This window comes from Nostoc sp. (genome assembly GCF_054880495.1).
The window spans coordinates 1-57,671 of record NZ_JBTYKD010000233.1 but is presented as its reverse complement, the minus strand read 5'-3'; the positions used below and the strand labels follow the sequence as shown (position 1 = coordinate 57,671).

Genomic DNA, 57,671 nt, shown 5'->3' with positions numbered 1-57,671 from the left:
TTTCTTTGGGAAAAGACTGGTAGACCTATTTATTAGCATTGTTTCTAGAGGATAGCAGAGAAAATAAGCAAAACAAACTGCTCTGTCGAGATTCCCTAACTACTTGCCCATTTTTCGATCTGCTGTTGAAGTTGGGGAGGAAATCTCAATTGAAGAAGTGCGATGCCTGCGGCGGGCGGAGCCATCGCATCAAAGACACACTCAAAATTTTACCTGTTGGTAAAAAACTCGTTTAAGGCTTTCAGCGACAGTGAAATAGAGCGCCGATCAGATAAAACCTAGATATTTTGATACGCGATAGCCAAGCCAAATCCCCACAAGGCCACCAATAACGCCCAAGAGGATCGAGGTGAACGATAGCAAACTTCCACCCCACAATGCAGGGATGTAGCTGCCAATCGTAGAGCCAAGAAACATCCCAATTCCAATGATGGTTTTACTCATTCCAGAAAAGCCTTAATCAAAAGTAATGAAAATAAGTCATGCTTGAACTCCTTTATGACTCAAAATATTACCTTTTGGGAAAAGACTTGTTTAACCCTTTCGGCAGCATTGGTGATTAGATGTATGAATCTTATTGTAGAAACGCAAAATCATTGTGGTAAAAGCGTAAACGCCACGGACACTTGCCTCTGCTGTTCACAGATGCTTTTGCTAGCTTGCTTAAGAGTAGGGGTACAACTGAGGAAAGCTCAGCAACGCAATGTCATGACACATAGCCTATTCACAACTACTCAACCCAGTTTTCTAATAGGAGCGTAGGAATACGAGAAAACTCTCGCACATTATTGGTGACGAGGGTAACTCCTAAACTCAGCGCATGAGAAGCAATGAGCATATCCATTGCACCAATAATAAGTCCTTTACTTTCGAGATCGCTTCTGATGCTGCCGTAAATTGTCGCAGATGCTTGATTAAATTCGACAATTTCTAGAGGTAGCAGAAATTGCATCAGGGCGATGCGGTTTTTCTCTTGCTGTTGGCTTTTAGCAACTCCGTATTCGAGTTCGGCAACGGTGATGGAGGAGATACCCACATCAGAAATGCTAAGGGTTTGGAATTTATCCAATACTTTTTGGGGTTTTTGCTTGATGAGGTAAATGCAGATGTTGGTATCAAGCAGGTATCGCATTTAAAAACTTTCTCTAGTGTTAATAACTGGCTGATCTCTAGAATTCATGAAGTCATCAGAGAAATTGTCTAGACTCTCGATGAGGGATTGCCAGGGGTTATCTTTGGCAATCAGGACAATGGCGTTACCAATTTTTTTGATGTAAACTTCAGTCCCAGTAAGTTGAAATTCTTCGGGCAAAGTAACGATTTGGTGAGTGCCATCAGTGGTGAGTTTAGCAGTGTTCATGATGTTTTTATCCTTTTTATAAGAGTGGCAATCGTACCAAGTAGATGATCAGAATTAATTCAAAGATAGTTTAAGAAACCATTCATATTTTCGATCCATGAATTGATCGCAATTTTCCCTGAGCTAATCTCTTTTGCTTCAATTATATCGTGAGGATATTTAGGCTTTGATATAACTTAGTATGGAACTACATCGGATGACAACTTGACCATATTACTCATTGAAATATGAATTTGTGCATTCCTCACTTCCTGTATGTTTTTAAATCTACCACTTGCCTGATCACAACTTTGGGAAATGGAAATTCATTTAAGACAGTATCAATGAAGTACGATCTAGCATTTTGTGGCCAAAGACCTGAACTTCTTTGATAACTCCTATTGACAGTAAGCTAACCGCTTAACATCTGATTAAATAAATCTGAAATTGGCATTGTGTTTATTATGATTTTCATGAGTTAAGTAGGTTGGTGTAAATATCTATTGTTGCAATGAGGGTAGAGGTGCAAAAAAAGGGAGTTTTAGCATTGTTTATCTTTTTTAACTTAGTTTTTTAATTTGTGTCTTTCTACTTAAGGTTTAACTCATCTAGCATGATTGCATAGGAGATAGACTAAAAAATTTTACATGAACCTATCCCACTACTCTAAAAATCCCTATTTGTTTTCATAAAATTTGCTTGAAAACCTTGATTTTTAGTTTTAAGCTCTCAATAAGCTTAGGCTTTGTAGCACAAATATTATTAGTGAGATAGACTCACGGTTTAAAAAACTGGTTTGACGCTTTCAACAGCCCTGATACAAAGAGCTAATATCGCCCATAACAGCAGCACAAAAACAATGATCAACATTTGAAATACTAACATTTTTACCAATCATTTAACGCTTAACTAAAGATAAATCTGGTGTCAGCCTTTGCAAAACTTGCTTCAACACCATTACCGTCCAATCTATATCAGCTTCAGTTGTATCACGCCCCAATGTGATGCGAATTCCACCCAAAGCCGCTTTTTCGGAATAACCCATCGCTAACAATATCGGGCTAGGGCTAAGTTTACCACTGTGACAGGCAGCACCAGCACTGATGCCGATGCCAGCAAGGTTTAACTGTCGTACCAAGGTTTTACCACTGAGTTTTTTCCCATCAGCGTTTTCCAGGCACATGCTGACGTGGTGAGGTAAACGATCGCAAGCATCCCCAGTAGAAATTAAACCAGGAATTTCAGCTAGTTGGGCAAAAGCGCGATCGCGTAACTCAATTAACCGTGGTGTTTCTGTAGCTAATTCTTGCGCTGCTAATTCTGCTGCTACACCAAATCCCGCAATTATCGGTACTGCTTGTGTCCCAGAACGTAGTCCCATTTCTTGTCCACCACCAGCTAGTAAGGGCATCAAATCCACGCCAGGACGCACGTACAACGCCCCAGCACCTTGCGGCCCATATATTTTATGACTAGAAAGGCTAAGTAAATCTACAGGCAGTTGTTGCACATCTATGGGTAAGCGTCCCGCAGCTTGCACCGCATCTGTGTGGAACAAAGCCCCATGCGCTCGCACTATCTTACCCAGTTCTGCGATCGGTTGCACTGTCCCAACTTCACTTTGACCGTAAATCACAGAAACCAAGACTGTGTTATGTCGCAACGCTGCTTTTAAATCTAGGGGATTGACTCTACCTTTAACATCTACAGACAAGCGCGTAACTTCCCAACCCCATATTTCTAGCAACCTTACTGTCTCAGAAATTGCGGAATGCTCAACGCTGGAAATAATTAGATGTTGAGGAACAGCATACAATCGAGCCACGCCCATAATTGCCAAATTATCTGCCTCAGTGCCGCTAGAGGTAAAGATGATCGATTCAGGAGTAGCGGCGTTAATTAAACCAGCAACTTGAATTCTGGCTTGTTCTACAACCGTTGCAGCCCGTTGTCCCCACTCATGTAAGCTGGAAGGATTGCCCCACTGTTGAGTGAGGACTGTTTGCATAACTGCGATCACTTCTTTTCGAGTTGGTGTAGTGGCGCTGTAATCTAGATAAATTTGCATATAACCGATAATGGTGAGAACACACGCTGGTAATAGACTGCTGATCTTGTCAGCATATACAGTTTCAGTGGACAAATCCTGAAAAAAATCTCTATAATTCTGCGTCTAGCAGTGGATTTTTCCCTTGAAGAAAGAAAATTATTTCTCTAATTAATTCAAAACACAAAATTTTGGGAATGATAAATATAGTAGATTTCAAGGAAAGTTAAGTACACAAACTAAATCTCAAAGCCAGGTATAAAGCCTGTTTTACTTCTGCATTCTGAAGCCTCGGCGGAGCGTCTTTGGCTCCGCTGCTGAATTCTGCTGTATATCCACTCCCAATACACTTTTAACAGATTACAGTGCAACTTATCTCTAGACAAAGATATTTTTTATATATCTTTTTACTGATCTTTCCCCTCACTGGTTGTCAACGAGTCCAGTCCTATAATCAGCGTCCAGCACCCTTACCACAAGATCCGTTAGTTCAAGTTTACTTTAACCATTCTGAATCTTCAGAATACAAAGAAGCTTACCGTCAGCAAACTCGCCTGGGGGATGATTTAGAAAAACAGATTGTCGATGCTATTACGCACGCTAAATCTACAGTAGATGTGGCGGTGCAAGAATTACGTTTACCCAGAGTTGCCCAAGCATTGGTTGATGGACAAAAAGCTGGGGTAAAAGTCAGGATAATTTTAGAAAATACCTATAGCCGACCCTGGAGTAGCTTTACATCTGCTGAAGTAGGTAAGTTAGATAAAAGAGAACAGGAACGCTATCACGAATTTCGCCAATTTCTTGATATTAACCAAGATAATCAACTTAGTCTAGCAGAAATCAATCAAAGAGATGCTTTGATAATTTTGCAGAATGCCAAAATTCCCTGGATAGATGATCGAGCAGATGGTTCAGCAGGTAGCAGTTTGATGCATCACAAATTTGTGATTGTGGACAATCATGTTGTAATTATCACTTCGGCAAATTTTACTTTAAGTGATACTTCTGGTGATTTTACAAATTCCAGCAGTTTAGGTAATGCCAATAATTTATTGCAGATTGACAGCCCGGAATTAGCATCTTTATTTACAGAAGAGTTTAACATCCTATGGGGAGATGGGCCAGGAGGTCAGCCAGATAGTCAATTTGGTTTAAAAAAGCCGATGCGTTTACCTAAACAAATAACTTTAGGTAACACCCAAATTACTGTGCAATTTTCGCCTACTTCTCCAACTCAACCTTGGAGTAACAGTAGTAATGGTTTAATTGGTAAAACTTTAGATTCAGCAACCAAATCTATTGATATGGCGTTATTCGTCTTTTCGGAACAGCATCTGGCCAATATTTTAGAAAATCGCCATCAACAAAATGTGCAAATTCGCACTTTGATTGAACCACAATTTGCTTATCGTCCTTATAGCGAAGCATTAGATATGATGGGGGTTGCTCTCAGTCAAAAATGTAAATATGAGGTTGATAACCATCCTTGGTCAAATCCAATTACGACTGTAGGTATACCTGTGTTACCCAAAGGAGATTTATTGCATCACAAATTTGGTGTTATTGATAGTCAAACAGTAATTACAGGTTCTCATAATTGGTCAGATGCTGCTAATAGTGGTAACGATGAGACACTTGTAGTAATTGAAAGTCCCATAGTTGCTGCCCATTATGTGCGAGAATTTGCTCGTCTTTATACCAAAGTTAAACCGGGCTTACCACCAGGAGTTCAAAAGAAAATCAAATTAGAACAAACACGATGTCCCCAGATAAAAACTTCTTCATCAACTGAGCTAAAAGCAATTAAAAAAGTAAATATCAAGACCGCAAGTCTAGAATAATTAGCAACTCTTCCTGGTGTGGGTAAGAAGTTAGCACAGGGGGTAATTATTAGCCGTCAACAGCAAAAATTTACATCCTTGCAAGACTTAGAACGAGTTTCAGGAGTGAGTGCTAGAACTTTAGAAAAATGGAGGGATCGCTTAATTTGGTAAGGCGCACAGCATTCTTTATTAGCCCACGTAGGTGGGCTTTGTTTGTGTAGCCGCGTACTCCTACGGAGAAGCAAGCTACGCGTCAGCGTGCCGGAGGCTCTATTCTATTCGCCAGGGCTACAATATTAGATGAATGCGATATTTAAATGCGATCGCTAGCTAAATCAACCAAACTGCGAAAATGCCCATTCTGAGAAAATCGTTCTGCGATTATTTGTTGATAAACCGCCTCATAGCCATCAGTCATATGTTCAACGCTAAAAAGGTTTTCGACATATTGGCGACAGGCATAGCGGTCTAACTCTCCTACTTGATCGATCGCACTGATGCACTCTTGAATATTATTGCAGAGGAAACCCGTCTTCCCGTGGGCAATTACCTCCTCAGTAGACCCCAATTTTATCGCAATCACTGGCGTACCCGAAGCCATTGACTCAATCATCACCAATCCAAAGGGTTCTCGCCAAGTAATCGGGAACAGAGTTGCTACTGCACCTCCCATCAGAGCGTTTTTTTGAGCATGGTTGGCTTCGCCCAAATACTCAATTTGTTCCCCGTCAACGTGGGGTTTGATTTCTTTCTCAAAGTATTCCACATCAACGGCATCCACCTTACCTGCCATTTTCAAATGCCAACCAGCAACTTTTGCAATTTCTATGGCTAAGTGCGCTCCCTTCTCTGGAGACATCCGACCCAAAAACGCTAGGTAGGGCGAATGTTCTGGTTGGGAATGAAACTTATAACTATTGACATCAATCCCGTTGTAGACCGTTGCGATACAGTTCAACCCTAACCTTGGTTCTCGTTGTGAATTGGAAATATTAACGTAGGGTTGTTTTTTACCAAAAGTAAACATTTTTTCGTTGTCAGGGGTAAAAATACCGTGCAACGTGTGAACTGTAGGGGTTTTAACGAGATTCGCGTAAGCTAGTGCCCCATGCCCCACATGGGAGTGAATAATATCAAACTCTTGTGCGCGTTCATAAACCGATGCTAGATTCAGCATCTCGTAAATGCCGTAATCTTTGATAGTAGGATCGAGTCTGAGCGCACGGGGATGAACTGAGGTTAGTTTTGCCAGACTAATAGAATCTCCTGATGCAAATAAAGTTACTTCGTGTCCGCGTCGGACTAATTCATCGGTCAGTAACCCAACTACTAACTCTATACCACCATAAGCTGGAGGTGGAACTCTCTCCCACAATGGAGCTATTTGAGCAATTTTCATCACAAATCTCCTAAAAAATAAAATTTGAATTAGAAGTTTTTTATTCCTGTTGTTGCAGTGCCTGTAATTGATTCACTATGCGTCAGAAAGTAACTTCAGATACGAAACTTATTAACAACTTTCTTCAAATCTTATGCTATTACTTCTATATTTTTAGTCTATCCTAGTACGTAAATTACCCACTCCCAAAGAGGTAAATACATTCTACGTTATTAATTTTTGTGTGATATAGTGAATTTTTAAATAGAGATTTTTTTATAAATAGGAATTTTCTTTAATCGTCAAAATCTCAGCTAAATAATGATATTCGGCGAAAAAGCTCTACTATCGCCTGTCAATTATCTGATTTTCAAATATTAATTAAAGAATAAACTGTGTAGATACTCTTTGGGCGGCTTTCCGTACCTAAAGGATAACCTATAGCCGCCCAAAGGGTAGATTTTCTTTTCTAGGATGTTTGAAATCAGAAGCGGCAATTTTTCTTAGAAGTTCTATCCAAGTTCTTAAAGGTAACAATTAAATAAGTCGGAAGTCGGAAGTACAGTTTTGTAACGGGGATTTAGCGCCTCGGCAAAAAATCACCCACTGGAATGCGATTATCTTCAGTGACTCGCGCATCGGTATAAGCATAGCCTGCGAGTAAACTGCTCGGACTTTTTACCCGATAAATATTCACAAATATCGCATTGCTATTGAGCGAGTGAGTATGGCTGGATCAGGGTTTTGGCGGGAATCCCTAGCTGTTGATGTAGCTTTTTGCTCATTTCCAGAGATTGCAATCCCTCCTGATGTGCCAAGATTGGGGTTAATTGTAATGTCATTAATTCCAAAACTTTAGCTTGCAAATACATCCGCTTAATTACACCGTGGTAAGGACAATTAATAATTTGCTGTACCACTCCTTGGATAGCTGGTGAAATTTCCGGGTAAACTAAAGTTTGCCAATCATCACCTTTTGCTAAGAGACGCAACTGGGGCAAAATTTCTCCATCTGCTGTGGGGAAAAAGGTTCTCAACACATCAGGGGACATATAAATATCCACACCCACACGTCGCGGTTGCAGAATTTTAATCGACATTTGGCGTTGGATACCACTACCAGAGATACAAGTGTATCCTTCTCCAACTTTGCCTCCCTATTCATTAATCAAAATGTTGACTTATTACATCAACTATGATATATTTTATCACCATCAATTAAAATCACATATAAAATAAACGTGAATATCTCTTCATCTCTCAAAAAACCGCGTGTCTCATGGCAGGCGGTTTTCTCACTGCTGATATTTGTGTTCATGTACCTGCCCATACTGGTACTTGGCTTTTATAGCTTCAATCAGTCGCCCTACAGTGCAACTTGGCAAGGATTTACTCTTGATTGGTATGGCAAGTTGTTTAATGACGATCGCATCTTATCAGCTTTCCAAAACAGCATGATCGTTGCTGGTTTTGCAGTGGCAATTTCAGCAGTGCTGGGAACCTTGATGGCAGTTGGGTTGGCGCGTTACGAATTTCCTGGTAAGAAATTGTATCGTGGTGTTGCTTACCTACCATTAATTATTCCCGATATTGCGATCGCAGTGGCTACTCTAGTATGTCTAGCGGCCTTTGCAATACCTTTAAGTTTGTGGACGATAATTGCAGCCCATGTAGTGTTTTGTCTGGCTTACGTGGGACTTGTGGTTTCTTCCCGACTGACTAATTTAGATCCTCACTTAGAAGAAGCAGCACTAGATTTAGGCGCTACACCAATGCAAGCATTCATCAAAGTATTGTTACCTCAATTAATGCCTGGAATTGTCGCTGGTTGTCTCTTGGCTTTTGTTCTCAGCTTAGATGACTTTCTCATTGCCAGTTTTACTGCTGGTAGCGGTTCTAACACCTTGCCAATGGAAATTTTTAGCCGCATTAGAACAGGAGTTAAACCTGATATTAATGCTCTGAGTGTAATGCTAATTTCAGTATCTGCGATCGTTGCTCTTGTAGCTGAATTAATTCGCGTTTCTGGCGAGAATAAAACTTTCAAATAATCGTCGCAATTGCCAATAAAAATTACGGTTGATTTAGTTATTGGTGAACTTTTGTGGATAGTGAATAACAGCTATCTTGAAGAAGTCATAATTCATAATTTACAAGTAAGTGGGTCAAATTAAATATAAAACCTCACCCTGCATCCGGCTTCCCTCTCCGTGAGTTCGGAGAGGAATTGAGGGTGATGTTTGATCTTATGTTTAATTACGCCTATCTACTTAAGGTGCATTATGCCGTTATCCTAAGGCACCGTGTTACCCAACCCAACTCCTGTACAGACGCGATTAATCGTGTCTCTGCTCCTAACTCCTGACATATTTTTATAATTTTTAAGCACATATAGAAAATTCCGTGTTCGCTTCTCTACATAACTGTTTTCAATTAGATAATATTGGGGCTAACTTTGGAGAAGATGCTATTTCCCCCTCATTATGCAAATCTGCCAAAATCCCCATTGCTCAAATCCATTCAACTCTGATAGCAATAAATTTTGCGTGAGTTGCGGACAAAGCAACTTTGGCAAATTTCTCAGAAACCGTTACCGCGTATTGAGACTCTTAGGTGAAGGTGGGTTTAGCAGAACCTATGCTACAGAAGATGTAGACAGACTAAATGCCCCTTGCGTCATCAAGCAATTTTTCCCGCAATTTCAGGGAACAGGACAACGCACGAAAGCAGCACAATTTTTTAAAGAAGAGGCTTTTCGGTTGTATGAACTTGGAGAAAATCATACCCAAATTCCCAGATTACTAGCTTATTTTGAACAAGGTGCTAGCTTGTATCTCGTACAAGAATTTATTCAAGGAAAAACTCTTTTACAAGAAGTTCAGCAACAAATCTATGGGGAAAAACAAATTTGGGAACTTTTAGCTGATTTATTGCCAGTTCTGGAATTCATTCATACTCATAATGTTATTCATCGAGATATCAAACCAGAAAATATTATCCGCCGTGCAAGTGATGAAAAACCAGTCTTAATTGACTTTGGCGGTGCTAAACAGGTAACAAAAACCAGTTTAGGAAGACAAGCTACGGTAATTTATACCCTTGGTTATGCACCAACTGAACAAATGGCTGGATTTGCTTGTCATGGTAGTGATTTGTATGCTTTGGGTGTAACTTGTGTGCGTCTTTTAACTCAATGTTTGCCTTTGCAGGATGCTTCTGGACAGATTAATGACCCTATTTATGATGCTATGAACGCTAAATGGTTATGGCGCGAACGGTTACAGAAAAAAGGTATTATTATCAGTGATGATTTAGGGAGAATTTTAGATAAATTACTCAAACATCTACCGAGTGAAAGGTATCAAACAGCAGTAGAAGTTATCAACGATTTGAAGTTTACAAGATCGAATATTGAACCTGTTGCCCTGAAAATTGTTTCGATGTCTCAACCCATATTACCACCGCTACCGCAAAAAGTAATAGTACCATTACCTCCTTTAGAAACCTTTGAATTTGACGTAGTAACAGTAGACACAACTGGTAGAGAAGTAAATCGCATCAGTTGCAATGCAAACTTTTTTGCCGAAGAATTGGGTAAGTCTGTCACATTAGAAATGGTATTGATTCCTGGTGGTACTTACATGATGGGTTCACCGGAGTTTGAAGGGGATGCTGACGAACGTCCTCGACATAAAGTTACCATTGAACCATTTTTTATGGGGAAATTTCCGGTAACTCAAGCACAGTGGAGAGTAGTAGCAGCTTTACCTCAAGTCAAACAAACTTTAAATCCCAATCCATCGAAATTCAAAGGTTTAGATAGACCAGTAGAAAATGTATCTTGGTATGAGGCTGTAGAATTCTGTCTCAGGCTATCAGAAAAAACTGGACGTGACTATCGTTTACCGAGTGAAGCTGAATGGGAATATGCTTGTCGTGCTGGAACTACAACATCTTTCCACTTTGGGGAAACGATTACCTCTGAGTTAGTCAGTTGCACTCTTGAACCAAAAAGCAAATTCCGTAAAGAAACAACAAACGTCGGTAGTTTTGAAGTCGCCAACGCCTTTGGATTGTACGATATGCACGGGCTAGTTTGGGAATGGTGTACTGATTCGTGGCACAACAATTACAACTATGCACCCTTAGATGGAACAGCTTGGGAAGTTGGCGGTGATATAAATCGCCGGGTGCTACGCGGTGGTTCTTGGAGTTTCAGTGCAGAACTTTGTCGCAGCGCCAGTCGTAGCTGGAATGAGTCAGACGGTGGATTGAGGATTTCTGGCTTTAGAGTAGTATTTTCCGTAGAAGAAATTATTTAGTAATTTAATTCAGAGGCTGTATAAATTACAGCACATTTCATCTGAATGAGGTACACAAGGGCGGGCAGGATGCCCACCCCACAAGATTTATCATATTAAGATGTGTACTTAATTTCAGTAGATCGAAAACTTTTGTAAGTTGACGAAATAATCAGGGTTTCAGGCGACGTTTTTGGGCTGATGATTGTGATCGCTTGCACTGCACTTTTAACCCAGCAACAACGCCCGTTCCTTGAAAAGCAGACTCTAACACCCCTTGCGGCAAATTATGTTCCTAAACTCAAATGAACGCCTGGTAAGGGTTCTGGAAAACTTTTCGATCTACTGAATTTACCTGCAAAGTGCTGTATGAATAACAGAATTGAGAAAGGTAACATAGTACTTATAAATACAAGTGGAAAATATCACAAGCAAGTGAGTGAAGTAAGTGAGATTGATTACAATATTTTCTCCGTCAAATAGTGATAGTGATAGTAAAGTTAGGTAATCAAGAAGCAAAGTTTGAAGAAAAAGATTTACAATTTCAAACTAAAAAGCCGAGCCGGAAAGAAGTCATTGCATCAGTAGACAAAATTCTAGAACAATTTTTAACTGTATAAATTAAATTTTTATGTTAACTTTAGATGAATTAATATAAAGATTAAAAGAAGTTTTTTTAATTTTTTGAATTAGTTTGTTAGCACTAATGCCTAAGTTGTTAGATTAAGAAAGAGTGTTTCTTTAGATAGAGTAAACTACGAATATAAGGAGTATATATGCGTTTCTATCAGTTCGTAGGGATTTTTGGTTGTACTACAGCAGCTTTTATATCAATTGCACCCATACAGGTAGAAGCTGCAACTTTTAAAGTGATATCTGGAGTCACCAGCATTGATCGTGACCACGAGGAAATTCTTAGTAGTATCGGGCTATTCTTGACTGACACTAATAATACAGTCGCACCAATTCCCAGCAATTATTTAGTTGGCTTCAACATCGAATCAACCACCAACTTTACATTCAGTGACGAAGGCGGTTTTACTCCGCTTTCAGGTACAATCGAGCATACTGGTACTGTTACCTTCAATGATCAAATTACTGTTGGTAACTTTTCAATTGGTTTGGCCCCGGGACGTACTGTCACAGGTGCCAGCGGATTTGTTTTAAGAGACACATTTTCTTTAAATACAATTTTGTTTGATTTAGGTATTCCCGGTCCTGTGGCATTTGATGGCCAAAATTTAACCATCCCTGATGTTAAATTGTTGATTTCTCCAGAGTTTGCTAATATACTGCAAAAACCTAAATTGACCGGTTTGTTTGCTGGAACTGCACGAATTGATGCTCAAGTTGCTGCCGTACCCGAACCTGACAGTGTACTAGCAATTTTGGTAGCAGGTGCGGCTCTATTGGCAACTAAATTTTATACTCAAAAAATTAAATCTACCTGATATGCTGAAGCATAGCTAAATGCTTATTAACAGGTGCAAGTGTATTTGCAACAATCATCCTACCGACGCGCTCTAAAGCTTACCAGATTTGTTAATTTTAATCAAGGGAGATTTTTCCATCTTGGGCTGATACCATTTCACTACTCTACCTCGCCCTGAAATGGTTTAGCACGGGAAAATGATTTCTAGCCAGCTTCCCGTAGGCGACAGTAAAGCAGTTTACATTGTGTTGATACTACCTTTACATTATCCCTTAATTTTAAATATGAGATAATATTACGATGTCCTTATTTATTCGTCATATCCCGCTTTTGTCACTCTCCGAAAACAAAAATTAAAAGCAATGTTTAAAACTCTGACTGGCATTGGGTTTGTGGCTTTATTTTTTACTATGATAAATATAATCATTGCTTTAGGCTGAAACTCTTGTGTAGCAAAGATTCCATGTTTTTATCGAGGGAAAGTGACAGAAGAGGGATATAGGACTCATATTTGATTTTTGAAATACACGTAGGGTGCGTTAGACCAGAGTACGGCACCACCTGAAGGTTTTAGTGCTTTACATACTCCGTCTTAACCCACCCTACATATACTTAGATTTTTTCACAAATCAAATAGGATTGGTATATAATACTTAGTATTATAGACAAAAGCTCATCCTAGTTACCCCATTAGCACTTGTAAGTAAAAAATAATACGTAAAATAACTGAATATTACTTAGAAATTTTGCATTTTGAAAATTAGAAGCAGGATTTTTTAATGATCAGCTTAAGTAATTCCGAAAACGGTACAGTTAGCAGCACAGCAGCCACTAAGAGGCTGGCAAGGGCGATGATGGTTTCTGATGGAGAGTTTTCACTATTATTAGCCTGTTGTAACTCTGTTCCAAGGCAGCAGCAAGTGCTGAATTTGTTAACAGAATTTTCATCAGCAGATATCCACGAAGTTCTGCTTTCACCTGCGGCTAACAAACTATACACAGCTATTACAACTGAAATTGGTACTACTCAACCCGATGCTTTGATGGTAAGGGGTTTAGAATCTGTAGTAGCAATTAACCAGCTAATCATCAGTACCAATATCATGCGAGATGAGTTTCGGAAACAGTTTCGGTTTCCCCTGGTGTTGTGGATAAATGATGAAATTCTCTGCAAGCTAGTCTGGCTAGCACCCGATTTCAAAGACTGGGCAGCCAGTACTATTAGATTTGATGTACCTAATAATCAGTTAGTTGAATCTAAACAACAAGCCATTAGCGCCTAATATTGCCTGAGATGACAAAATCTCAGCTACGGTTCTGTCTGATTCTTTTCTAAAATTACTTTTATTGCCCCTAGGACTAGAGGACGTTTTGATTGAGTGCATTTTCATGCAGAATTTTTATAACGAACAAACAATTAGTACATCAGCGTCTGTCGTTATATCTGTTTTAGCTAGTCGCCGGAAGCCCCACGCTCTATCGCTTCGATGAGCGAGGGGATGTATGATGAGTTGCCATTAGATTGATTGGTTAGGAGACAAATAAATCTCCCTAGAAATGCTATAATAGTTGTATGCTTAACCTCACATACAGGTACTGAATTTATCCAGACACCAATGCCGAAAGTATTATGCTTAATTGGCTGGAGCAATCGCGCCGTGTCTACAACTATGCGTTGAATGAACGAAGGGACTGGATAAAATCGCGTAAGTGTGCGGTTAATGCTTGTAGTCTTAAGTCGGAATACATCATCAGTGCCGATACTCCTTACCCCAATTACTATGCCCAAAAGCGCAGTCTGACAGCCGCAAGAAAGATTATATCTGAACTTGATAGTGTTCACTCCCAAGTATTGCAAGAGACGTTGGCAAGATTGGACAAGTCTTTCCGTTCTATGCAGGAACGGGGTTTTGGCTTCCCGCGCTTTAAAAAGTACGGGCAAATGCGCTCTTTGTCGTTCCCGCAGTTCAAGGCTAATCCCGTTACTGGTTGGCAGATAAAACTGCCTAAAATTGGTGCGGTGAGAATCAACTTGCATAGACCAATCCCTGAAGGGATGATCGTTAAGCAAGTGCGGGTAGTTAAAAAGGCATCGGGCTGGTACGCGATGTTGGTGCTGCAATGTGAGGCAACTATTCCAGACGCTATACCTACTGGTACTTCTGTCGGTATCGACTTAGGGCTGCTCAGTTTTTTGGCTACAAGTTCGGGTAAATTGATTGCTCGTCCTAAATTCTTCGTTCAATTGCAAAGCAAGCTTAAATGGCTGCAACGCCAATTGAAGGATAAAGTCAAAGGCTCGAACAATTATCGTAAAGCCCAAAAACAAATAGCTAGATTGTACGAACATATCCACAATACCCGTCGTGAGTTTCACTTTCTGACTGCTCATCAGCTTTGTGATGGCGTGGGAATGATATTCGCCCAAGACCTGAATTTCGTCGCCCTTGGTAGGGGAATGTTGGCGAAGCATTGTCTGGATGCTGGCTGGGGTGGATTTTTGGAGATTCTGGGCTGGGTCTGCAAAAAACGAGGTGTCTATTTTGCCAAGGTTGACCCCAAAGGAACAAGCCAAACTTGCCCTAACTGTGGAGCGCACACGGGTAAAAAAGAACTGGATGAGCGAGTGCATAACTGCTCGGAATGTGGATACATAACAGACCGTGATGTAGCTGCGGCAATCGTCGTAGAGCACACAGGTCTTACAGCCGTCGGACAGACGGTGGTGCTGGCTGTGGAGGTTGACTGCCTGGGAGTCCCCGTGAAGCAGCAAAATCCTAGAGGCAACTCAAGGGAATCCCACACTGTACTTGGTACTCCAAGTCAGTGATGGGAGAATGTCATTCCTATATTACTATGAAAATTATGCTGAAAAAATACTTTAAGCCCAATCAAGCGCGAATTTTGACTGCTTTGATTTTAGCTGGAATTTTGTCTGTTGCTAGCGGTTCACCACTTATCAAAGGGGCTATAGCTGCTTCTGCGAACTTCTCGCTAGAAACAAGCAACGAAGTTCTTAAAGACAATATTAAACCCAACCAGTTGCCACCTCCAGTAGGTAACGCGGTACTGCGAGATTTAGCCCGCAGACAGGGAATTTTAATCAGAGAACTGCAAATTATTCATTATAATCAACAGACTTGGCGTAATGGTTGCTTGGAAGTGCCTCAACCTGATGAACTCTGCACCCAAGCGTTAGTTCCAGGTTGGCTGGTTGTGGTATCTAATGGCAAACAAAACTGGACTTATCATACCAATCAAACAGGTTCCGCAGTCAGGCTGAATGAAAAAGCTAATGAAAGTACACTAGCCCCTGTGCAAATTCCAGTCAGCGAGTTACCACCACCGTTAAATAGAGATGTAGTATTTCGGCAAATCTCGAGTGGTGGTATTACTGGTAGAACCTACGAGACTATTTTACTTAAAGATGGGCGATTGATTCGCGTACGGATTGGTGATGCCAATGATTCTGAGCGTACTGTTCGCCGTGTTTCTGTGCAACAGGTGCAACAATTTCAGAGATTTTTAGAACGTTCTAAATTTAATAAATTCCAGAATCTGAGTTACCCAGCCCCCAGTGGTTCTGCTGATTATATCACCTTCACTCTCACCAGCCAAGAGGGTACGGTTCAGTACAACGATATTTCTCAAAATAACCTGCCAAAGAATTTACAAGCAGCAGTCAAAGCCTGGAATCAGATTGCAGTCACGGCACAATAAGAAACCTGATTGATGGAATTAAACCTCATCTAAGTTGAGAACCGTAGTTTTTGCCCTCACCGTAAATCCCTCTCCCAGATATGGGAGAGGGACTTTGAAATTCTGGCTCCCCTTGTCCCAGATTTGGGAGAAGGGGTTGGGGGATGAGGGCAAATCCTTTTGATCACCAAAGAACTACAGGTTTCAAGATAGAGGCGGTTTAAATAGCGATTGTTTTAGCGCTTACAATCGAAACGATCGCTATTTCTGCTAATTGTTGATAATTTGATCATGGCTGTAGCCAAATGATAAAAAGATTTGTAAATTGGTGTGTTGAGTTTCCTTCTTGGTGGAATATTCGCCAAAGCAAAAAGTCTCTTTTGTTTGCTGTTATAGTTACCTTGAGTGTGGTAGCTACGGTGATGCTATCGTTACCCTTGAACGCTCAAATTAATCTGCCGTCAAGGCCAGTATCTGAGTTAAGGGGAGTGTGGTTAACAAATATTGATAGTGATGTATTATTTGAGCGCGATCGCCTCAAGGGATCTTTGCAACGCCTTGACGAACTTAATTTTAACACGATATATCCGGCGGTTTGGAATTGGGGATATACATTGTATCCTAGCAAAGTTGCAGCCAAAGTTATCGGGCGATCGCTCGATCCTACACCTGGATTGCAAGGGCGAGATATCCTCAAAGAAATTGTTGGTGTGGGACATCAAAAAGGGTTAACAGTGATTCCCTGGTTTGAATTTGGCTTCATGGCACCAGCCGATTCTCTATTAGCTAAAAATCGTCCCCAATGGCTCACCAGTCGCAGCGATGGGACTCTGATTGTCAAAGATGGCAGACATAACCGTGTTTGGCTAAATCCCTTTCGCCCAGAAGTACAACAGTTCATCCAAGATTTAATCGTTGAAATTGTTAGAAATTACAATATTGATGGTATTCAATTTGATGACCATTTTGGCTTACCATCAGAATTAGGGTACGATGCCTATACAGTGGCACTTTTCAAAAAAGAACACCGTGGTCAAGCTCCCTCCAAAGACTCTCAAGATCCAGAATGGGTGCGCTGGAGAGCTAACAAAATTACCGAGTTTATGAAACGGGTATTCAAAGCGATTAAAGCTACTAAAAAAGATTGCTTGGTTTCCGTTGCTCCGAATCCTCAACGTTTCTCCTACGACTTCTCTTTAGCAGATTGGCAGAAGTGGGAACGGCTGGGAATTATTGAAGACTTAGTTTTGCAGGTATATCGAGATGACTTGAATGTTTTTATCAGCGAATTAGAGTATCCAGAAGTGAAAGCAGCCAAGAGCCATATTCCAGTGAGTGTTGGCATTTTGGCTGGGTTGAAAAACCGATCTGTACCAATGGAACAGATTCAGACACAAGTGCAAAAAATCCGCGATCGCAATTTTGCGGGAGTCTCCTTCTTTTTCTATGAAACCCTCTGGAATATGAGCAAAGAAAAGCCCCAAGAGCGTCAAACTGGCTTCCAGAAAATCTTCCCCACACCCGTAGCTTATCCGAATTTACTCGCAGGTTGGAAACCGTCGAGTTAATTTTTATAAATCTTTTAGAGGACTGAGAAAAGGTTATAGTCCGTTAAAATGGACTTTAGCTATTAGCCCGGAACTGAAGTTCCGGGCGGTTTATGTCTAATAGGACTTACGCAAAATATCTCTCAAACTCTAATTTCTTTGCGCCGCGCCAGTTGCTAAGCTAATGAGCATTTAAGTTGCATAAAAGCAGGGCTGAAGCCCTTACTACAAGCGAATCATTCTGGAAAAATGAATGACGATTAGCTTACAATGGGAGGAACCCCCGCAACACACTGGCTTCTCTGTGCCTCTGCGGTTCGTTATTCCGTAACTCGTGCGTAGTCCTATCTAGAATGAAATAGCCCTGGCTTGTTGGCACTTGCTTTTTTATCAAAATTCCCATGATACTGTTCCCTGCACAGAGAATGGTTCGCTTGGTACTACACTCAACTGAGAAGAAGCATTTTCAACTCTTAACAAAAAATTATCCCATTAAGTTCTCTCCATCTGAATCTGGTCTTAGTGCCATTCAACTCAGAACACTATCCTATTCCCAAACGCCCAGCCAAGCCGGGAGTTAGAGGTAAGAGCGTAGTAATCATCAAGAATAGAGCTAAAAGACCCAAAGCGGCTCTAGCGTCATCTGGTTCAGTGACTTCATTCAAGCTAGGACGTTCTTGATCCCGTTGCAAAAAGAAAATCACGATCGCCCAGTACATGGCAAGAGTGTTACCAAGAGACACTAGCGCCAGTAAAATTAAAGTTGCGATCGTTGCTCGTCCTGCGGTTTTGCGTCCATAAATTGCCTGAACAATGCGGCCACCATCTAGTTGTCCTGCGGGCATCAAGTTCAAAGCGGTAATTACTAACCCCAGCCAACCAATCACCACTAAGGGATGAACACTTACCAAGGGCGACTGCAACGCTGAACCAAGGACAACTCGCGCCAAACTCCCAACCAAAATCGACCCTTGGAAAAACTGATTTGGCAATTGAAATAAACTACCTGGGTGGGAAAGTAGCAAGCCCGTCACCAGCATTAATAAAGAGACAATACCACCTGCGGCTGGCCCTGCCAGGGCGATATCAAATAATACCTTGCGGTTGGGCAACAGAGACTCAAAGCGGGTAATTGCACCAAAAGAGCCAATTTGCACAGCAGGCAGAAAGAAAGGCCAGCTAAGGCGAATTTGGTGACGCTGGGCAAGTATCCAATGACCAATTTCGTGAGCTACTAAAATCGTCAATATCCCAGCACCTATGGGCAAAGCTTCTCTGAATCGCCCTGGATTGCCAAAGAAATCAAAATTCAGCAATAAGCCCGCAGCTTCAAAACTTGTGGCAATAGTTCCGATCAACAGAATACCTGCAAAAACTTTTTGCGATAACAACATCGGACGGGGATCGTTGCGACTCGGCAGGACAATTATCACTGGTCTATCGTCTGTGTTTTCCACTAAAAACAGGCGATATTGATCACCAAGGCGTTGCCGTAAACTTGCAGTTAGACGGTTGTGAACCTCTTCTGGTTCTCCCCGCAGATTGCCTTTGAAAATCGCTCCATCTTGGTAGGCGATCGTTTCTGTGGCAAAAAACGTATCAATCCCGAAAATGCCTTTAATTGCATTTAAGTCATCTTCCGGTATTGGCGGAATCTCTGCTTTCAGTTCTGCGACTGCTAATTGTGGGGAATTTGCTGCAAGTGAGGAATCAGCCGCGAGTCTTTCTGTGGCGCGTTGCTTGAGGATGGCATCTTGCCCAGCTGCGCGTAACTGTCTGCCCAAGAAGATGTACAATCCGGCTGAAGTCACTACTAAGAACAATATACCCGCTATATTGATGTAAATCCCGATGGCAAACAATCCAAAAAACAGCAGCCAGGGAGTCATCAACACCACCGACTGTAACCAGGCTAAGATTCCCAGCTTACCAAAAGGTCTGGCGCGATAAAAGCCCCAGCCCAAAATGCCTAAAGCTACTAGTAGGATTGCCGCCAGGATAGAAGTTTCTGATAAAGTAGACATCTCCAAACCTTTGCTATTGAGACTGAGCCAGAACAAGTCCGGTATTGCAGATACACTTATTAATGTATAACGCCACCTGTAGTCTGCCCAAATTATCCTACTTTGCGTAGTGCCCATAAGAAAAGAACCTCACCCCGGCTATACCCATTGGGTACAGGCTCACCTCCTAGTAGGGGAGGGGCTGGGGGAGAGGTCACGCAGGAATTACAACTAATTTACCGGACATGATATGAGTAGTTAAAGAGTTCAAACTGTATCTGAGCGAAGTAGTCTTCTAAGTCCAATAAAGAATTTCAGCATTTGGAAAGCGCTTAGTAATCTCACTCTCAAAAAAGCAACGCAATGCCTTCATTGTGTCGCGATCGTAAACGTACTTCGTCCCACCAAACTTATTACGCTTGACGCTGCGTTTTGCCTCATCCATCTCTAATTTTGATTGCGGATACCAAGTTTGTAACACTTCTTTTGACCCTGGTGTGAACCGATGGGAGATTAACTCAAAGGTAAGGTTACAGTCAAAATCCAGTGCTTCGTTTATCTGGTCAAACAAACGACTATAGTGCATTTGCCAATCGTCTATTGGCATAATTGGCGCGATAACCAAGCCTACTGGATAACCACCACCGCCACGCTCTAATGGTAGTGCCAACCGTCGCAATGCATTAAGTCTGGATGATACCGATGCTGTTCCACCTTCAAACTTACCAGAAATTGGTGCTGCATTAACACTCATCCGACAGCGAGTATGCCCATTGTGTGGTAAATCGAGTAATCCATCCACAGCATCAAACTTCGATACCCAACGTAGATGTACATTGGTACGAGTGCCAAAGTAACGGATACATTCAGCAAGACTTCCAGTTAAATGCTCAATACCCAATGGGTCAGTGTAACAGCTAACTTCAAAACTCGTGGTTTTCCCCTGTTGCTCGTAGTTCGCTAAGTTCTCTAATATCTGCGGTAGGTTAGCAAAAACGCGAATTACAGGTGGCCCCGATAAGCTACCTGCTAGGTAGCAGTATTGACAGTGAGCGGGACAACCTTCGGCAAGGTGAAACTGCCAATCCGCAGAAGGTGGGATCGGACTCAGGTTAAAAGAACTGGGTGGTGCAGTAACTACCGCTAAGGTACGCTTGGCGATGTTGTAAGTATCCCGTTCAGATTCACCGCGCAAACCCTTCAGGCGGTTCTGTGATAGTTCTTCTATTCGTAAGTTGAGTGACTGCACACGTTTAAGAATCTGCTGCCCCCAATCTTCATCTAGGGCAGCAGGTGTAAACAATACCCGTTCAGGTATCCACAACCTTGGCGATCTTTTTTGTGTCTCTGATACTGAAACTTGGTCTGTAATTGTATTCAGCAATATCGTTCTCCGTTATGAAAGTTTGCTGATTTCTGCAATTAATTTTCCAGGACTTGCTTAATTCGTCGCTCTAACAAATCAAGATCCAAACTGCCTTCATCACGGTTAATTCGACGCACAGTGGAATTAACATTAGCTAAATTAACCAATAAATCTTGAAGAATTTCTTGCTGCTGACGGGCTTGAGTAACCTCGCCTGGCTCTTGTACTAAATCACGCACGATGGTATCTTCAGCGCGAGAGGCGATAATTGGATCACTTTGTCCTTGAATGTGAACAAAGGTTCGTCGCCCTGGTCCTCGCTCTTCTTCTATTGGTATAACTGCTGTTATTTGGTCAGAACGCACATATTTGCCAAATCCCAAATGGACTAGCTCTGATGAGAGTATTTTCATATAATTGAAGCGTTATTTTTATGTCTTACTTATATTATAAAATCTAGAAAAGTGACTTGAAGTCATAGAACATAGGGGTTATACCCAATTCAAAGTAGTAGTTTCCTTTTTCAATTGCGGTGATGCCAAGGTCATGAATGTATATCAATAAGAATTCTTTAAAACTACTTCAGCCCTAATCCAAGCGTATTGATATTTCAGCTTATGCAAGCAGATCATCTTAGCTACGGCAAATTTATCAAGTGATGACAAAATCAAATAATTGATGCGCCATTTCTAATTTAGAACAAGGTGCGATCGCTAGCTGCCGTCCTTGACTATCTAAAAATATTGCTTGATTGTTATCACTACCAAAACCACTATCAGGTTGATCGATGGGATTAGCAACAATCACATCCAATTTTTTATTCTGTAATTTTTCTAGCGCAGGCTTGACAATATCCCCAGTTTGTGCAGCAAAACCAATTAATATCTGATGCGGCTGTTTGAGTTGTGCTAACTGGGCGATTATATCTGGTACTGGTTCCAGAGGTAAAGCTTGGGGGAGCGATCGCTTAGGCAATTTCTCTGTACTATAATCTCGTGGCTTCACATCTGCTACGGCTGCTGACATGACAATTACATCAGCGTTGGGTAAACATTCCAGCATGAGGTGCTCCATTTGTTCGGCACTAACAACAGGGATTGCTTGCACTCCCAATGGTACATCCCAATTAGCTAGGCCATATACTAAGGTGACGTTTGCCCCTCGGTGAAGTGCGGCTTGAGATAGCGCCAATCCCATTTTACCTGTGGAAGGATTACCAATAAACCGCACTGGGTCAAGATACTCTCGCGTTCCCCCAGCACTAATTAACACTCGTTTACCTGCTAAATCTCGTTTACCTTGAGTGTGTAACAACGATTGGATGTGAGCCAAAATTTCTGGAGGTTCTGCTAATCTACCAGCACCGATGCGATCGCACGCTAATAAACCCGATGCTGTACTCATTCCATGATATCGGCTATCTGTCAATAGCTGTTGCCAATTCCGTTGCACTGATCGCTGTTCCCACATATCCGTATTCATTGCGGGTACTAACAGCACAGGACAAGTAGAAGCCAGCACGGCATTTGTGAGTAAATTATCAGCCATCCCGTAGGCTAACTTTGCTAATGTATTAGCTGTCAAGGGAGCAATTACTATAACATCTGCCCATTCGCCCAAGTCAATATGCAACGGACGAGAGTGAGTTGGTTGCCAAAAATCATCATCTGTGTAGGCGGGATGACGAGATAGGGTGGCTATTGTCAGAGGCGTGATAAATTTTTGCGCCGAACGGGTGAGGATGACTCGAACTTCCACCCCGGTTTTAAACAGCGTCGAAACCAATTCACAAATTTTGTAGGCGGCGATACCGCCACCTACAGCAATTAGAACCCTGTTCAATTTTGGATTTTGCGTTCGCGTAGCGTGTCGGAGACAAAAGTTGTAACGAGGGTTTCCCTCCGTGGCAAACTTTTCAAGACGGATTTTGGATTTAAGGCAGATTGCATTGGTACTTTCGGATTAAGCAAGTGATATATTAACCCTGATAATCTTTGATTGTAGCCAGTTGACCCCAATCTAAAATCTAAAATCTAAAATTGCTACGCTTCATCGTAGGGTTCCAAGTCTAAGAGGTAGATATAGGGTTCAACTAACTCTGGACGCTGAAATGCGATCGCTCGCAATAGATGCCAATCATTTAAACCCTCAAAAGCATTGCTATAATTATCCAGTTCCAGACGTGTCGCTAGTTCTTCTACTTCTGCCGCAGTCATGGCAGCAATTTCTTTTTGGGAAATGCTTAGAGTTGTCATAATGCTTGCCCCTCTCTTATGCAGCAATCGCCTTCAGCATGGGTTAAGTTGCGTTAAACGCACCCACCCAATATATATTACTCATTAGAAGTCATTAATTTTGTGAAAATTGTCAGAATTTGTACCAGAATTTATAAAAAATTCGTAATGCTGACTAACCAATTGTATTTACAACGAAATTCCGTAGTACCTCTAAGGTTTGCGGATGTATTTCATGCCCCATGTCAAATTCGTGGTATTCTACCGCCACTCCTAGAGACTTGAGAGTTTCTCGTGCCTTCCACGCGGCTTTCAGTGGGACAACTTCATCATATCTCCCGTGGGTGATTAAAGTTGGCCCAATCCCGCTTTTAGCTACTGTTATTGCGTCTGGATGTAGATACCCGCTCATCACAACTAAACCTGCTAGGGGCAATTTTGAGCCGACATCTAAAGTCATTGCTCCGCCTTGAGAAAATCCACTTAAAATGGTGCGTGATAAAGGGACGCCAGTGCTACTTTCTAAAGATTCTAAGAAATCTGTTAGTAGTTGCCGACTTTCTGGCAACCCTTCATACATATTCTCCACCCGCAGGTCATACCATGCCCTCCCTACAGGGGAATAGGGATAAGGATAAGGTGCATTGGGTAATACAAACTGGTAATCAGGTAAGTTGAGCAAGGGTAATAAAGATGCGACATCCTCAGCATTAGCACCCCAACCATGCAAAGTGACAATTAAGCCTGCGGGGGGTTGAGAAGTTGCAGGAGGAACGGTGAGAAATTGTAAAGACAGAGGTTTACTCCTAAAATTATACTCTTCTAATAGATCCTATCTCTTCAAGCAGACTTAGTATTTAATGCTTGTTCAAAGAATGCGATCGTTGTTAAGGGAATTTATGGAAGACAGAAATTGGCAGTTTTGAGTTAACAGCGAATCATACTCAAGCTCGTCTAATCACTTCCGATATGTCATTGCACTAAGCGAAGCCTGTCCCGAAGCGCGATCGCTCGCTATAATTACATTGATCAATCGGATGCGAGTTGCTATTTTAGACACCTCGCAATCCGACCATTTCCGATTTTCTCTGCTTAGAGTGATAGAGTGCTAATCACGATTAAACAACCACAAAATTGTTTTTGGTTAGTGACAACCCACTTAAAAGTTGTCCAAATTGTACCTGAGTAAAGGCACTGGCACTGCCATCTTGGTCAAAGAACAATGCACCAGTAACATTGTTGTAAATAAATCGCTGAGTGCTAGTGGTTGCAGATGCTCCGATTCTAAACTGACTTTTCTGAAGTGAACCGATTGATAACCCGCCACCAAAACCAGCAGCCGATACTTGAATTAGTTCATTAGTAGTGTTGAAGTCATAAAGTCTATCAATGCCTTCATTGAAACTATTGAAAGCAAAGGTATCAGTACCATTATTACCATAGAGGGTATCATTCCCCTTGCCACCTGTCAAGATGTCATTGCCAGAAGCACCTTTGAGGATATCATTCCCATTACTCCCCACAATATTGTCATCGTAGGATGTAGCTGTGATATCTAATCCTTCGATATTCTTGTAGCTAATCCGATTCGTGCCATCCGTAATTGCTCCAGTGTTAGTGGAGGAATTGAAAGTCGAAGTGATCTGGCTACTATTGCTGTCATCGACGATCAACAAATCGTCACCTTTGCCCCCATCTATTGTGTCATTGCCACTAATAAAGTCAATGGCATCGTAACTGCCCGGCGGGAAATATGTAATGTTTCCTATTATCGTATCGTTGCCATTGCTCCCCACAATATTGTCATCCGACTCTGTACCTGTGATATTTAATCGTTCGATATTCTTGTAGCTAACCCGATCCCTGCCTGTCGTAATTAAGCCAGTATTAGTGGTAGCATCGAAAGTCGAAGTGATTCCGTCGCCATCGGAGCTATAGGACAATAAATCGTCACCTGCGCCCCCATCTATGGTATCATTGCCACTCCTGCCCGGATCGAGCGTATCATTGCCCTTGCTTCCCACAATATTGTCATCGTAGTCTGTACCTGTGATATTTAATCGTTCGATATTTTTGTAGCTAACTAGTCTCGTGCCCGCCGTAATTGTTCCAGTATTAGTGGTAGCATCGAAAGTTGAAGTGATTCCCGCGCCAGAGGAGTTATAGCTATAGGATAACAAATCGTCACCTGCGCCCCCATCTATGGTATCATTGCCACTCCTGCCCGGATCGAGCGTATCGTTGCCATTGCTACCCACAATATTGTCATCGCCAAATCCAGCTGTGATATCTAATCGTTCGATATTCTTGTAGCTAACCCGCTCCCCGCCCGCCGTAATTGTTCCAGTATTAGTGGTAGTATTGAAAGTTGAAGTGATTCCCGCACCAGTGGAGTTATTGCTATAAGACAATAAATCATCACCTGCGCCCCCATCTATCCTATCATTCCCACTATTGCCCGGATCGAGCGTATCGTTGCCATTGCTACCCACAATATTGTCATCGTAGGATGTACCTATAATATCTAATCGTTCGATATTCTTGTAGCTAACCTGATTCGTGTCTTGGGTAATTGAGCCAAGCTTAGTAGTAGGATTGAAAGTCGAAGTGATTCCCCTGGTCGCGTAACCGGAGTTATAGGACAACAAATCGTCACCTTTACCTCCATCTAGCGTATCATTGCCATTGTTGTACTCGGAGAACGTATCGTTGCCGTCACCACCATTCAGCAAGTTATTGCCTTTTGAAAAGTGAACAATCAAGTAATCGTCACCAGCACCACCGTTGAGGGTGTTATTCCCAGAGGTGTAACGGGTGTCCTCGCGGATGTCGTAGCCTGATGCAGAGAGAGTATCGTTGCCATCGTCACCAGAGAGCAGCTGATCGCCTGCTACTACTAAAGAATCAAAACTCAAAGAACCAACATTCAAGCTATCGTCACCAATACCACCAATAAGGGTGTCATTCTCCGTACCACCAATAAGGGTGTCATTGCCAGCACCACCAATAAGGGTGTCATTGCCCGTACCACCAAGAAGCGAGTCATCGCCGGCATCACCACGTAATAGGTCGTTACCAGTACCACCATTAAGGGAATCATCCCCTTCACCACCATTAAGGGAGTCATCCCCTTCACCACCATTAAGGGAGTCATCCCCTTCACCACCAATGAGAGTATCATTGCCCGTACCACCGCGCAGCAGGTCGTTACCACTCTTGCCATCGATTTTGTCATTACCTCCCTGACCATTCACCACATCATTTGATCTGTCAAAACCTGTAATGTTATTGTCGAGGTCATTGAGGAATGTCACGGTGTTCTTATTGAACAGGTTAGTTTGAGTGGAGTTGGCATTAAACACATCAAAACTGTCGGCGATGCTGGTTTGTCCATCAAACAGGATATTGCCAATAGCTGGTCGTGAAGAAGTTGCTGGCAAATTATCCAGGTTTTCTAATTTGAAGTTTTGAAGGATGACTTTTGTACCAGCTGCACCACCTACCCCTTCAAAGGTGATTTCCAGATTGCTGCCATTCTGAGTGAGCAGCAGATTTTGAGCAGTCAATCCAGCACCTTGGAATTTGATGGTATCCACTTCGGCAATGACTGCTGCTGAGGGAATTACGCCTTTACCTACGCCACCGAAATCAGTGATAGTATCGGTGTTGCTAATCAGGTTGTAATACTGGTCATAGGTGAAGTTGTAGACAAATTTATCCTTGCCACCGCCACCAGTCAGAGTGTCGTTACTAGCTGTGATCGTATCGTTACCTGCTTTACCATTAATCGTATCTGTGCCGTTAGTGCCCAGTAAGGTATCATTACCGTTGGTTCCAATGATATTTGCCATAACTTTTTCCTACCTGAATCAATTTTTTGAGTAAATTAAGTTATCAAGTTGCAATTAGTGCTGTTGAAGCGCACAAAAATTCCCCTAATGTTGAAGTTTGGACATATTCTCATCTCACCCTTGAGCGGTTAAAATGGTGCAAGTAATGACTATAGGGATGCGATCACACATCAGCCAAAGCTCGATAAAGCTTGAATGCTTTGATTTGAGTGACCAATAGTAAATAGTTCCATAAGAAAACACGCGGTTTTAATTATCAATAGCATAGCTTTTGGGATCTTTTCCCATTCAACCACCCCCAAGTATCATCGCCAGAATATTTTCTCTTTCATCGACTGTTATCCTTGCTAGCCCAAACTGTTCAATGTGAAAGGAGTTACGGAGAAGCTGTCTACCTCCTTTTGTTGCCACGCCACTACCGGATCTCAGAATGATTCCTCATGGTCTTGAACTGAACCAAGGCTTATGTAAAACTTGAGATCCTTCGCTTCCAGCTTACTTTTAAGGAATTGATCAATGGCGCGTTTAGCCCTGCTGAGTGTATCTAACAAAACTGGTTTAATTGACCTAGCCCGTAGCTTGGTTGAAGAATTTGACTTTGATTTAATCAGCAGTGGGGGAACAGCCCAAGCCCTCAAGGATGCGGGACTCCCTGTTACCAAAGTTGCAGATTATACAGGTTCACCAGAAATTTTAGGTGGTCGAGTCAAAACGCTGCATCCCCGAATTCACGGCGGAATTTTGGCCCGGCGAGATGTTCCCGAAGATATTACAGATTTAGAAAATAATCAAATTCGCCCAATTGATTTAGTGGTGGTGAATCTATATCCTTTTGAAGAAACGATCGCTAAACCAGGAGTAACATTATCCGAAGCTGTTGAACAAATTGATATCGGTGGTCCTGCTATGCTACGAGCATCATCGAAAAACTTCGCTCATCTGGCTGTATTATGCGATCCAGCGCAGTATGACGAGTATTTGGAGGAATTACGCCAAAATAATGGCGAAGCATCCCTAGAGTTTCGCCAAAAGGCGGCATTAAAAGGATTTTCGCACACTGCTAGTTATGATCAAGCGATAGCATCTTATCTCGCAGAAACAGAAAATTACACCCTTAGCGGCAGGCAATTGCAATCTCTGCGTTACGGCGAGAACCCCCATCAACCCGCCGCTTGGTATCAAACTGGTATTACTCCAACGGGATGGACAGCCGCAACGAAATTACAAGGCAAAGAACTTAGTTACAATAACTTAGTTGATTTAGAAGCCGCACGACGAATTATTGCTGAGTTTACTGATACCCCAGCAGCAACGATTATCAAACATACAAATCCCTGTGGTACGGCACTGGGAAGTACTATTTCCGAAGCGTATCAAAAAGCTTTCAACGCTGATTCTGTTTCGGCTTTTGGTGGGATTGTCGCACTCAACCGCCCCATTGATGCGGCTACAGCTAGTGAGTTAACCAAAACATTTTTAGAATGCGTGTTTGCACCAAGTTGTGATCCCGAAGCTCAAGAAATCCTTGGCAAAAAATCTAATGTGCGAGTTTTGATTTTACCAGATTTGAGCAGTGGTTCCAAGGATACAGTGAAAGCGATCGCAGGTGGTTTCCTTGTCCAAGCTAGTGATGACGTAATTGCTGACGCCAGTCAATGGCAAGTAGTCACCGAACGTCAACCCACACCCGACGAATTAGCAGAATTCCTGTTTGCTTGGAAAGTTTGCAAACACGTTAAATCTAATGCCATTGTTGTGACAAGCGATCGGACTACACTAGGAGTAGGTGCTGGTCAAATGAACCGCGTCGGCTCAGTTAAAATAGCTCTAGAACAAGCTGGAGAAAAAGCCAAAAGCGCAATTCTCGCCAGCGATGGATTTTTCCCCTTCGATGATTCAGTCAGAACAGCCGCAGCAGCAGGAATTACAGCCATCGTCCAACCAGGGGGAAGTTTGCGCGATCAAGATTCAATTAAAGCTGCGAATGAACTGGGTTTGGTGATGGTCTTAACTGGTATACGTCATTTTTTACACTAAAATTCTTTTTTGTAAGGTGTGCAGTTTTGAAAGTGTCACTTAATATACTTGCCCTTTGATAGAAGTAGTGATATGGTTTACTTGTGTGTGAGGAGCAAGTTAAAAATAAAGAGCGCCTGGGGTGGAAACACGGCAACACTCCCAAGCGCTTTTTAATTTGTCAGAATTTGGATTCGTTGTGCAGTTTTGAAAGTATTACTCAATATACTTGCCATTTGATAGAAGTAGTGATAGGGTTTACTTGTGTGTGAGGAGCAAGTTGAGAATAAGAAATGCCTGGGGTGGAAACACGGCAACACTCCCAGGCATTTTTTTAATTTGCATATATAAATGTAAATTGCTGGTGCAGTTCTGAAAGTGTCACTTACTATACTCGCCTTTTGATAGAAGCAGTGATACTATTTATTTGTGTGAGGAGCAAGTTAAAAATAAAAAGCGTTTGGGGTGGAAACACGGCAACACTCCCAGGCGCTTTTTAATTGTGCATAATCAGCAAACTCAGGGCGGAAGTTGGCGCATTCATGGCATTAGGCGCGATCAGGTTATCAAAGGGTAGCACCAGTAGAAACAGGTGCGCCGGAACTCTGGCCTTTTGTTCTACAATTTATTGATGATTGTGTGACAGCAGGGTATCAAAAGAGACTTCTACCCCAATAAAATCCTGGCGGTATCTGAATTACAAATTAAGAATTCCGGGCAGAGGTAGTAGTATGTCAAAATAAAAATACCCGATACCTCAAGGTGAGCGATCGCTCCCAAAGCTAGATTAAAGGATTGACCTGAGCAATGGCAGACCAAACCAATCACAATCAAGCGGGAGAAGTAGCTCCCAGCACTGTTGACAAGCAAGCTCCCAGTGTGGCCGAAGAACACGCTCCTAGTACAGACTCACCCGAACCTACAGACCTTCCTACTGCCAACGCGCCAGATCCGAAAGCCGCAAACCCCGAAGATAACCCCAATGCTGCTAAACCAGCTGCTGCATCACCCAAGCGAGAAAAACCCGCAGCCGCCGCGACAGAAGAAAAACCCGCCGCCGCCGCTAAAGCCGCCAAAAAGGAAAAAGCCCCAGCTGTTGAAGATAAGCCATTTGTAGAGTTTATTGAGCAAGATTACTTACCAGCTTTAGAAAAAGCGATCGCTCAACAAGGCGTGCAAGATTTACAGGTGTCTTTTGCCAAGCAGAAGGTGCCAATCACTGGCTTTGAATCCGCCGAAGAATGCTGGCAAATTATCGGCAGTTGGTCGGAAATAGGTCAACGTCAGTTTAACCTGTATTTTCCCGAAGAAGATATTCAAGGGAAAAAGGGATTTTCTTGTAATGAAGGCAAAAAACCTAGCACTCTTGAGTCATTCTTAATTGATGAGCGCAGAGTTACACTCGATTTGTTGGTATTTGGCTTAGTTCAGCGCTTAGACGGTCAAAAGTGGTTAGGTAGAAATTAGTCATTAGTCATTGGTCATTGGTTTTTAACAAAGGACAAAGGACAAATGACTAATAACAATTAAAGTTCGTGGAAATGGTAGGTAACGGCTCCAGTATTGGGGTCGTTATCAATTTTCACATAACCTGATTTGTACATTTCCTTAAGAGTAGCTTCTACTTCAGCAAAGCTAGCTCCGGTGAACATCACGCCTTGAGTGACAGTTAAAATACCACCCTTGCTTTCTGCCGCTTCGATCAGTTTAATCATGAGTTGGTTCCCAGTTGGACGGTGGACTTGAGAAGCAACCACTGCTTGATTTAACGGCACACCAAAGGGAGATACACCCGCTTTTAATCTCAGCTTATCTTCGTATTCGTCAACCATATTGGGAATGATGAACAAATCCACGAACTGTCCTATACCGAAAACACCACCGGTCAACAGCCACAACAAACCAGTCCCGATTTTGCCATTATACAAACGGTGCAGTCCTCCTAATCCTAAAAAAAGCGCTGCACACAAGATGTAAGATACAAGAAGTCGGTCTTTATGCTGATTGTTTTCAAGATTCATCTTGTTTTCAACCCTTTGGATTTACTTTTGTTGTCTGTCTAAAATTGTTTTTTATACTAAATATGGATAGCTAGACTTACATATTGAACCAGTTGTTTCCTGGCAATTTTTGTAGTTAAACCACGTCTATCTTGAAATCTGTAGTTATTCTGTGATCAAAAGGATTTGCCCTCATCCCCCAACCCCTTCTCCCAAATCTGGGAGAAGGGGAGTCAGAATTTCAAAGTCCGTCTCCCAGATATGGGAGAGGGATTTAGGGTGAGGGCGAAAACTACGGTTCTCAACTTAGATGAGGTTTATATACTGCTGTTAGCTCCAACTCTGATTTGATGCTGTGAGCAGTATCCAACCTATAGTTATTGATAAAAGTGTAACATATCACTAGAATTGTGAAAAATTCTCAGTAATTATGCTAATCAGGGATTGTTAATTATTCAGATAATCAACCAATCTGCGATTTTAGATTCCGCAAACATTCAATCATTGTTGCAACTCTTAATGTTTTGCTTACTAATTTGTAACCCACACCTTGGTAGACTAAACTTTATACAAATGGATATTCTGGGCTGTTGCGCCTTGCCAAAGCATTAGCCTTGGCTTTTTGGTGAGGCAGTCGCTCAGAGAGGGTTTCCCCCATGAGGATCTGCCGTTAGCGTAGCGGTAGCGACTGTGCGTAGCGTCACCCAAAGGGTGTACATCAAGAAAATAAAGACGAAAGAGCAATCAAGACATGGTAGATTCCCTCAAAAAACCAGGCTTTGAAGAAATCCGGCCAGGAATTAAAGTCCCGGCAAAAGAAACCCTGTTAACACCTCGGTTTTATACTACCGATTTTGATGAAATGGCGCGGATGGATATCTCCGTCAACGAAGACGAGTTAAGAGCCATTCTCGAAGAGTTCCGCACTGACTACAACCGCCATCACTTTGTTCGGGATGCCGAGTTTGAACAATCCTGGGATCATATTGATGGGGAAACTCGCCGATTATTCGTTGAGTTTCTAGAACGTTCCTGTACGGCAGAGTTTTCCGGCTTTTTGCTGTATAAAGAACTTGGTCGTCGCTTGAAAGGCAAAAGCCCCGTCTTAGCAGAGTGTTTTAACCTGATGTCACGCGATGAAGCGCGTCACGCTGGGTTTTTGAACAAAGCTATGTCGGACTTTAATCTGTCCCTAGATTTAGGGTTTTTGACTAAGAGCCGCAATTATACCTTCTTTAAGCCAAAATTCATCTTTTACGCCACTTATCTTTCTGAGAAAATTGGTTATTGGCGTTATATCACTATTTATCGACATTTAGAAGCACATCCCGAAGATCGGATTTATCCAATCTTCCGGTTCTTTGAAAACTGGTGTCAAGATGAAAACCGTCACGGCGATTTCTTTGATGCGATCATGAAATCTCAGCCGCAAATATTGAATGATTGGAAGGCACGGCTGTGGAGTCGGTTCTTCCTGTTATCTGTATTTGCGACAATGTATCTTAATGACATCCAACGGAAAGACTTTTATGCCACCCTTGGACTAGATGCGCGAGAATATGACATCCATGTTATTCAGAAGACTAATGAAAACGCCGGTAGGGTATTCCCTCTGATGTTGGATGTTGAGAATCCAGAGTTTTATCAGCGCTTGGATACTTGTATAAGCAATAATGGGAAACTGAGTGCGATCGCTAACTCCAACACTCCCAAATTCCTGCAATTCTTTCAGAAACTGCCGCTTTACATCTCCAATGGCTGGCAGTTATTGCGGCTGTACCTGATCAAACCGATTGATACTGTTTCTACTCAAGGGGCTGCTCGTTAAGTTATAACAGGTTTGCGAAAGCTTGAGTGGTTCTGCTGATTGCAGAGCCACTTTTTTTGTCAAAGTTGGGTAGGCGTAGTTTTGCAGTACATACCTTGAGTTAAGCTGATTTTTCCATTCTGATTACATCTGGTATGAATACTTGGTGCTTGGCTGCTTCTGCTTCGTAACATTTAAGAATCAGTAATGTCAGCTTATCGAAGTCACTGACAGAAGAAATAATTACTTTTGATGCGGTATCCCCCAGAGAAGCTGTTATTTCCTGCACTTCAAAATTTAAAGCTAAAGACTTTACTTCATCTACATTTAGCCGAGTAATAAAACTTTTTTTCTGCGAAGATAGATACAGCCGCAGAAACCACCAAGTACTTTTACCAAGATTGATACCAAAGTATGAAGCAGTATCCTTATATTGGAGTTCAAAATTGTAACTTATTGAAGTTTGGGTAATTGCTTTAATTTTTTCAAAAGCTTCGATTTCTTCAGCAGTTGTTACTACTTTTGATTCTTGAGATTCTTGTTGTTTTTCCTCTTCTTCAATCTCTTGTTCTACTTCCAGTTCAATAGGCTGAGTTATTTCTTGGCTAAGTGAGCGAGTCATTAACTCTACTAAACTTCCCTGAATCGACTTTTTAACAATTGGTTTAAATTTATCAATAATTTTACCAGTAATTCGACCTTTAATTTCATAACTAGGGGCAACTGTACCGAGTTCAGCCACTAAGAAGCGAACAAATTCTTCAGAAGGAGAACGTAAAAGATTTCCTAGAAGCTGAGTCATGCCTTTTACATAAACCATTTCCTCCGCATGGTTGGTAATAGCTGTAACCTCAAAATTATCACGGTGAAAAAATTTGAGGTTATCAATATCTTTAGTATCATATTCCAGGATATTAAAAGTAAAAAATGGCTCCTTGTCCATGACATTTTTATCACGCAAGTCTGTAAAGAAACGGTACTCAACCCCATTAGTGACGATAGCTACTTTTGTTGTCAAAAGTCCATTAAAATAGCGGCTCAGCTGCCCATCATGTGCTTCAGCTTTTTGACCACGGGCTTTTGCCTCTACGAGCATAACTTTAGTACCGTTAATAGCTAAAGCGTAATCTACCTTTTCAAACTGCCCTGCTCTTCTAGTCGCAAAATCTGCCACGTATTCTGGCATTACTTCACTAGGATCATAGACATCGTAGCCAAGAGCGCTTAAAAAAGGAACAATCAGTGCCATCTTAGTAGCTTCTTCGCCTACAACTTGGTCAAATCGCTTACGTACTTGTTCAGACAGCTTGATAATATCTTCAGTAAATCCCATCTTGCTTACTCCTGGTAAATTAGTGATTTGTGATACATATTTTTTGTAAAATAGGAGTGATTGTAAGGTGATATACTAGATTGAATTTGAAGGTGTTAGCGCGATCGCCTTCCTAATCGGGAGCATCTCAATGAGTGTAAAAAGCCTTATAAAACCTCACCCCAACCCTCTCCTTGGTAAGGAGAGGGAGCAAGAATCTTGTTTCTCTACCTGGTATATTTGCTTTCACTGAGATGCTCCCTTCCTGATCACTCTTATAAAAGTATTCCCAAATAAGTATCAGCCTGTAACACTCATGACCGATTAATATTTTTACTTTAAAAAACTTCCCTATTCATCAGCTTGAAAGAATTCTGGCAATTCTCCAATTGTTTTTGTTACATAGCTAGGACTTATGCAAAACTACACGCTGTAGGGGCAATTCATGAATTGCCCCTACCTGAAAATTACTCTTTTCCCCCAACCCTAGTAGGGAAAGGGGTTAGGGAGTTAGGTTTTTCGTGGCTTTTCCACATAACCTGAAAAGTCAGAAATATGATTTAGCGTATCTTCATACAGAATTGGTATAACATAGTTATAAACATTCCCACTTACCTACTTACTCTTAAATTTAGAATTGCTGACTGGGAACGAGGAACTGCAAAATTATCTCAGGTTATGATTGCAGACGCACAGATATACTACCTGCATGGGCAGGTAAACCTTCTGCTTCTGCTAACGTTACGGCGGCTTTGCCTATTGTCTCTAATGCTTGTTGATTGCATTCCAAATAAGTAATCCGCTTGAGAAAGTCGTAGACACTCAAGCCAGAGGCAAATCGGGCAGAACGGGCAGTAGGGAGTACATGGTTGGGGCCTCCTACGTAATCGCCAACTGCTTCTGGGGTATAACGTCCCAGAAACACGCTACCAGCACACTTAATTTGATTGGCAAATAATTGTGGGTTGTCTACGCACAATTCCACATGTTCTGGAGCTAGTTGATTTAGCAGTGGTATACTTTCTGTCAAGTCGCTGACAATAATCACGGCGGCATAATTTTGCCAACTGGCATTGGCGACTTTTTTAGTGGGCAGGTTAGCGAGAATTTGCTCAACCGCCGTTATCACTTGATGAGCAAAAATTTCCGAATCAGTAATCAAAATTGACTGGGCGCTAGGATCGTGTTCTGCTTGCGATAGCAAATCCCAGGCAATCCAGTCTGGGTTATTTTGGCTATCGGCTACCACCAGAATTTCTGAAGGCCCGGCGATGCTGTCAATGCCAACAGTGCCAAATACTTGACGTTTAGCTTCAGCAACATAAGCATTACCAGGACCGACAATTTTATCTACGGGGGCAATGCTTTCTGTACCATAAGCTAATGCTGCGATCGCTTGCGCCCCACCAATGCCGTAAATTTCCGTGACACCAGCAATTTGGGCAGCTGCGAATACGGCGGAATTAATCTCACCGCCAGGCATCGGTACTGTCATAACGATTCGTTCCACGCCGACAATTTTGGCAGGTAGGGCGTTCATCAGTAAAGAACTAGGATAGCTGGCACGTCCTCCAGGTACATAAATTCCCACTTGAGACAGCGATATCCAATTTAATCCCAGTTTTACCCCGGCTGCATCCGTGTAGCCAATATCTTGCGGTAATTGTTTTTCATGGAAAGCCATAATCCTCTGGGCAGCAAGTTCCAGCGCCGCCTTGACATTAGCTGGACATTGTGCAGCGTGTTCGGCAATAAAGGTTTCGCTCAGATGCAAAGACTGCGGATTGTGGCGATCAAAGCGGCTAGTATAGTCCTTGACTGCTGCATCACCACGCACTTTGACATCAGCTAGAATCTCGCGTACTATCTCACTAACATCAACTGTAACTTCCCGGCGATCGCTGACAAGGGTTTTGAATCTACTAGAAAAATCTTTGTCGGTAGTTTGAAGCAGCTGCATAAACAGTATCTTGCAAGCAGTGAGTTCTCTAATTACTTTACAGCTATTTTCAGGTAAATAGACTACGCAGTAAAGGCACAGCAATGCTCATTGATGTCAACTTAAATAATTCGTAATTCGTAATTAACAGGACTAGTCCTTTCAAGGTGACAAACGAAGATACGTTGTTCCAGTGCTACCACCTTGAATCCTCCGCTCAGATTTGGGGATTTTTGAAGGTCGAAATAACCAATCTTCGTTCCAAATTTCACCACCTTGAAAGGGCTATTAACAGGACTAGTCCTATTTTACTTAGTTTGAAAGATATTTTGTACCATTTTTTTGTCTGCATTCTCCGCCGCCCTATCCAACTCTGCAATCTCACTGGCGTCTAATTGCCAACCCAATGCACCAATATTCTCCCTCGCCTGTTCCACACTCTTTGCTCCAGGGATAGGAATGGTTCCTTTACAGATGCACCAATTAATTGCTACCTGTGACATGGTTTTGTTTCTAGACTGTGCCACCTCTTGCAAACATCCCAAAAGCGATGCCTGCGCCTGGCTACGCCTACGCATTCCTGCTAATATTTGTCTAAACAGTAGACCTCGGATGCCTTTGGGCAAAAGACCTTGTTCAGAGTATTTTCCTGTCAGAAGTCCCAAAGCCAGAGGGCTGTAAGCAATCAATTTAATTCCCAACTCATCACAAAGGTCTTTGAGCTTTAATTGGGTGACAGGATATGTAGACAACAAAGAGTATTGAACTTGCAGAGTTGTAATCGGAACGCCTCGTGCAGCAAACTTTTTCTGCACTTGCTTAAGCTGTTTCGGGCCATAATTGGATAGTCCTACTCCCTTCACCAGTCGTTGCTCATACACATCGGCCAGACCATCTAACAGCCCTCCCTCTTGCCAAGGGGCATAATTCGCTGTAGACCAGTGCATTTGCACCAAATCTACGTTTTTTCCCAAGCGTTGGGCAGATGATTTGCAAGCCCTTACCATTGATTGACGTGTCCATCTCCAAGGGTAAGCAGCAAGCTTAGTAGCAATACAAATATTTTCTTTGCCTGAACCTAGATATTCTCCGTTGAATCGTCCCAAGAGTAACTCACTCCGACCATTCAATTTCCCAGTTCCGTAAGAATCACCTGTATCAAATAAAGTCACACCGTTGCTTACACAAAGGTTAAAGACCGCTTGCAACTGCTCATCCATGCTTTCGTCATATCCCCAAAGCAATTTGTTGCCCCAAGCCCAAGTCCCGCAACCCATGCTTGGGAGGGAGAGTTTTTGGAGAGTCTGCATATTTGCTCTTTGTAGATTGCATTATTAATTATCAGATATTAGGGACTGACAACAAATAAATTACCCAATCTTGTGGGATGGGTATCTTGCCATTGGTGTCAACTTGAGAAAAAATCTGCTTTGAGTACACGTTTTGCCCTCATCCCCTAACCATTAGAATATTGTCGGATTTGCAAGCAGCCAAGCTTTCTCAGTCCATGCGTTATTAAATAACCCAACCTCTGGCGCTTTTAATTCAAATGAATGAGGTGGTGATTGTAGCAATAAGGGTGAACCTTTATCATGAGCCTCAACTAAGTTAACTATCCAGGGAAGAAAATCTAAGATTTCTTTTGGTAGTACAGTTAACTCAAAATCCCACAGCAAATTAAGACCTCGGCATACTTGTCCTTTTTTTAACATTGTGACTCTACCAGCACTTTTGTTAATAGCCAGTCGAAGAATGAACGGGCGCAATGGCACAAATTCATCAGGTGCCGTATAAGCGTATACATTTACATAGTTTAGTTTTTGCCTACGATCCATCCAAGATGCGATCGGTGAATTACTACTATAAGATGTACCAGTTATAATCACCGGCATATTCATCGCAGCAGCAAAGTTAGAGTAAAACTGATGTCTTAGTTCGCTAACAATATGTTTAACTTCTGGGTTCATAGTTGTTACACCTATTACAAAAACGATACCTACCGGAAGCTACGCTAACGCATGGCTTCATCAGAGACAGTTATAATCTAATTGCGGAAACTTATCTGAATATTGCTTTGCGTTTGCACTTTTGCAGGGGCGTTTCAAACTGACGCTGCTTTCTAATATCTAGAAAAATCCCGCTTTGGATACTTCTGGCTTAAATCGAGGTAAGGCTGATTCAATCCCTTGACTTTCGCCTACGATTATTTGGGTCAGATTATATTTTTATCCAAAGCACAAAAAAAGGCAGACGCCTTGTCTGCCCTCAAGACTTAGAGTTAAATTTTTGGTTTTAGACCTTAATAGCGGTTAGAGGAGCCACCACCACTATAGTTTCCTCGTCTACCACCAGAGGAACCCCCGTCTATTTTCGGCTTCGCTTTATTAACTTTTAAGCTGCGCCCCATCCACTCAGCATTATTAAGGGCCTCAATCGCTGCTTCTTCTTGTGCGTCTGATTCCATTTCTACAAAACCAAAACCTCTCACCCTACCTGTTTCTCGGTCGATAGGCAATTGAACATTTTTGACAGTTCCGTATTCTGCAAAGACCTGCCGGAGGTCATCTTCTTTAACCTCATAAGATAGATTACCGACGTAAATTGACATAGAAGGTCTCCAGAATCAGAGGGTGTAGAGATTTACATCCGGAGAGGTCTGTAATACAAGTATATATAAAAACAAACTACACAGCCGAATTCAATCTTTCATACCTAGTTTAACATAAATTTAGAGGTTATATTCATAAGCAACATTATACTTATCTGTTAAGCTAAATACTTAGACAGTTGGCAAAACTGCTTTAAAATCAACCTACCAGCGATCGCCTGAAATTTAATAGTCACCAAAAAATTCAATCACTAAATATTTTCTGCTCAGAGAATATTAGTAATTTATCAATTTTATTCACTCAAAATTTTGAGAAAGTGCAATTAAATGAAACCAGTGCGATCGCTTGTAACATAAAATTAATCTCCATCCGGCATTTGCTAACACCTTGACGCCCATGTATTGCGACTACCTGATCCAAATCCTGACTGCCCGTGTGTATGATGTTGCCCAGGAGACACCACTAGATTATGCCCCAAATTTGTCTGCGCGGCTGAATAATCAACTCCTGCTGAAACGTGAGGATATGCAGTCAGTATTTTCCTTTAAACTGCGGGGTGCTTATAACAAAATGGTGCAATTGCCACCAGAGATATTGGCAAAGGGTGTCATCGCGGCATCTGCGGGGAACCATGCTCAGGGAGTCGCTCTTGCAGCCCAACGTTTGGGAACTAAAGCGATTATCGTCATGCCAATAACCACACCCCAAGTCAAGGTAGACGCAGTGAGAATGAGGGGCGGAGTAGTCGTTTTACATGGAAACACCTACGACGATGCTTATAGCTATGCCCGTGAATTAGAAGTGGAAAAAGGATTGACCTTTATTCATCCCTTTGATGATCCCCATGTGATTGCTGGACAGGGAACAATCGGGATGGAAATTTTACGGCAATATCAGCAACCCATCCATGCGATTTTTGTGGCAATTGGAGGAGGCGGATTAATTTCTGGTATTGGGGCTTATGTGAAACGGTTGCGTCCGGAAATCAAGATTATTGGCGTTGAACCAGTAGATGCTGATGCGATGTCTCAATCGCTGAAAGCCGGACATCGGGTGCGTTTGTCCCAAGTGGGGTTATTTGCTGATGGTGTAGCGGTGCGGGAAGTAGGGGAAGAAACCTTCCGTTTGTGTCAGCAGTATGTAGATGAAATTATTCTGGTGGATACAGACGCTACTTGTGCGGCGATTAAAGACGTGTTTGAGGATACGCGATCTATTTTAGAACCAGCCGGTGCATTAGCGATCGCAGCTGCCAAAGCCTACGTAGAACGAGAACAAATTGAGGGACAAACCTTAATTGCGATCGCCTGCGGTGCAAACATGAATTTTGATCGCCTCCGCTTTGTGGCAGAACGGGCAGAGTTCGGCGAACGCCGCGAAGCGATCTTTGCAGTCACAATTCCTGAAGAACGGGGAAGTATTCGCCAATTTTGTGAATGTATTGGCAACCGTAATCTTACCGAGTTTAATTATCGCATTGCCGATGAAAAAACAGCCCATATTTTTGTCGGTGTGCAAATTCAAAACCGTGCCGATGCTGCAAAGATGGTAGAAACCTTTGAAGCTCAAGGATTTGAAACTCTTGATTTAACGGACGACGAACTAACTAAATTACATCTGCGGCACATGGTAGGTGGACACTCTCCCCTGGCTCACAATGAATTGCTCTACCGTTTTGAGTTTCCCGAACGTCCCGGCGCATTGATGAAATTTGTTACTTCCATGAATCCTGCCTGGAATATTAGTCTTTTTCACTACCGCAACAACGGCGCAGACTACGGGCGAATCATTGTCGGTATCCAGGTTCCTCCCCACGAGATGCAAGAGTGGCAAGCTTTTCTCGATCACCTGGGCTATCGCTATTGGGATGAAAATAAGAATCCGGCATACAAGCTGTTTTTGGGATGAGGGGGTTAAATAATTCGTAATTTGTAATGACGCTCGTTCGCCTTTGGCGTCTCCCCTTGGGAGAAGACTCGCTAACGCTACGCTAACGTAATTCGTAATTAAAGACATTTTCAGACGTTCGCGTAGCGTCTGGCAGAGAAGAGAAGTGCCTTGCGGGGGTGGAGGAGTTTGTGGCAACTTCGGGGGATTTAAACCCCGACTGAAACTGATCGGAGGCGGAGTGGCTCCGACTCCGCGCTACGTGTAATGGTTGGGGTCTTAAACCCTTTTATTTACGATAAGGAGGACAAGGAAAATAACGATGTCCAATGCCCCATGCCCCATGCCCCATGCTCAATACTTCTCTTCTTAGGCTGCGCCAACGACTTCGCTACTTCTCTTCTTAGGCTGCGCCAACGACGCCGCTCAGTACAAGTCAGTACAAGTGCCCAATGCCCAATTTATCGAGACAATATCAAATTCGAGTCCCAAGTATAGAAGCCAATTTGGTCAGGAACTCTAGAGAATCTGCCTGTCCGATAGCCTCTAGATAATTCATTCAGCACCTTATTTTTGATCTTTCTAACTTGCTGAGAATCTATTTCTCCATAAATTCCGGCGATGACTTCAGCGACGCTGAAAACTTTACCGGAATTTTTTTCTAACAGAGAGGTGAGGGCATCAATTAAGAATTGACCCTCAAAGGCTTTGAGCATTGGTACTGTTTTTGTCGGGGGTACGAAAGCTTTCTTCTTTTTGTTTTTGATGCTTTTATAAGCATTATTGCCATTACTTGGGGCTACTAAACTTAAATCCAGAGTATAACAACCTGGCTCATCGGGAATAGTTACCCAGTAATTTCTTTCTCTGCCTTGGGTGAGGGAAGATTGAACCCTACCTTTAACTACTTTGAATAAATTAGAATCTAACTCTCCATAAAGCGATCGCACGATAAAATCGATATGACAGACAGTGCCTATTTCCTCAAGCAATAGCTGTTTTATGGCTTCCATTCGTGAGAGAGCGTGCTGATATTGAGGTAGCATGGGAATTTCCGCCACCCCCGTTGAACTATCGTTGTTCTCTGTGGGTGTCTCTATATCTGGCGATCTAGCTAGAGGTTGACTCTCTTTTGTATCAACAGCAGAAAAGGAATTATCTATGGCAACCAAGTCTTTGTCTTTTCGTTCTGACTGTGCAGACTCCACCAAGTTGATTTCGTCGATGTCATCAAGGGGTGATAAAAACCGCAGAGAACCTACTTGGGGAAGATTTGAGGTTTCATCAGCCGCCGTCACCTTTGATATCTGCTTGTTGGCATCAGCAAAAGACCAGTTAGACAATAACGCTTCTACATGATCGAGCTGAATTCGCGCCTGCACAAAGAGGCGTTCATACTCTTCTGTAAGGCGAACATAATAGTCTCGTAATTCCAACAGTGGTGAGAGAAAGCTGCCCGCAGGTAGTTCTAATTGTCCATTTTGAGTCATAAGGGTTCAATTAATTTAAATCGATGTCACTTTTATAAGACATTGCTCTGGGTTTGGCTTTGTGAGGTGTTGGCTGGGATTTCTTCGGCGGTTGGGGAGGGCGACATCTCTCACAATATAAAGGTCGAGGTCCGAAAGTCTCGCGTTTGGTCGCTTCGTTACACTCTTTACAGACAAAGTTGAAAACACGAGTATGAATCTGTCTTTGGTGCGCCCTGACAGTATATTCCCTAACATCAACGAATTTACTTGCCATAATCAGGAATTGTGAATTGCCGTCGGATGAACGTCTTATCAATATAGCTATTCAAGCAAATCCAAGTGCATCAGTGTGTGTTTATGTAGAAGTTTTATTCAAATCAGTGAATTTGACGCCTAGCATAAAGTCCAGATGAGCAACTTGATAGTTAGCCATTGACTATCCTTTCAGCATATAATTGATGATGAGCAAAGACTACTACCATTCTTTAGGTGCAGGCGATTTTCATCCCCCTGATCAGGAAAATTGGGGATGGGAAATTAGGGAAGTATTCACTTCCACTTCTATTGATTGGCAAATCGGGCGATCGCCAATGTGTTTAATTGCCCTTGATAAAATTACCCCACTCCTAACCCCTCTTCCTGATGATATAGGGGTGATGCTTAAGGTCGCCATTCCGATCCAAAGAAAAACCGCCTCCTAAAAACAGGAAGCGGTGCGATCGCTAATCAAAGTATGATTCCAGTAAGTTTTGTCGCTCTACTGCTGACTGGGAGTAGCAGGCGGTGCAGCAGGTTGCGATTGAGGTTGTGGGCGTAAACGGCGTAAAGACTCCCGCAACTTGTTCTGGCTGGTGTTTTCTCCTTGCTGCCGCCGAGTTGGGGTTGCTTGTGGCTGTTGTGATGAATCGTTACCCGCTCGTTCACGTTGGATGCGGCGTAAGGAGTCTCTGGCACTTCCTTGAGGGCGATTTATCCTCGCTTCAGATGATGAGCCTGCGGTAATAATTTCTCGTCTTTCAGGTTCCAACCGTCTACTCAATCCAGATATTGCTGGTCTTGTGGCTGTAGCTTCATTAGATGGGGGTGTCAACTCTCTGCGCCGCCGTCTTGGATTTTCGGGTGTGGAGTTAGCAGCAGCTGCTGCCTGCTGGGTTTTCTCTTCTGCTTCTCTTTGTGCTTGCCGTTCTTGAACTTGGCGCGATCGCCGTGAACCTTTTATGGCAAATTCAGTGGCGATCGATACTCCTTGTCTACCACCTTCTGCGGGTTTTAATTTCCACTCACGCGCTTGTCTGGCGGTTTCTTCATCTAATTCGCGGTTTCCACTGGAGTGAGCAATCCGCACATTGGTAACATTGCCTTGTGAGTCAGTATCTACAGCTACTTCTACTCTGCCTTCGACTCCTCGTCGTCTTGCGGCATCAGGATACTTGGCACTGCATTCGCGGCAGGCTGCACGACCATTAACATTACCATTACCATTACCTGAACTGTTAATTGTTGGAGGTGTTGGCACTGTTGGCGCTGTAGCTACTGTCGGACGGTTTCCTACTCCACTGCCAGTTCCTGAGCCAATTCCTGAACCTCTACCACTGCCAATTCCTGAGCCAATTCCTGAACCTGTACCTGAACCTGAACCTGTACTTAAAGCAACACCAGAGCCAGAGCTACCAGAGTTATCTGTCAGGACTGGACTACCACCGCCACCACCGCCACCGCCGCTCACAGGTTCAACAGTTTTCACCGGGACTTCTGCCTTGGGAGCAATTTCCCTATTTGTTGGTTGTGGGTTTTGAGTAGTTTGTCTTGGTTGTTCTTGAACTGGCCGAATCTGAGTAGTTTGTTTTGGTTGTTCTTGAACTGGCTGAATTTTTGGTCTTTCAATCAATTCTTGTACTGGTTTTTGTACTGGTGGAGTTTCTCTAGGCTGTTTTTGAACAATTTCTGGTTCTTTTTTGGGTTTTTCTGGAATTTTTTCAAGTGGTTTTTCTGGTTCGGCAGTCGGAGAATCTATGATCGCCACCTCTATTGGTTGATCTTCTGCTGTGGGCACTCTCGTCAAATAATTACCTATGCCTGAGGACAGTACGCCGATATGCAGCGCCAGTGAACCTATCAGACTGTAAGTCAGAAAAGACTTGAGAGCCTCAACTTCTTTGGAACGTTGCTCGACAGTAGTGCCGGAAAAACTCATAGCTATTGCTACCTATTCTCACTAATTTAGCCATCTTAGAATGCATGGTTGCAAATATCAAGTAAAAAATTAAAATTATTTCGGGCAGTGTTACCGAACAGCATACTACTCCAAAAAATATCTTTGGAAATTCCCGTTTACTATCATGATTTCTAGATAAAATTATTTTTTTTGTGTGTTTATTAAATTAATTTATAGAAAACCAAAAAAGATTAAACAAAAATAATGATGATTAGATTTGAAAAATGTATAATTATATCTTAAACTTTATTGACAAAAAGTTTCATTTTCCCCTTAATTCTGTTAGTCTGATTTTGTATTGTTGATGACGTTTAAAGGCACTACATGGGAATTCAGAATTTGTTTGCAGCAGGCGGTGTGGTCATGTTGCCCCTACTGTTGTTTTCGGTGTTAGCAGGGGCACTAATGATTGAGCGGGCGAAGTTTTGGCTACAGATTGGTAAGCGTCAAAACCGGGTGGTGCGAGAGGTTTTAAATCTTTATCGACTTGATAATGTCGTTAGTGCTGTTGATAAGCTGCAAAAAAATGTAGATTTACCTATAGCACGCATTTTTCTGGCTGGACTACAGCTAGAAAGACCGACTCCAGAAAAATTTCGTTTGGCTTTGAAAAGCGAGGCGCAAGCAGAAATCCCTATACTCAAGCGGTTTCAACCTGTATTTGACACCATTATCGGTTTAGCGCCTCTGTTGGGACTTCTTGGTACAATTTTAGGATTAATTCGCTCATTTGCTGGACTGAATGTTGGTGATGTCGGAGCTAGTAAAACTGGTGCAGTCACTGCTGGTATTAGTGAAGCTTTAGTTGCTACCGCCTCAGGATTGATCGTGGCTATCTTTGTGCTTTTAGGAGCCAGCATCTTCCGGGGACTATACCAGCGACAGATAACAATGATTCAAGAGTACGGCGGACAGCTAGAAATACTGTTCCTCGATCGCTATGACCAACATGATCGCCATGAACAACAGGAGAAGTCTTATGGATCTAGATGAGAATGAACCAGATTTAGCACCATTTATAAATGTAGTACCTCTGATTGATGTAATGTTTGCCCTTTTGACATTTTTTATTATGTCAACCCTGTTTTTAACCCGCTCAGAAGGATTGCCAGTAAATCTACCGAAGGCAGCCACGGCGAAAGAACAGCGAATTCCTACTAAAGTTACGATCACGGTAGATGAAAAAGGTCAGATAAGCCTAAACCGCGATCCAATAGCAGTTAATGATTTAGCAGCGAAAGTGCGGACTTTAGTTGGTTCTAACCCAGATGCATTGGTAATTATTAATGCTGATCAAAAAGTCTTGCACGGTGAGATAGTCGGGATAATGGATCAAGTACGTCAGGTGAAGGGAGCAAGGTTAGCGATCGCTACTCAAAGACAATAAGTATAAATATTGTACATCAGAAGTTCAGTGAGTCAGGAACATTCTATATTCTGACTCCTAACTCCTTCTTGTATGATGATTACAGTGGCGATGTCTACTACCAGCTAGGCTTACGCATCCGCAATCCTGGAAATATAAGTTTAAATCAGATCCCCGACTTCTCTAAGAAGTCGGGGATCTCGTTGTTTACGAACTTTGAAGTCCGAATTGCATCATCTATTGCAACTAGTTGCGCTGATTTCCCATAAGCTTTGAACTCAAAAACAAGCATCGTTTTACCTCCTACCTTATACTATCCTAATTGGTATAAAGTAGGAGGTATAGTAAGCAAATTCCAGCATTGGATTTAAATCGCGTCTATCTTGAAACCTGTAGTTCTTTGGTGATGAAAAGGATTTGCCCTCAACCCCTTCTCCCAAATCTGGGAGAAAGGGAGCCAGAATTTCAAAGTCCCTCTCCCAGATATGGGAGAGGGATTTAGGGTGAGGGCAAAAACTACGGTTTTCAACTTAGATAAGGTTTAATTGAGGCATTGCTCACAAGTTATAAACATTTGGGACATGAAGGTAAAAGTTTAACTATTACGCCGTAAGTCTCCCACTGAATTTGGTACTCCAAATCAGTGGCGAGATATAAGGTGGTTGATGAGGATTGCATCTAATATTAATTTTTTTGCACAGCAAAGACAAATATTAGATGTATGACGAATCAACAATTATTTTCTTTTAGCAGCTTACCACAAATTATATATCATGCTAGGATAGATATTATCAAGGAGGTGATGTTAAGTGTTGCGACAGGTAGTACAAGTCCGTTTATATCCGTCACAAGAACAGCAAATGCAATTGGCTCAAGCTTTTGGTTGCGCTCGTTGGTGGTGGAATTATGCCCTAAATAAATCTATCGAGACTTATAAGGAAACAGGCAAAGGACTTACACGTGCATCGCTCAACACACTTCTCCCAGCGCTCAAAAAATCTGTTGATACGATTTGGTTAGCTGATTGTTATAGTCAAGTTTTACAGGCTACAACACTTAATCTAACCACGGCGTACAAAAACTTTTTTGATAAACGTGCTGGATTTCCTAAATTCAAATCTAAACATGGTAAACAGTCTGTTCAGTATCCTCAAAACGTATTGATTGTGGATGGCGATGTCAAGTTCCCTGGCAATATAGGGATAGTCAAAGCCAAAATACACAGGACGATTGAGGGGAAAATCAAAACTGTTACTGTGAGTAAAACGCCTTCAGGTAAATATCTTGCATCTATCTTGACTGAGGTAGAGGGTGAAAATCCTGTTATTACATTCGGGAAGATTTACGGGATTGACTTAGGACTGAAACATTTTGCAGTTGTTACCGACGGGGAAAAAGTATCTTTTTACGATAATCCTAAGCATCTTGCAAAACATGAAAAAAATCTCAAGCGCAAGCAAAAGAAATTAGCACGTAAACATTGCAGTGCCGGAAGTTGCACCAAATGCAGTGATTAAACATTTTGCTGAGATTTATATAAACACACTTGACCCTCCTTTAGATGAGAAAACCACAAAATTAATTTATCAAGCATCTGAGCAATATATTATTAACTACCATAAGCGCCATAACAAGTTACAAATATTGGGAATGCAACAGCCTGTAGATTTGGATTCAATCTACATAGCTGTACAATATTTACAGCTAAGTGATATTTGGCGATTGGAATCAATTGAAGCTTTAGATAATCTTTTTTGCGAAGCTGGAAAACGCGGATTTCAGCCTGAAGATGTTAATCAGCAAGAAGGGATTAAAGTTGTAAATCAGCAGCAATATCTGATGGTACTTGGGGCAGCAGGTGCAGGCAAGTCTACATTTTTGCGGAAGATCGGATTAGAAGCACTCAAGGGAAAATCTGGTGAATTACAACATGAATGTATTCCGGTTTTCATTGAATTAAAACTATTGACTGATAGAGAAATTAATCTTGAAGAAGCTATCAAGCAAGAAATGCAGTTGTGTCAGTTGCCCTTTGAAACAGAATTTACTACCAAAGCCTTACAACAAGGTAAGTTATTAATTTTGCTAGATGGTTTGGATGAAGTACCAAGCGTAAACAGGGATTTATTAGTTAGGGAAATTCAAATTTTTCTTGAGCAATACAAAGAAAATAGGTTTATTATATCTTGCCGGACTGCTGCTTATAAATCGCAGTTCAGGAATTTGATGGAAATTGCAATCGCAGATTTTGATGATGCTCAAATTCAGCTGTTTATTCAAAATTGGTATTCTTCAGAGGTAGATAGAAAAGCCGGAACTGCTGATAATTGCTGGGGGTTAATTAAAACCCAAGAATCAACTAAAGAGTTAGCTAAAACTCCGGTATGGTTAAGTTTTCTCTGTTTGGTGTATGCGGAATCTCAAGACTTACCTAAAAACCGAGCTACGGTTTACAGTGATGCTCTGGATATATTGCTCAAAAAATGGGCGGCGGAAAAATCCCTTCAAACCTCTCCCCTTTCTCGTCAGCTTGACATCGATTTAGAGAAAATTATCCTAACTGAGATTGCATATCACACCTTTAAATCACAACGCCTATTCTTATCTCACCAAGAACTTGTGAGTCAAATAAAAGAGTTTCTGCACAATAACGACAATGCACCCAAAGATTTAGACGTCGAGGCAATTGTCGATATTATAACTATTCAGCAGGGAATTTTAGTAGAAGGAGCAAGGGAAATCTACTGGTTTTCTCATGTGACACTACAAGAATATTTAACAGCACAATATATTGATGACTATCGTCAAGTTGAGAAATTAGTTACTGAACATCTTATAGATAGACGTTGGAAAGAAGTGTTTTTACTGGTAGCTGGGTTAATGCGGGGTGGTGGAGATGAGCTACTGTTGTTGATGGAAACCGAAGTACAAAAATACATTAATACACCGAAGTTGGAAGCGTTATTAAACTGGGCAGAACAGGTAACAGTTGGATCTGAAGGTAATTATCAGCCTGTGAGTAAACGTGCAGCTGCGATCGCCATCGCTAACGCCATCGCCAACGCCAACGCCATTGCTAATACTAACGCCATCGCCTACGCCTATGCTAACGCCATCGCCTACGCCTACGCTAACGCCTACGTCTATACCAGAGCCTACGTCTATGCCAGAGCCTATACCAACGCCAGAGCTTATGCCTATGCCTACGCGATCGCCTACGCCAACGACATCGCCAATGTCAACGCCAACGACATCACCAAAGCGATCAATTACTCTCGTGAACTTGGAAAATTAAAAATCTTTAATAACATCAACTTTACTGTGCTGATTGCTCAACTAGAAGCACTCAGAGCTAAAGTTACTGATGATCAACAACTACAAAAACCGCATCTGGTATTTGCTGAACACCTCCAAAAAACTTTATTTATTGCTTTTAATCTCACACAAGAAATGGTCAACTTATCTGAGGAAGAAGTGAAAGCACTCGGCGATTATCTCTACGCTAATCATCTTATTATTCAGTGTAAACAAGCAGCAGTGCGGGTGTCGCCCGAAACCTGGGAAGCGATTGAGGCGCGAATGTTGTTGGTTCCAAGTGGTTAGGGACTGACAAATAAAAAAATACTCAACTACTTCTTGTGGGGTGGGCGTCTCGCCCGCCCTAAGCCAAAGGCGGGCAAGATGCCCACCCCACAAGATTGGGTATGCTAAAACTTCAACTTTTGTTATCAATGCTCTAGTTGTAGTTACTATAACTCCAGTTATTATAAGTAAAATAGAAGCTGTTGTTACGACAACTTCAACTTTTGTTATGAATGCTCCAGATGTAGTTAGAAAGGTTGCAACTGTTGTAACAAACCCTGAAGCTGTTGTGATTACCGAAAGTCTTGTAGCTAGGAATGCACAAGTTGTTGTTTTTCATCTTCACTCACATATTATCGAATACTAATTTAAGATGCATACCATTCAAAAAAAGTCAATAAAAAAAGGCTGGGCAGGTGCGATACTTTCGGTGAGCTTCGCTAACGCTGAATCGGCAAAAGAATTTCCTCTTACGCAACTACCAATTCTTTCTGGCAAAATCCCAGATGGTTTGCGTGGTACACTTTACCGCAATGGTCCGGCACGGCTAGAACGCGGTGCCATTCACATGGGACACTGGTTTGATGGAGATGGGGCGATTCTGGCTGTAAATTTTACCGAAGGTATCGCAACCGGGGTTTATCGCTACGTGCAAACCTCTGGCTATCAAGAAGAAGCCGCAGCAGGTAAACTACTCTATGGCAATTATGGCATGACTGCACCAGGACTAATTTGGAATCAATGGCAAAAGCCCATCAAAAATGTTGCCAACACTTCTGTCTTAGCACTTCCAGATAAACTTTTGGCGTTGTGGGAAGGTGGTAAACCCTACGCCCTCGATTTACAAACTTTAGAAACTTGGGGCGAAGATGATTTAGAGGGGTTAACTAAAGGATTAAGCTATTCTGCACATTGTAAACGTGACAAGCAAACAGGGGAGATTTTTAACTTTGGCATCAGCCCTGGACTAAATGCGACGCTTAATATTTACAAAAGTGATCCGACTGGCAAAATTATCCAACAAGCCGCATACCAGCTAGATGGTGTACCATTGGTACATGATTTTGTTTTAGCAGGACAATATATTGTATTTTTCATTCCGCCAGTGCGGTTGAATGTTTTACCCGCGCTAATAGGGACAAACAACTATAGTAATTCGCTCAAGTGGCAACCTAGATTAGGAACTCAGATTTTAGTTATTGACAGGGTTTCCCTATCTGTGGTAAGTCGTGGAGAAACCGAACCTTGGTATCAATGGCATTTTGCTAACGGTTATGTAGATGCTAGCGGTTCAGTGATTGTGGATATTGCTCGTTATGAAGATTTTCAAACTAACCAATATCTCAAGGAAGTAGCGACAGGTGAGACTCACACCCCAGCTCAAAGTACACTAACGCGAGTTCATCTGCATCCCCAAACTGGCAAAGTTACGTCAATTCAGCAACTATTAAACCGACATTGTGAATTTCCGAATGTACCACAGCAAAACGTGGGGCAAGCTTCTGGGTACACATATATGTCAACATTCCGCTTAGGAACAGATATTAGCCAAGAACTAGTAAATGCGATCGCCCGCTTCGACTACAAAACCGAAACCCTCACCGAAGCAGACTTAGGAGAAAATCGCTATCCTTCCGAACCCATCCCCGCCCAAGACGCCCAAAACCCTGAACAAGGTTGGGTGCTAACCGTTGTCTACGATGGTAATTCTCATAGTAGCGAAATTTGGATATTTGATAGCGCTCGCCTAGACGCAGAACCAGTTTGCAAACTAGGATTACCCAACGTCATACCCCACAGCTTCCACGGCACATGGAACCCAGCCCAATAACCCCTCAGCGTTCCTCTGCGTTAAAAAACTATTGATCAGACATAATTAATCGCATCTAATCAATCAATGCAAGCTGCTAATTATATTGATATCGTAACATATCTAATGTGTTATCAATTTTTTCAGCTTGTTCTTTATTGGGTTTAATTTTGTATTGGTAAGATGTTTTCATTTTATTTCTTTGTTTTCGACCGCTAAATAGTATAACATAAATGTAAAGACGATGTAGAGATAAATGGATTTTTTCAGAGTATGAAGAAGAGAGTAGTATTTTAACACTATCCTCTATTCAATTTCAAATTCCTCTATCAGATATTTATGATAAAGTTGACTTTGAGGCTAAAGAATAACCTCACTCTAACTGGTTAACTAAGCAACATGACCACTTCTAAACGCCATTACCACATTACTACCTTCGGTTGTCAGATGAATAAAGCTGACTCAGAGCGCATGGCTGGCGTTTTGGAAGACATGGGCTTTGAGTCGTGCGAAGATCCGAATAATGCAGATGTGATTCTCTACAATACCTGCACAATTCGGGATAATGCCGAGCAAAAGGTATATTCCTACCTCGGCAGACAGGCGAAGCGTAAACATGAGCAGCCTAATTTAACCCTGATCGTTGCTGGTTGTGTTGCCCAGCAGGAAGGGGAAGCGCTATTGCGGCGAGTCCCAGAATTAGACTTAGTAATGGGACCACAACACGCCAACCGTCTTAAAGATTTGCTAGAGTCAGTGTTTGACGGCAACCAAGTTGTGGCAACCGATTCGGTTCATATTATTGAAGATATCACCCAGCCGCGACGAGATAGTAAAGTCACAGCTTGGGTAAATATAATTTACGGCTGTAACGAACGCTGCACCTATTGCGTCGTTCCGAACGTGCGCGGTGACGAACAATCTCGCACACCGTCAGCTATCCGGGCTGAAATAGAAGAATTAGGACGCCAAGGTTACAAAGAAGTTACTCTACTCGGTCAAAATATTGACGCTTACGGCAGAGATTTGCCAGGAACAACGCCAGAAGGTCGGCATCTGCACAACTTCACAGATTTACTTTATTATGTGCATGATCTGCCGGGGATTGAAAGATTAAGATTTGCTACTAGTCATCCTCGTTATTTTACAGAGAGATTAATTAAGGCTTGTGCTGAGTTGCCCAAAGTCTGCGAACACTTCCACATTCCCTTTCAATCTGGGGATAATGAACTTTTAAAGGCGATGTCGCGAGGTTATACCCATGAAAAATATCGCCGGATTATCGATACCATTCGGCGGTATATGCCAGATGCTTCAATTAGTGCTGATGCGATTGTCGGTTTTCCTGGGGAGACAGAAGCACAGTTTGAAAATACTCTCAAACTGGTGGAAGATATTGGCTTTGATATGTTGAATACAGCAGCATATTCGCCGCGTCCAGGGACACCTGCGGCTTTGTGGGACAATCAACTGAGCGAAGAAATTAAAAGCGATCGCCTGCAAAGGCTCAATCATTTAGTAAACTTGAAAGTAGCAGAGCGATCGCAACGTTACTTTGGACGCATTGAATCCGTTTTAGTAGAAGACCAAAATCCAAAAGATCAAACCCAGGTGATGGGACGCACTGGGGGTAATCGTCTGACATTCTTCAGTGGCGACATCAAAAAATTGCAAGGGCAGTTAGTAAAGGTAAAAATTACCGAAGTTCGCCCTTTTAGTTTGACAGGTGAACCAGTTGAAATCAAACAAGCCTTGTCTGTCTAAGAAAATGTTATGAACTAAAAATGTGATAAATCTTGCAATAATGCTTAAGTTGCAAGAAGTTTTTAGTCGTGTTTGTGAGAAAAGAAAATGTATTTTGATAGAATTCAATGGAGAAGAAAACCATGTTCATTTATTGGTAGACGCTCATCCAGACAACAACATTTCGCAACTGATTAGTTCTCTGAAATCTGCATCAAGCCGTATAGTTAGAAAAGAATTTGAAACTTATCTAAAACAGTTTTATTGGAAAAAAGAAGATCCTAGCTTTTGGACAGATGCATATTGTGTGATTTCAACAGGTGGCGCACCACTGGAAATAGTAAAAGAGTATATACGATCTCAAGAAAATCCGAAAAGCTAATGTTGTCAAAAACTCAACTGCCCTATCACCTGTTTTACCAAAGGTAATATGAGCGTGATAGGGCGTTTCGTTTTTGACTCGCTTACATCCCCACCCTATAGAGCAGGGCTGTTTCATCCCCTAAAAAGCGGTGGTTTACAAGCGTTTCAAGCAAAAAAATCAGGTAACTAGAAAATCTGATTAGACAAGGAAATGGCATTTGTACTTAAATTTATCCGTTGAACTGGTAATTTTTCTTTTTCCCACTTCCCTAAATTTATCGCTCATACTCTTGACAAAATCATGACCTTATCGAATGAAACAGCCCTGCCCTATAGAGGGATGGAGAATTACGCGAAACTGTTAATCATATTATCCCTCAGTTTTAATACTGAAACATTAAATCAATGCCTTATTTTATACTTTGGAATGTATACGTGTAAATACTAAAGGAAAGAATTACTGATATCAAAGTTTTACAATAATTATGAGTTTTAATACTAAACATACCCGATAAAAATTATCGGGTATGTTTGACTGGTATTTTTGCTCGTGTTACTATTCAGGCAATAGCGACAGAGAAACAGGGAAAGCTAGTTTATGACTCAGGCAATCACAACCCAAACCAAAGCCAGCACTGCCTACTTTCAAGCCTTGAAATGTAAGGAATGTGGTGCAGAATATGAACTCAAAGCCACTAATGTTTGTGAGTTATGCTTTGGGCCGTTAGAAGTTAAGTATGACTACAGCGCCCTACGGCTAACTGTCAGTCGTGAAACAATTCAAGCCGGTCCCAATTCAATTTGGCGCTACCGTCCCTTTTTGCCTGTCGCAACTGACAATGTTATAGATGTGGGAACGGGTATGACTCCCTTGGTTCGTTCCCACCGTCTTGCCCGCCGCCTGGGTCTAAATAAGCTTTATATAAAAAATGATGCCGTTAATATGCCCACCCTGAGCTTTAAGGATCGGGCAGTATCAGTTGCTCTGACTCGGGCGCGGGAATTGGGTTTTACCACTGTTTCTTGTTCAAGCACAGGTAACTTAGCAAATTCTACAGCTGCGATCGCAGCTCATGCCGGTTTAGACTGCTGTGTATTTATTCCCGCAGATTTAGAAGCCGGTAAAATTCTCGGTAGCCTAATCTATAGCCCTACCGTCATGGCTGTTCAGGGGAACTACGATCAAGTAAATCGCCTCTGTTCGGAAATTGCTAATACACACGGTTGGGGTTTTGTCAATATAAATCTCCGTCCCTACTACTCTGAAGGTTCTAAAACACTTGCCTTTGAAGTTGCAGAACAACTAGGTTGGGAATTACCCGATCACGTCGTTGTTCCCCTTGGTTCTGGTTCACTATTTACAAAACTTTACAAAGGTTTCAACGAATTTGTCGAAATCGGGTTGGTGGAAGGTAAAAAAGTCCGTTTTAGCGGCGCTCAAGCAGAAGGTTGTTCGCCCATCGCCCAAGCCTTCAAAGAAGGACGCGACTTTATTAAACCAGTCAAACCGAATACAATTGCGAAATCTATTGCGATCGGCAACCCAGCAGACGGCATTTATGCTGTAGAGTTAGCCCAGAAGACTGGCGGTAATATTGAATCAGTCAATGATGCAGAAATTATTGACGGCATCAAACTGCTGGCAGAAACCGAAGGCATCTTCACAGAAACAGCTGGTGGTACAACCGTTGCCGTCCTGAAAAAACTGGTAGAAGCTGGCAAAATTGATCCAGATGAAACTACCGTGCTTTACATCACCGGCAATGGTCTGAAAACACAGGAAGCTTTACAAGGCTACGTTGGCGAACCTTTGACAATTGATGCTAAAATAGATAGTTTTGAACGTGCTCTAGAGCGATCGCGTACTCTCGAACGCTTGGAATGGCAACAAGTCCTCGTTTAGTTATGAGTTATGAGTTTTTTATTCATAACTCCTGACTCCTGACTCCTAACTCCTAATTTTGTATTTCTATGGCTGTAAAAGTTTTAGTTCCTACGACTCTTCAGAGTTTTACTAATAATCAAGCTACTCTAGAATCCAACGGTAGCACCATTGCTGAATTGTTGGACTCCTTAGAGCAAAGCTTTCCTGGTATTAAATCGCGGTTGTGCGATGAAGAAGGCAAACTACGTCGATTTGTAAATTTTTACGTCGATAGCGAAGATATCCGCCATTTAGATGGTATTAATACAACCCTGAAAGATGGCGATGAAGTAAGTATTGTCCCAGCTGTCGCAGGTGGTTAATACAGAGAATAGCAATTGACACTCCCCAGCCATAAATGGCGGGGATTCCAGCGTCACTGACGTTCCTTGCTTTTACAGGTCTTCTCCCAAGGGGAGACGCCAAGGGCGATGCGACCAATAGAAGTAGAGGAAACATCTCGACTGGCGTTACTTTGGATCTGCCCAACCCTAGCGCTTGCACGACGTGACGTACCTACATCGCCTGAGTACAGGTCGGTGTAGGCTTCTCAGAGACTCTTCGATGAAGACATAATCTGAGCTTTAAGATCGTGCGTCCCACGATTCTTTATGTTTAGAGAAGCGTTCAAATCTCTGCACAAACTGACCTTACAATTAGGACAGTTATGGACTCTTTCAGATAGTACTTTTGTTACTTTTGTACCACAGATAGAACATTCTTGACTTGTACCATTTGGGTTTACAGCAATAACTCTCAGTCCAGCATTTTCGGCTTTGACGGTTAGTATTGAAATAAATTGACCCCATCCGGCATCGTTTATACTTTTAGCTAATCGTGTTTTAGCCAGTCCTTTTATATTTAGTTTTTCTACTGCAATAACATCATACTTTTTGAGTAAGTTGTTAGCAGTCTTGAAATGAAAATCTTTTCTCGTATCTGCTACTTTTTTATGTTGTGTAGCTAGTTTTTTAATCGCTTTCTTTCTTCTATTAGAACCCTTTTTTCTTCTATAAACTCTACGCTGTGCTGACTTAAGAGTGCGTTCGGCTTTACGTAAAAGTTTAGGAGCAGCAATTCGGCTATTATCCGATGCAACATAAAAATCGATTAACCCAACATCAATACCGACTATGTTATCTGAGTCAAAATCCGGCTTGACGGTCGGCACAGTTTTATCTTCTAAGCTCAAAGTCACATAGTAGCCATCTGCTTTTTTGGTAATAGATACGGTTTTAATCTCAAAGCCATCTGGTATTTGACGATGAACGATTACTTTGACAGCGCCTATTTTTGACAGTGTTATTTTAGCTTTTTGAAAATGCTCCTTTTTGAATTGTGGATAGGTGAAAGTTTTATATCGACCTTTGCTTTTAAATCTCGGTTTGCCACTACGCTTGCCGTTAGCATCTCCTTTTAGCCAACGGTCAAAAGCAATCTCAACTTTTTTTGGTACTTCTTGCAACACCTGAGAATGAATGTCTTTGTACCAAGGGCGGTCTTTTTTTAGTTGGGTTAGCGTTGCTTGTTGGCTAAAACGATTAGGTTTATCTTTTAGTTCAGGGATATGGCAAACAATTAGAGAACACCTATCAATAGGACAACGATTATTCTCATACCAATCAAACCTTTGAGCAAGCTGATAATTGTACTGACAACGTAACATATCTAAGGTATTGTCAATAATTTCAGCTTGCTTTTTAGTTGGTTTTAATCGGTACTGGTAGGATGTTCTCATTTTATTTTTTTTGTTTCGATCTATTGCTATGATAACTTAAATAATTCGTAATTCGTAATTCGTAATTCGTAATTAAAGACATTTTCAGACGGGGATTTAAACCCCGACTGAAACTGATCGGAGGCGGAGTGCCTCCGACTCCGCGCTACGTGTATACGTAGGGGTCTTAAACCCTTTTATTTACAATAAAGGATAGCCAATAAACACCCAGCATGAAAAATAAAAGACTAAGCCTAAGAATCAGCGAAAGAAGAATGATCCTCCTACAAACTTATGCTGCGACTAAGGACAAGACTATTACATCTTTAGTAGAAGACTGGATAGATTCTCTCAATTCAGAAAAAGTTCGTTCGTCATCGACCAACATTTCTAATTGAACTACGTTCAATACCGCTTGTTGGTCAACTCCTTACTCACGCGCATTCATCACAACACTGAATTGGGTACAATTTCAGTGTGAGACTTCTGCTGATTAAGTTAAAATTACTTTGGCAGCATTTACATCGTGTTGCTCAATATGTCCGCAATGTGAACAAGAATGTGTCCGAGTGCTTAAAGATTTCTGGACTCTGGCACCGCAATTACTACATTCCTGGCTGGTAAAATGGGGAGGAACTGCAATAATTTCCCGGACATACTTTTCTCCAAAGTATTCGAGCCACTGGCGAAAATTGTACCAAGAAGCGTCCGTTATGCTCTTGGCTAGTTTATGGTTTCTCACCAAGCCGGAAATATTTAAATCTTCCAAGACGACCTTAGCCTTAGCCAGGGTTACAGCAATTTTCAGGTAATTGAACCACAAACTGCGGTAGGCTGGGAAGGGAGTTATTGTTAGATCCGATGCCAATATCTTACTCAGGAGATT

General features: G+C 42.0%; 44 protein-coding genes and 6 pseudogenes (1 of these 50 running past the window's edge). 24 read left to right on the top strand and 26 right to left on the bottom strand.

Annotated elements, in window-relative coordinates; genetic code table 11:
• Window positions 1-55 carry the 3' end of a DUF1294 domain-containing protein gene (locus tag ACYTXL_RS22110; RefSeq protein ID WP_461926597.1) on the top strand. 620 nt of this gene lie to the left of the window's left edge, so 55 of the gene's 675 nt are visible here — the last part of the coding sequence; its start codon lies beyond the left edge, outside the window; it ends in the stop codon at window positions 53-55.
• 212 nt (window positions 56-267) lie between these two features.
• Here ACYTXL_RS22110 and ACYTXL_RS22105 read toward each other — a convergent pair whose 3' ends face one another.
• The 4 genes from ACYTXL_RS22105 to ACYTXL_RS22090 form a co-directional block, all read right to left on the bottom strand.
• A complete protein-coding gene (locus ACYTXL_RS22105) occupies window positions 268-444 on the bottom strand; it encodes a hypothetical protein (protein WP_292798231.1) in 177 nt (58 codons plus the stop codon).
• A 286-nt stretch (window positions 445-730) separates the two neighbouring features.
• Window positions 731-1,132: a type II toxin-antitoxin system tRNA(fMet)-specific endonuclease VapC gene (vapC, locus tag ACYTXL_RS22100; RefSeq protein WP_461926596.1), complete on the bottom strand. Its 402-nt coding sequence runs from the start codon at window positions 1,130-1,132 to the stop codon at window positions 731-733.
• Entirely contained in the window at window positions 1,133-1,360 is a 228-nt protein-coding gene (locus ACYTXL_RS22095) for an antitoxin (protein ID WP_461926595.1), read from the bottom strand. It lies immediately after the preceding gene.
• A gap of 877 nt (window positions 1,361-2,237) precedes the next feature.
• Window positions 2,238-3,407, bottom strand: coding sequence for a cysteine desulfurase family protein (locus ACYTXL_RS22090; protein WP_461926632.1), 1,170 nt, complete (start codon window positions 3,405-3,407; stop codon window positions 2,238-2,240).
• A gap of 344 nt (window positions 3,408-3,751) precedes the next feature.
• Between ACYTXL_RS22090 and ACYTXL_RS22085 the strand changes: the two are divergent.
• Window positions 3,752-5,383: pseudogene (locus ACYTXL_RS22085) on the top strand (phospholipase D-like domain-containing protein).
• A gap of 142 nt (window positions 5,384-5,525) precedes the next feature.
• On the opposite strand, the gene ACYTXL_RS22080 reads toward ACYTXL_RS22085, so the two are convergent.
• The gene (locus ACYTXL_RS22080) at window positions 5,526-6,611 is read right to left on the bottom strand and encodes a glycosyltransferase family 4 protein (protein WP_461926594.1); all 1,086 of its coding nucleotides are present in this window, start codon (window positions 6,609-6,611) and stop codon (window positions 5,526-5,528) included.
• A gap of 689 nt (window positions 6,612-7,300) precedes the next feature.
• The gene (locus ACYTXL_RS22075; RefSeq protein ID WP_461926593.1) at window positions 7,301-7,690 is read right to left on the bottom strand and encodes a hypothetical protein; all 390 of its coding nucleotides are present in this window, start codon (window positions 7,688-7,690) and stop codon (window positions 7,301-7,303) included.
• A 141-nt stretch (window positions 7,691-7,831) separates the two neighbouring features.
• On the opposite strand from ACYTXL_RS22075, the gene ACYTXL_RS22070 reads away from it, so the two are divergent.
• The 8 genes from ACYTXL_RS22070 to ACYTXL_RS22035 all read left to right on the top strand — a co-directional run bounded on the left by ACYTXL_RS22070 (window position 7,832) and on the right by ACYTXL_RS22035 (window position 17,590).
• On the top strand, window positions 7,832-8,641 hold the full coding sequence (locus tag ACYTXL_RS22070) for an ABC transporter permease (protein ID WP_461926592.1): 810 nt from the start codon (window positions 7,832-7,834) through the stop codon (window positions 8,639-8,641).
• A 432-nt stretch (window positions 8,642-9,073) separates the two neighbouring features.
• Window positions 9,074-10,912 carry an SUMF1/EgtB/PvdO family nonheme iron enzyme gene (locus tag ACYTXL_RS22065; RefSeq protein WP_461926591.1) on the top strand — a complete coding sequence of 613 codons (1,839 nt, stop codon included), beginning with the start codon at window positions 9,074-9,076 and terminating at the stop codon, window positions 10,910-10,912.
• Window positions 10,913-11,379: 467 nt separating this feature from the next.
• A complete protein-coding gene (locus ACYTXL_RS22060; protein ID WP_461926590.1) occupies window positions 11,380-11,511 on the top strand; it encodes a hypothetical protein in 132 nt (43 codons plus the stop codon).
• Between the two features lie 156 nt (window positions 11,512-11,667).
• Window positions 11,668-12,342: a hypothetical protein gene (locus ACYTXL_RS22055; RefSeq protein ID WP_461926589.1), complete on the top strand. Its 675-nt coding sequence runs from the start codon at window positions 11,668-11,670 to the stop codon at window positions 12,340-12,342.
• A gap of 760 nt (window positions 12,343-13,102) precedes the next feature.
• Complete coding sequence (locus tag ACYTXL_RS22050; RefSeq protein WP_461926588.1) at window positions 13,103-13,606, top strand: hypothetical protein; 504 nt, start codon at window positions 13,103-13,105, stop codon at window positions 13,604-13,606.
• Window positions 13,607-13,923: 317 nt separating this feature from the next.
• Complete coding sequence (locus tag ACYTXL_RS22045) at window positions 13,924-15,153, top strand: RNA-guided endonuclease InsQ/TnpB family protein (RefSeq protein WP_461926631.1); 1,230 nt, start codon at window positions 13,924-13,926, stop codon at window positions 15,151-15,153.
• A gap of 26 nt (window positions 15,154-15,179) precedes the next feature.
• A complete protein-coding gene (locus ACYTXL_RS22040) occupies window positions 15,180-16,043 on the top strand; it encodes a hypothetical protein (protein ID WP_461926587.1) in 864 nt (287 codons plus the stop codon).
• Window positions 16,044-16,327: 284 nt separating this feature from the next.
• Window positions 16,328-17,590 carry a glycoside hydrolase family 10 protein gene (locus ACYTXL_RS22035; protein ID WP_461926586.1) on the top strand — a complete coding sequence of 421 codons (1,263 nt, stop codon included), beginning with the start codon at window positions 16,328-16,330 and terminating at the stop codon, window positions 17,588-17,590.
• 521 nt (window positions 17,591-18,111) lie between these two features.
• Here ACYTXL_RS22035 and ACYTXL_RS22030 read toward each other — a convergent pair.
• From ACYTXL_RS22030 to ACYTXL_RS22000, 7 genes and pseudogenes are all read right to left on the bottom strand, one after another.
• Window positions 18,112-19,593, bottom strand: a complete 1,482-nt coding sequence (locus ACYTXL_RS22030) for a site-2 protease family protein (RefSeq protein WP_461926630.1) — start codon at window positions 19,591-19,593, stop codon at window positions 18,112-18,114.
• A 274-nt stretch (window positions 19,594-19,867) separates the two neighbouring features.
• A complete protein-coding gene (locus tag ACYTXL_RS22025) occupies window positions 19,868-20,890 on the bottom strand; it encodes a spore photoproduct lyase family protein (RefSeq protein WP_461926629.1) in 1,023 nt (340 codons plus the stop codon).
• 104 nt (window positions 20,891-20,994) lie between these two features.
• Window positions 20,995-21,351, bottom strand: coding sequence for a hypothetical protein (locus tag ACYTXL_RS22020; protein ID WP_461926585.1), 357 nt, complete (start codon window positions 21,349-21,351; stop codon window positions 20,995-20,997).
• Window positions 21,352-21,589: 238 nt separating this feature from the next.
• Window positions 21,590-22,780: a bifunctional phosphopantothenoylcysteine decarboxylase/phosphopantothenate--cysteine ligase CoaBC gene (gene coaBC, locus ACYTXL_RS22015; RefSeq protein ID WP_461926584.1), complete on the bottom strand. Its 1,191-nt coding sequence runs from the start codon at window positions 22,778-22,780 to the stop codon at window positions 21,590-21,592.
• Between the two features lie 200 nt (window positions 22,781-22,980).
• Window positions 22,981-23,193, bottom strand: a complete 213-nt coding sequence (isiD, locus tag ACYTXL_RS22010; protein WP_292761436.1) for a protein IsiD — start codon at window positions 23,191-23,193, stop codon at window positions 22,981-22,983.
• 154 nt (window positions 23,194-23,347) lie between these two features.
• Entirely contained in the window at window positions 23,348-23,968 is a 621-nt protein-coding gene (locus ACYTXL_RS22005) for an alpha/beta hydrolase (protein WP_461926628.1), read from the bottom strand.
• A gap of 322 nt (window positions 23,969-24,290) precedes the next feature.
• A pseudogene (locus ACYTXL_RS22000) lies at window positions 24,291-27,023 on the bottom strand (beta strand repeat-containing protein); the annotation flags it as partial.
• A gap of 516 nt (window positions 27,024-27,539) precedes the next feature.
• Here ACYTXL_RS22000 and purH point away from each other — a divergent pair.
• Window positions 27,540-29,060, top strand: coding sequence for a bifunctional phosphoribosylaminoimidazolecarboxamide formyltransferase/IMP cyclohydrolase (purH, locus tag ACYTXL_RS21995; protein ID WP_461926583.1), 1,521 nt, complete (start codon window positions 27,540-27,542; stop codon window positions 29,058-29,060).
• Window positions 29,061-29,846: 786 nt separating this feature from the next.
• Window positions 29,847-30,506, top strand: a complete 660-nt coding sequence (locus ACYTXL_RS21990; protein ID WP_461926582.1) for a DUF2996 domain-containing protein — start codon at window positions 29,847-29,849, stop codon at window positions 30,504-30,506.
• A gap of 59 nt (window positions 30,507-30,565) precedes the next feature.
• On the opposite strand, the gene ACYTXL_RS21985 is transcribed toward ACYTXL_RS21990, so the two are convergent.
• On the bottom strand, window positions 30,566-31,060 hold the full coding sequence (locus tag ACYTXL_RS21985) for a TM2 domain-containing protein (RefSeq protein ID WP_461926581.1): 495 nt from the start codon (window positions 31,058-31,060) through the stop codon (window positions 30,566-30,568).
• A gap of 730 nt (window positions 31,061-31,790) precedes the next feature.
• Here ACYTXL_RS21985 and acsF point away from each other — a divergent pair.
• Window positions 31,791-32,867, top strand: a complete 1,077-nt coding sequence (gene acsF, locus ACYTXL_RS21980) for a magnesium-protoporphyrin IX monomethyl ester (oxidative) cyclase (protein ID WP_461926580.1) — start codon at window positions 31,791-31,793, stop codon at window positions 32,865-32,867.
• Between the two features lie 100 nt (window positions 32,868-32,967).
• On the opposite strand, the gene ACYTXL_RS21975 is transcribed toward acsF, so the two are convergent.
• The 6 genes and pseudogenes from ACYTXL_RS21975 to ACYTXL_RS21950 all read right to left on the bottom strand — a co-directional run bounded on the left by ACYTXL_RS21975 (window position 32,968) and on the right by ACYTXL_RS21950 (window position 38,705).
• Window positions 32,968-34,179 (bottom strand): type I restriction endonuclease, encoded by a 1,212-nt coding sequence (locus tag ACYTXL_RS21975; protein ID WP_461926579.1) that lies wholly within the window; start codon window positions 34,177-34,179, stop codon window positions 32,968-32,970.
• 655 nt (window positions 34,180-34,834) lie between these two features.
• Window positions 34,835-36,118, bottom strand: a complete 1,284-nt coding sequence (hisD, locus tag ACYTXL_RS21970; protein WP_461926578.1) for a histidinol dehydrogenase — start codon at window positions 36,116-36,118, stop codon at window positions 34,835-34,837.
• A gap of 287 nt (window positions 36,119-36,405) precedes the next feature.
• Complete coding sequence (locus ACYTXL_RS21965) at window positions 36,406-37,407, bottom strand: aldo/keto reductase (RefSeq protein ID WP_461926577.1); 1,002 nt, start codon at window positions 37,405-37,407, stop codon at window positions 36,406-36,408.
• Window positions 37,408-37,560: 153 nt separating this feature from the next.
• The gene (locus ACYTXL_RS21960; protein ID WP_461926576.1) at window positions 37,561-38,064 is read right to left on the bottom strand and encodes a hypothetical protein; all 504 of its coding nucleotides are present in this window, start codon (window positions 38,062-38,064) and stop codon (window positions 37,561-37,563) included.
• Window positions 38,065-38,155: 91 nt separating this feature from the next.
• Window positions 38,156-38,313 (bottom strand): annotated as a pseudogene (rpsU, locus tag ACYTXL_RS21955) (30S ribosomal protein S21).
• A gap of 83 nt (window positions 38,314-38,396) precedes the next feature.
• Window positions 38,397-38,705, bottom strand: a complete 309-nt coding sequence (locus ACYTXL_RS21950; protein ID WP_461926575.1) for an RNA recognition motif domain-containing protein — start codon at window positions 38,703-38,705, stop codon at window positions 38,397-38,399.
• A gap of 397 nt (window positions 38,706-39,102) precedes the next feature.
• Between ACYTXL_RS21950 and ilvA the strand changes: the two genes are divergently transcribed.
• Complete coding sequence (gene ilvA, locus ACYTXL_RS21945; RefSeq protein WP_461926574.1) at window positions 39,103-40,614, top strand: threonine ammonia-lyase, biosynthetic; 1,512 nt, start codon at window positions 39,103-39,105, stop codon at window positions 40,612-40,614.
• A gap of 440 nt (window positions 40,615-41,054) precedes the next feature.
• Here the strand turns inward: ilvA and ACYTXL_RS21940 are convergent, their stop codons facing one another.
• Window positions 41,055-42,083, bottom strand: coding sequence for a hypothetical protein (locus ACYTXL_RS21940; RefSeq protein WP_461926573.1), 1,029 nt, complete (start codon window positions 42,081-42,083; stop codon window positions 41,055-41,057).
• 10 nt (window positions 42,084-42,093) lie between these two features.
• Window positions 42,094-42,339: a hypothetical protein gene (locus tag ACYTXL_RS21935; protein WP_461926572.1), complete on the bottom strand. Its 246-nt coding sequence runs from the start codon at window positions 42,337-42,339 to the stop codon at window positions 42,094-42,096.
• A gap of 184 nt (window positions 42,340-42,523) precedes the next feature.
• On the opposite strand from ACYTXL_RS21935, the gene ACYTXL_RS21930 reads away from it, so the two are divergent.
• Window positions 42,524-42,766 (top strand): hypothetical protein, encoded by a 243-nt coding sequence (locus tag ACYTXL_RS21930; protein ID WP_461926571.1) that lies wholly within the window; start codon window positions 42,524-42,526, stop codon window positions 42,764-42,766.
• 56 nt (window positions 42,767-42,822) lie between these two features.
• Here ACYTXL_RS21930 and ACYTXL_RS21925 read toward each other — a convergent pair whose 3' ends face one another.
• On the bottom strand, window positions 42,823-44,259 hold the full coding sequence (locus tag ACYTXL_RS21925; RefSeq protein WP_461926570.1) for an energy transducer TonB: 1,437 nt from the start codon (window positions 44,257-44,259) through the stop codon (window positions 42,823-42,825).
• Between the two features lie 345 nt (window positions 44,260-44,604).
• Between ACYTXL_RS21925 and ACYTXL_RS21920 the strand changes: the two genes are divergently transcribed.
• The 5 genes and pseudogenes from ACYTXL_RS21920 (at window position 44,605) to ACYTXL_RS21900 (ending at window position 51,059) form a co-directional block, all read left to right on the top strand.
• Window positions 44,605-45,273 carry a MotA/TolQ/ExbB proton channel family protein gene (locus ACYTXL_RS21920; RefSeq protein WP_461926569.1) on the top strand — a complete coding sequence of 223 codons (669 nt, stop codon included), beginning with the start codon at window positions 44,605-44,607 and terminating at the stop codon, window positions 45,271-45,273.
• A complete protein-coding gene (locus ACYTXL_RS21915) occupies window positions 45,260-45,667 on the top strand; it encodes an ExbD/TolR family protein (RefSeq protein WP_461926568.1) in 408 nt (135 codons plus the stop codon). Before ACYTXL_RS21920 ends, ACYTXL_RS21915 begins: the two co-directional genes overlap by 14 nt.
• A 788-nt stretch (window positions 45,668-46,455) precedes the next feature.
• Window positions 46,456-47,142, top strand: a pseudogene (locus ACYTXL_RS21910) (RNA-guided endonuclease InsQ/TnpB family protein); the annotation flags it as partial.
• A 13-nt stretch (window positions 47,143-47,155) separates the two neighbouring features.
• Window positions 47,156-49,249, top strand: a complete 2,094-nt coding sequence (locus tag ACYTXL_RS21905) for an NACHT domain-containing protein (protein WP_461926567.1) — start codon at window positions 47,156-47,158, stop codon at window positions 49,247-49,249.
• A gap of 352 nt (window positions 49,250-49,601) precedes the next feature.
• A complete protein-coding gene (locus ACYTXL_RS21900) occupies window positions 49,602-51,059 on the top strand; it encodes a carotenoid oxygenase family protein (protein WP_461926566.1) in 1,458 nt (485 codons plus the stop codon).
• 79 nt (window positions 51,060-51,138) lie between these two features.
• On the opposite strand, the pseudogene ACYTXL_RS21895 reads toward ACYTXL_RS21900, so the two are convergent.
• A pseudogene (locus ACYTXL_RS21895) lies at window positions 51,139-51,231 on the bottom strand (helix-turn-helix domain-containing protein); the annotation flags it as partial.
• A 206-nt stretch (window positions 51,232-51,437) separates the two neighbouring features.
• Between ACYTXL_RS21895 and miaB the strand changes: the two are divergent.
• From miaB to ACYTXL_RS21875, 4 genes and pseudogenes are all read left to right on the top strand, one after another.
• Window positions 51,438-52,802, top strand: coding sequence for a tRNA (N6-isopentenyl adenosine(37)-C2)-methylthiotransferase MiaB (gene miaB, locus ACYTXL_RS21890; protein WP_461926565.1), 1,365 nt, complete (start codon window positions 51,438-51,440; stop codon window positions 52,800-52,802).
• Between the two features lie 22 nt (window positions 52,803-52,824).
• Window positions 52,825-53,163 (top strand): annotated as a pseudogene (gene tnpA / locus ACYTXL_RS21885) (IS200/IS605 family transposase); the annotation flags it as partial.
• Window positions 53,164-53,742: 579 nt separating this feature from the next.
• Window positions 53,743-55,047 (top strand): threonine synthase, encoded by a 1,305-nt coding sequence (gene thrC, locus ACYTXL_RS21880; RefSeq protein WP_461926564.1) that lies wholly within the window; start codon window positions 53,743-53,745, stop codon window positions 55,045-55,047.
• A 68-nt stretch (window positions 55,048-55,115) separates the two neighbouring features.
• Entirely contained in the window at window positions 55,116-55,391 is a 276-nt protein-coding gene (locus ACYTXL_RS21875) for a ubiquitin-like small modifier protein 1 (protein WP_292792418.1), read from the top strand.
• Window positions 55,392-55,618: 227 nt separating this feature from the next.
• Here the strand turns inward: ACYTXL_RS21875 and ACYTXL_RS21870 are convergent, their stop codons facing one another.
• Both ACYTXL_RS21870 and ACYTXL_RS21865 read right to left on the bottom strand, forming a co-directional pair.
• Entirely contained in the window at window positions 55,619-56,806 is a 1,188-nt protein-coding gene (locus ACYTXL_RS21870) for an RNA-guided endonuclease InsQ/TnpB family protein (protein ID WP_461926563.1), read from the bottom strand.
• A 472-nt stretch (window positions 56,807-57,278) separates the two neighbouring features.
• A partial coding sequence (locus ACYTXL_RS21865) for an RNA-guided endonuclease InsQ/TnpB family protein (RefSeq protein WP_461926562.1) occupies window positions 57,279-57,671 on the bottom strand: 393 nt, incomplete at its 5' end.

Coding starts and splice junctions, on each gene's coding strand:
- ACYTXL_RS22105 (WP_292798231.1), bottom strand. CDS start 444: ATGAGTAAAACCATCATTGGAATTGGGATGTTTCTTGGCTCTACGATT.
- vapC (WP_461926596.1), bottom strand. CDS start 1,132: ATGCGATACCTGCTTGATACCAACATCTGCATTTACCTCATCAAGCAA.
- ACYTXL_RS22095 (WP_461926595.1), bottom strand. CDS start 1,360: ATGAACACTGCTAAACTCACCACTGATGGCACTCACCAAATCGTTACT.
- ACYTXL_RS22090 (WP_461926632.1), bottom strand. CDS start 3,407: ATGCAAATTTATCTAGATTACAGCGCCACTACACCAACTCGAAAAGAA.
- ACYTXL_RS22080 (WP_461926594.1), bottom strand. CDS start 6,611: ATGAAAATTGCTCAAATAGCTCCATTGTGGGAGAGAGTTCCACCTCCA.
- ACYTXL_RS22075 (WP_461926593.1), bottom strand. CDS start 7,690: ATGTCGATTAAAATTCTGCAACCGCGACGTGTGGGTGTGGATATTTAT.
- ACYTXL_RS22065 (WP_461926591.1), top strand. CDS start 9,074: ATGCAAATCTGCCAAAATCCCCATTGCTCAAATCCATTCAACTCTGAT.
- ACYTXL_RS22055 (WP_461926589.1), top strand. CDS start 11,668: ATGCGTTTCTATCAGTTCGTAGGGATTTTTGGTTGTACTACAGCAGCT.
- ACYTXL_RS22050 (WP_461926588.1), top strand. CDS start 13,103: ATGATCAGCTTAAGTAATTCCGAAAACGGTACAGTTAGCAGCACAGCA.
- ACYTXL_RS22040 (WP_461926587.1), top strand. CDS start 15,180: ATGAAAATTATGCTGAAAAAATACTTTAAGCCCAATCAAGCGCGAATT.
- ACYTXL_RS22035 (WP_461926586.1), top strand. CDS start 16,328: ATGATAAAAAGATTTGTAAATTGGTGTGTTGAGTTTCCTTCTTGGTGG.
- ACYTXL_RS22030 (WP_461926630.1), bottom strand. CDS start 19,593: ATGTCTACTTTATCAGAAACTTCTATCCTGGCGGCAATCCTACTAGTA.
- ACYTXL_RS22020 (WP_461926585.1), bottom strand. CDS start 21,351: ATGAAAATACTCTCATCAGAGCTAGTCCATTTGGGATTTGGCAAATAT.
- isiD (WP_292761436.1), bottom strand. CDS start 23,193: ATGACAACTCTAAGCATTTCCCAAAAAGAAATTGCTGCCATGACTGCG.
- purH (WP_461926583.1), top strand. CDS start 27,540: ATGGCGCGTTTAGCCCTGCTGAGTGTATCTAACAAAACTGGTTTAATT.
- ACYTXL_RS21990 (WP_461926582.1), top strand. CDS start 29,847: ATGGCAGACCAAACCAATCACAATCAAGCGGGAGAAGTAGCTCCCAGC.
- ACYTXL_RS21985 (WP_461926581.1), bottom strand. CDS start 31,060: ATGAATCTTGAAAACAATCAGCATAAAGACCGACTTCTTGTATCTTAC.
- acsF (WP_461926580.1), top strand. CDS start 31,791: ATGGTAGATTCCCTCAAAAAACCAGGCTTTGAAGAAATCCGGCCAGGA.
- ACYTXL_RS21975 (WP_461926579.1), bottom strand. CDS start 34,179: ATGGGATTTACTGAAGATATTATCAAGCTGTCTGAACAAGTACGTAAG.
- hisD (WP_461926578.1), bottom strand. CDS start 36,118: ATGCAGCTGCTTCAAACTACCGACAAAGATTTTTCTAGTAGATTCAAA.
- ACYTXL_RS21965 (WP_461926577.1), bottom strand. CDS start 37,407: ATGCAGACTCTCCAAAAACTCTCCCTCCCAAGCATGGGTTGCGGGACT.
- ACYTXL_RS21960 (WP_461926576.1), bottom strand. CDS start 38,064: ATGAACCCAGAAGTTAAACATATTGTTAGCGAACTAAGACATCAGTTT.
- ACYTXL_RS21950 (WP_461926575.1), bottom strand. CDS start 38,705: ATGTCAATTTACGTCGGTAATCTATCTTATGAGGTTAAAGAAGATGAC.
- ilvA (WP_461926574.1), top strand. CDS start 39,103: ATGTATTGCGACTACCTGATCCAAATCCTGACTGCCCGTGTGTATGAT.
- ACYTXL_RS21940 (WP_461926573.1), bottom strand. CDS start 42,083: ATGACTCAAAATGGACAATTAGAACTACCTGCGGGCAGCTTTCTCTCA.
- ACYTXL_RS21935 (WP_461926572.1), bottom strand. CDS start 42,339: ATGGCAAGTAAATTCGTTGATGTTAGGGAATATACTGTCAGGGCGCAC.
- ACYTXL_RS21930 (WP_461926571.1), top strand. CDS start 42,524: ATGATGAGCAAAGACTACTACCATTCTTTAGGTGCAGGCGATTTTCAT.
- ACYTXL_RS21925 (WP_461926570.1), bottom strand. CDS start 44,259: ATGAGTTTTTCCGGCACTACTGTCGAGCAACGTTCCAAAGAAGTTGAG.
- ACYTXL_RS21920 (WP_461926569.1), top strand. CDS start 44,605: ATGGGAATTCAGAATTTGTTTGCAGCAGGCGGTGTGGTCATGTTGCCC.
- ACYTXL_RS21915 (WP_461926568.1), top strand. CDS start 45,260: ATGGATCTAGATGAGAATGAACCAGATTTAGCACCATTTATAAATGTA.
- ACYTXL_RS21900 (WP_461926566.1), top strand. CDS start 49,602: ATGCATACCATTCAAAAAAAGTCAATAAAAAAAGGCTGGGCAGGTGCG.
- miaB (WP_461926565.1), top strand. CDS start 51,438: ATGACCACTTCTAAACGCCATTACCACATTACTACCTTCGGTTGTCAG.
- thrC (WP_461926564.1), top strand. CDS start 53,743: ATGACTCAGGCAATCACAACCCAAACCAAAGCCAGCACTGCCTACTTT.
- ACYTXL_RS21875 (WP_292792418.1), top strand. CDS start 55,116: ATGGCTGTAAAAGTTTTAGTTCCTACGACTCTTCAGAGTTTTACTAAT.
- ACYTXL_RS21870 (WP_461926563.1), bottom strand. CDS start 56,806: ATGAGAACATCCTACCAGTACCGATTAAAACCAACTAAAAAGCAAGCT.